General features: G+C 42.0%; 59 protein-coding genes, 1 pseudogene and 3 riboswitches (2 of these 63 only partly in view). Of the genes and pseudogenes, 36 read left to right on the forward strand and 24 right to left on the reverse strand.

The annotated features are described in order from the left end of the window. Together argF and thiC are read left to right on the forward strand one after the other, a co-directional pair. Positions 1-373, forward strand: the final stretch of a protein-coding gene (gene argF, locus C1A12_RS02045; protein WP_101842184.1) for an ornithine carbamoyltransferase. It extends 590 nt beyond the left edge of the window; only the last 373 of its 963 coding nucleotides appear in the window; its start codon lies off the left edge, out of view; the stop codon is at positions 371-373. A 294-nt stretch (positions 374-667) separates the two neighbouring features. Beyond that, a riboswitch (TPP riboswitch) is annotated at positions 668-781 on the forward strand. A 193-nt stretch (positions 782-974) separates the two neighbouring features. Continuing rightward, on the forward strand, positions 975-2,759 hold the full coding sequence (gene thiC, locus C1A12_RS02050; RefSeq protein WP_101842185.1) for a phosphomethylpyrimidine synthase ThiC: 1,785 nt from the start codon (positions 975-977) through the stop codon (positions 2,757-2,759). Positions 2,760-2,971: 212 nt separating this feature from the next. On the opposite strand, the gene C1A12_RS02055 is transcribed toward thiC, so the two are convergent. Continuing rightward, a complete protein-coding gene (locus tag C1A12_RS02055; RefSeq protein ID WP_101842186.1) occupies positions 2,972-3,994 on the reverse strand; it encodes a metallophosphoesterase in 1,023 nt (340 codons plus the stop codon). Positions 3,995-4,269: 275 nt separating this feature from the next. Beyond that, a riboswitch (TPP riboswitch) is annotated at positions 4,270-4,378 on the forward strand. Positions 4,379-4,594: 216 nt separating this feature from the next. On the opposite strand from C1A12_RS02055, the gene C1A12_RS02060 reads away from it, so the two are divergent. From C1A12_RS02060 to C1A12_RS02100, 9 genes are all read left to right on the forward strand, one after another. Beyond that, a complete protein-coding gene (locus C1A12_RS02060) occupies positions 4,595-5,884 on the forward strand; it encodes an acetylornithine deacetylase (RefSeq protein WP_101842187.1) in 1,290 nt (429 codons plus the stop codon). Then, the gene (gene tenA / locus C1A12_RS02065; protein WP_200816537.1) at positions 5,878-6,570 is read left to right on the forward strand and encodes a thiaminase II; all 693 of its coding nucleotides are present in this window, start codon (positions 5,878-5,880) and stop codon (positions 6,568-6,570) included. Before C1A12_RS02060 ends, tenA begins: the two co-directional genes overlap by 7 nt. A 29-nt stretch (positions 6,571-6,599) precedes the next feature. Next, positions 6,600-6,727: riboswitch (TPP riboswitch) on the forward strand. Between the two features lie 98 nt (positions 6,728-6,825). Further along, complete coding sequence (locus C1A12_RS02070; RefSeq protein WP_101842188.1) at positions 6,826-7,404, forward strand: ECF transporter S component; 579 nt, start codon at positions 6,826-6,828, stop codon at positions 7,402-7,404. Between the two features lie 17 nt (positions 7,405-7,421). Then, a complete protein-coding gene (locus C1A12_RS02075; protein ID WP_101842189.1) occupies positions 7,422-8,888 on the forward strand; it encodes an ABC transporter ATP-binding protein in 1,467 nt (488 codons plus the stop codon). A 12-nt stretch (positions 8,889-8,900) separates the two neighbouring features. Continuing rightward, on the forward strand, positions 8,901-9,704 hold the full coding sequence (locus C1A12_RS02080; RefSeq protein WP_101842190.1) for an energy-coupling factor transporter transmembrane protein EcfT: 804 nt from the start codon (positions 8,901-8,903) through the stop codon (positions 9,702-9,704). A 121-nt stretch (positions 9,705-9,825) separates the two neighbouring features. Continuing rightward, positions 9,826-11,004, forward strand: coding sequence for a formate-dependent phosphoribosylglycinamide formyltransferase (purT, locus tag C1A12_RS02085; RefSeq protein ID WP_101842191.1), 1,179 nt, complete (start codon positions 9,826-9,828; stop codon positions 11,002-11,004). 237 nt (positions 11,005-11,241) lie between these two features. Next, a complete protein-coding gene (locus C1A12_RS02090; RefSeq protein ID WP_101842192.1) occupies positions 11,242-12,705 on the forward strand; it encodes a YdiU family protein in 1,464 nt (487 codons plus the stop codon). Positions 12,706-12,839: 134 nt separating this feature from the next. Continuing rightward, the gene (locus C1A12_RS02095) at positions 12,840-13,625 is read left to right on the forward strand and encodes an SDR family oxidoreductase (protein WP_101842193.1); all 786 of its coding nucleotides are present in this window, start codon (positions 12,840-12,842) and stop codon (positions 13,623-13,625) included. Positions 13,626-13,921: 296 nt separating this feature from the next. After that, complete coding sequence (locus tag C1A12_RS02100; protein WP_101842194.1) at positions 13,922-14,185, forward strand: hypothetical protein; 264 nt, start codon at positions 13,922-13,924, stop codon at positions 14,183-14,185. A 49-nt stretch (positions 14,186-14,234) separates the two neighbouring features. On the opposite strand, the gene C1A12_RS02105 is transcribed toward C1A12_RS02100, so the two are convergent. From C1A12_RS02105 to C1A12_RS02115, 3 genes are all read right to left on the reverse strand, one after another. Further along, on the reverse strand, positions 14,235-14,690 hold the full coding sequence (locus tag C1A12_RS02105) for a hypothetical protein (RefSeq protein WP_101842195.1): 456 nt from the start codon (positions 14,688-14,690) through the stop codon (positions 14,235-14,237). A 275-nt stretch (positions 14,691-14,965) separates the two neighbouring features. Continuing rightward, positions 14,966-15,835, reverse strand: a complete 870-nt coding sequence (locus C1A12_RS02110; protein WP_101842196.1) for a hypothetical protein — start codon at positions 15,833-15,835, stop codon at positions 14,966-14,968. Positions 15,836-15,938: 103 nt separating this feature from the next. Further along, positions 15,939-17,351: a Na+/H+ antiporter NhaC family protein gene (locus C1A12_RS02115; protein WP_101842197.1), complete on the reverse strand. Its 1,413-nt coding sequence runs from the start codon at positions 17,349-17,351 to the stop codon at positions 15,939-15,941. 227 nt (positions 17,352-17,578) lie between these two features. Here C1A12_RS02115 and C1A12_RS02120 point away from each other — a divergent pair, with 227 nt between their 5' ends. The 8 genes from C1A12_RS02120 to C1A12_RS02155 are packed head-to-tail and all read left to right on the forward strand — an operon-like array spanning position 17,579 to position 24,243. After that, on the forward strand, positions 17,579-18,604 hold the full coding sequence (locus C1A12_RS02120; protein ID WP_101842198.1) for a LacI family DNA-binding transcriptional regulator: 1,026 nt from the start codon (positions 17,579-17,581) through the stop codon (positions 18,602-18,604). After that, positions 18,604-19,560 (forward strand): sugar kinase, encoded by a 957-nt coding sequence (locus tag C1A12_RS02125; protein ID WP_101842199.1) that lies wholly within the window; start codon positions 18,604-18,606, stop codon positions 19,558-19,560. The genes C1A12_RS02120 and C1A12_RS02125 overlap by 1 nt, the downstream gene beginning before the upstream one ends. Before the next feature lie 4 nt (positions 19,561-19,564). Continuing rightward, on the forward strand, positions 19,565-20,212 hold the full coding sequence (gene hxlA / locus C1A12_RS02130) for a 3-hexulose-6-phosphate synthase (protein WP_101842200.1): 648 nt from the start codon (positions 19,565-19,567) through the stop codon (positions 20,210-20,212). Continuing rightward, positions 20,187-20,741: a 6-phospho-3-hexuloisomerase gene (hxlB, locus tag C1A12_RS02135; RefSeq protein WP_101842201.1), complete on the forward strand. Its 555-nt coding sequence runs from the start codon at positions 20,187-20,189 to the stop codon at positions 20,739-20,741. Before hxlA ends, hxlB begins: the two co-directional genes overlap by 26 nt. Before the next feature lie 13 nt (positions 20,742-20,754). Further along, positions 20,755-21,372 (forward strand): bifunctional 4-hydroxy-2-oxoglutarate aldolase/2-dehydro-3-deoxy-phosphogluconate aldolase, encoded by a 618-nt coding sequence (locus C1A12_RS02140; protein ID WP_101842202.1) that lies wholly within the window; start codon positions 20,755-20,757, stop codon positions 21,370-21,372. 49 nt (positions 21,373-21,421) lie between these two features. Next, positions 21,422-22,444: a TRAP transporter substrate-binding protein gene (locus tag C1A12_RS02145; RefSeq protein WP_101842203.1), complete on the forward strand. Its 1,023-nt coding sequence runs from the start codon at positions 21,422-21,424 to the stop codon at positions 22,442-22,444. 33 nt (positions 22,445-22,477) lie between these two features. After that, positions 22,478-22,954: a TRAP transporter small permease gene (locus C1A12_RS02150; RefSeq protein ID WP_101842204.1), complete on the forward strand. Its 477-nt coding sequence runs from the start codon at positions 22,478-22,480 to the stop codon at positions 22,952-22,954. Beyond that, positions 22,954-24,243, forward strand: coding sequence for a TRAP transporter large permease (locus C1A12_RS02155; protein WP_101842205.1), 1,290 nt, complete (start codon positions 22,954-22,956; stop codon positions 24,241-24,243). Before C1A12_RS02150 ends, C1A12_RS02155 begins: the two co-directional genes overlap by 1 nt. Positions 24,244-24,439: 196 nt before the next feature. Here C1A12_RS02155 and C1A12_RS02160 read toward each other — a convergent pair whose 3' ends face one another. Further along, positions 24,440-24,859, reverse strand: coding sequence for a VOC family protein (locus C1A12_RS02160; protein ID WP_101842206.1), 420 nt, complete (start codon positions 24,857-24,859; stop codon positions 24,440-24,442). Positions 24,860-24,962: 103 nt separating this feature from the next. Between C1A12_RS02160 and C1A12_RS02165 the strand changes: the two genes are divergently transcribed. From C1A12_RS02165 to C1A12_RS02180, 4 genes are all read left to right on the forward strand, one after another. Beyond that, complete coding sequence (locus C1A12_RS02165; RefSeq protein ID WP_101842207.1) at positions 24,963-25,352, forward strand: hypothetical protein; 390 nt, start codon at positions 24,963-24,965, stop codon at positions 25,350-25,352. A gap of 79 nt (positions 25,353-25,431) precedes the next feature. Further along, positions 25,432-25,887, forward strand: coding sequence for an SRPBCC family protein (locus C1A12_RS02170; protein ID WP_101842208.1), 456 nt, complete (start codon positions 25,432-25,434; stop codon positions 25,885-25,887). Between the two features lie 108 nt (positions 25,888-25,995). Further along, entirely contained in the window at positions 25,996-27,132 is a 1,137-nt protein-coding gene (locus tag C1A12_RS02175) for a DEAD/DEAH box helicase (RefSeq protein ID WP_235001508.1), read from the forward strand. A 186-nt stretch (positions 27,133-27,318) separates the two neighbouring features. Next, a complete protein-coding gene (locus tag C1A12_RS02180) occupies positions 27,319-28,056 on the forward strand; it encodes a CAP domain-containing protein (RefSeq protein WP_101842210.1) in 738 nt (245 codons plus the stop codon). Positions 28,057-28,287: 231 nt separating this feature from the next. On the opposite strand, the pseudogene C1A12_RS21615 reads toward C1A12_RS02180, so the two are convergent. Together C1A12_RS21615 and C1A12_RS02190 are read right to left on the reverse strand one after the other, a co-directional pair. Continuing rightward, positions 28,288-28,479, reverse strand: a pseudogene (locus tag C1A12_RS21615) (transposase); the annotation flags it as partial. Positions 28,480-29,042: 563 nt separating this feature from the next. Further along, positions 29,043-29,663: a hypothetical protein gene (locus C1A12_RS02190; protein WP_101842211.1), complete on the reverse strand. Its 621-nt coding sequence runs from the start codon at positions 29,661-29,663 to the stop codon at positions 29,043-29,045. 165 nt (positions 29,664-29,828) lie between these two features. Between C1A12_RS02190 and C1A12_RS02195 the strand changes: the two genes are divergently transcribed. Both C1A12_RS02195 and C1A12_RS21185 read left to right on the forward strand, forming a co-directional pair. Beyond that, a complete protein-coding gene (locus tag C1A12_RS02195) occupies positions 29,829-30,791 on the forward strand; it encodes a Gfo/Idh/MocA family protein (RefSeq protein ID WP_101842212.1) in 963 nt (320 codons plus the stop codon). A gap of 148 nt (positions 30,792-30,939) precedes the next feature. Next, positions 30,940-31,083, forward strand: coding sequence for a hypothetical protein (locus C1A12_RS21185; protein ID WP_200816538.1), 144 nt, complete (start codon positions 30,940-30,942; stop codon positions 31,081-31,083). Positions 31,084-31,325: 242 nt separating this feature from the next. Here the strand turns inward: C1A12_RS21185 and C1A12_RS02200 are convergent, their stop codons facing one another. The 7 genes from C1A12_RS02200 to C1A12_RS02230 all read right to left on the reverse strand — a co-directional run bounded on the left by C1A12_RS02200 (position 31,326) and on the right by C1A12_RS02230 (position 37,959). Continuing rightward, positions 31,326-32,444, reverse strand: coding sequence for a S8 family peptidase (locus tag C1A12_RS02200; protein WP_101842213.1), 1,119 nt, complete (start codon positions 32,442-32,444; stop codon positions 31,326-31,328). A 281-nt stretch (positions 32,445-32,725) separates the two neighbouring features. Beyond that, positions 32,726-33,346 carry a response regulator gene (locus tag C1A12_RS02205; RefSeq protein WP_101842214.1) on the reverse strand — a complete coding sequence of 207 codons (621 nt, stop codon included), beginning with the start codon at positions 33,344-33,346 and terminating at the stop codon, positions 32,726-32,728. Positions 33,347-33,512: 166 nt separating this feature from the next. After that, positions 33,513-34,505 (reverse strand): zinc-binding dehydrogenase, encoded by a 993-nt coding sequence (locus tag C1A12_RS02210; RefSeq protein ID WP_101842215.1) that lies wholly within the window; start codon positions 34,503-34,505, stop codon positions 33,513-33,515. Continuing rightward, a complete protein-coding gene (locus C1A12_RS02215; protein WP_101842216.1) occupies positions 34,502-35,458 on the reverse strand; it encodes an ArsA family ATPase in 957 nt (318 codons plus the stop codon). The genes C1A12_RS02210 and C1A12_RS02215 overlap by 4 nt, the downstream gene beginning before the upstream one ends. A gap of 16 nt (positions 35,459-35,474) precedes the next feature. Next, the gene (locus tag C1A12_RS02220; RefSeq protein ID WP_101842217.1) at positions 35,475-35,741 is read right to left on the reverse strand and encodes a cory-CC-star protein; all 267 of its coding nucleotides are present in this window, start codon (positions 35,739-35,741) and stop codon (positions 35,475-35,477) included. Positions 35,742-35,758: 17 nt separating this feature from the next. Continuing rightward, positions 35,759-36,142, reverse strand: coding sequence for a hypothetical protein (locus C1A12_RS02225; protein ID WP_101842218.1), 384 nt, complete (start codon positions 36,140-36,142; stop codon positions 35,759-35,761). A gap of 80 nt (positions 36,143-36,222) precedes the next feature. Beyond that, positions 36,223-37,959 carry a carbon starvation protein A gene (locus C1A12_RS02230; RefSeq protein ID WP_101842219.1) on the reverse strand — a complete coding sequence of 579 codons (1,737 nt, stop codon included), beginning with the start codon at positions 37,957-37,959 and terminating at the stop codon, positions 36,223-36,225. A gap of 243 nt (positions 37,960-38,202) precedes the next feature. Here C1A12_RS02230 and C1A12_RS02235 point away from each other — a divergent pair, with 243 nt between their 5' ends. The 4 genes from C1A12_RS02235 (at position 38,203) to C1A12_RS02250 (ending at position 41,823) form a co-directional block, all read left to right on the forward strand. Beyond that, on the forward strand, positions 38,203-38,808 hold the full coding sequence (locus tag C1A12_RS02235; protein WP_101842220.1) for an aminodeoxychorismate/anthranilate synthase component II: 606 nt from the start codon (positions 38,203-38,205) through the stop codon (positions 38,806-38,808). Beyond that, positions 38,805-40,532, forward strand: a complete 1,728-nt coding sequence (gene pabB, locus C1A12_RS02240) for an aminodeoxychorismate synthase component I (protein WP_101842221.1) — start codon at positions 38,805-38,807, stop codon at positions 40,530-40,532. The genes C1A12_RS02235 and pabB overlap by 4 nt, the downstream gene beginning before the upstream one ends. A gap of 11 nt (positions 40,533-40,543) precedes the next feature. Further along, positions 40,544-40,915 (forward strand): thiol-disulfide oxidoreductase DCC family protein, encoded by a 372-nt coding sequence (locus tag C1A12_RS02245; protein ID WP_101842222.1) that lies wholly within the window; start codon positions 40,544-40,546, stop codon positions 40,913-40,915. A 65-nt stretch (positions 40,916-40,980) separates the two neighbouring features. Further along, the gene (locus C1A12_RS02250; protein ID WP_101842223.1) at positions 40,981-41,823 is read left to right on the forward strand and encodes an STAS domain-containing protein; all 843 of its coding nucleotides are present in this window, start codon (positions 40,981-40,983) and stop codon (positions 41,821-41,823) included. A 21-nt stretch (positions 41,824-41,844) separates the two neighbouring features. Here the strand turns inward: C1A12_RS02250 and C1A12_RS02255 are convergent, their stop codons facing one another. Next, positions 41,845-42,849: an NADP-dependent oxidoreductase gene (locus tag C1A12_RS02255; RefSeq protein WP_373420416.1), complete on the reverse strand. Its 1,005-nt coding sequence runs from the start codon at positions 42,847-42,849 to the stop codon at positions 41,845-41,847. 121 nt (positions 42,850-42,970) lie between these two features. Here C1A12_RS02255 and C1A12_RS02260 point away from each other — a divergent pair, with 121 nt between their 5' ends. Both C1A12_RS02260 and C1A12_RS02265 read left to right on the forward strand, forming a co-directional pair. Beyond that, positions 42,971-43,690 carry a GNAT family N-acetyltransferase gene (locus C1A12_RS02260; RefSeq protein ID WP_101842225.1) on the forward strand — a complete coding sequence of 240 codons (720 nt, stop codon included), beginning with the start codon at positions 42,971-42,973 and terminating at the stop codon, positions 43,688-43,690. 101 nt (positions 43,691-43,791) lie between these two features. Beyond that, positions 43,792-44,574: a DUF4037 domain-containing protein gene (locus C1A12_RS02265; RefSeq protein WP_101842226.1), complete on the forward strand. Its 783-nt coding sequence runs from the start codon at positions 43,792-43,794 to the stop codon at positions 44,572-44,574. Positions 44,575-44,871: 297 nt separating this feature from the next. Here C1A12_RS02265 and C1A12_RS02270 read toward each other — a convergent pair whose 3' ends face one another. Together C1A12_RS02270 and C1A12_RS02275 are read right to left on the reverse strand one after the other, a co-directional pair. Next, positions 44,872-45,240, reverse strand: coding sequence for a DUF779 domain-containing protein (locus C1A12_RS02270; protein WP_101842227.1), 369 nt, complete (start codon positions 45,238-45,240; stop codon positions 44,872-44,874). Between the two features lie 97 nt (positions 45,241-45,337). After that, a complete protein-coding gene (locus tag C1A12_RS02275) occupies positions 45,338-46,858 on the reverse strand; it encodes an aldehyde dehydrogenase family protein (RefSeq protein WP_101842228.1) in 1,521 nt (506 codons plus the stop codon). 199 nt (positions 46,859-47,057) lie between these two features. Between C1A12_RS02275 and C1A12_RS02280 the strand changes: the two genes are divergently transcribed. Further along, positions 47,058-47,939 (forward strand): 5'-3' exonuclease, encoded by an 882-nt coding sequence (locus C1A12_RS02280; RefSeq protein WP_101842229.1) that lies wholly within the window; start codon positions 47,058-47,060, stop codon positions 47,937-47,939. Positions 47,940-48,089: 150 nt separating this feature from the next. Here C1A12_RS02280 and C1A12_RS02285 read toward each other — a convergent pair whose 3' ends face one another. From C1A12_RS02285 to C1A12_RS02300, 4 genes are all read right to left on the reverse strand, one after another. Beyond that, positions 48,090-49,352 (reverse strand): helix-turn-helix domain-containing protein, encoded by a 1,263-nt coding sequence (locus C1A12_RS02285; protein ID WP_101842230.1) that lies wholly within the window; start codon positions 49,350-49,352, stop codon positions 48,090-48,092. Positions 49,353-49,569: 217 nt separating this feature from the next. Beyond that, positions 49,570-50,202, reverse strand: coding sequence for an SDR family oxidoreductase (locus C1A12_RS02290; RefSeq protein ID WP_101842231.1), 633 nt, complete (start codon positions 50,200-50,202; stop codon positions 49,570-49,572). Positions 50,203-50,277: 75 nt separating this feature from the next. Continuing rightward, positions 50,278-51,222 (reverse strand): PD-(D/E)XK nuclease family protein, encoded by a 945-nt coding sequence (locus C1A12_RS02295; protein ID WP_101842232.1) that lies wholly within the window; start codon positions 51,220-51,222, stop codon positions 50,278-50,280. An 11-nt stretch (positions 51,223-51,233) separates the two neighbouring features. Then, the gene (locus tag C1A12_RS02300) at positions 51,234-51,530 is read right to left on the reverse strand and encodes an MGMT family protein (protein WP_101842233.1); all 297 of its coding nucleotides are present in this window, start codon (positions 51,528-51,530) and stop codon (positions 51,234-51,236) included. 96 nt (positions 51,531-51,626) lie between these two features. Here C1A12_RS02300 and thiD point away from each other — a divergent pair, with 96 nt between their 5' ends. From thiD to C1A12_RS02315, 3 genes are all read left to right on the forward strand, one after another. Continuing rightward, positions 51,627-52,430, forward strand: coding sequence for a bifunctional hydroxymethylpyrimidine kinase/phosphomethylpyrimidine kinase (gene thiD / locus C1A12_RS02305; RefSeq protein ID WP_101842234.1), 804 nt, complete (start codon positions 51,627-51,629; stop codon positions 52,428-52,430). A gap of 13 nt (positions 52,431-52,443) precedes the next feature. After that, positions 52,444-52,938, forward strand: a complete 495-nt coding sequence (locus tag C1A12_RS02310; protein ID WP_101842235.1) for a Type 1 glutamine amidotransferase-like domain-containing protein — start codon at positions 52,444-52,446, stop codon at positions 52,936-52,938. Between the two features lie 181 nt (positions 52,939-53,119). After that, positions 53,120-53,560: a YrvL family regulatory protein gene (locus C1A12_RS02315; RefSeq protein WP_159462123.1), complete on the forward strand. Its 441-nt coding sequence runs from the start codon at positions 53,120-53,122 to the stop codon at positions 53,558-53,560. Positions 53,561-53,585: 25 nt separating this feature from the next. Here the strand turns inward: C1A12_RS02315 and C1A12_RS02320 are convergent, their stop codons facing one another. The 3 genes from C1A12_RS02320 to C1A12_RS02330 all read right to left on the reverse strand — a co-directional run bounded on the left by C1A12_RS02320 (position 53,586) and on the right by C1A12_RS02330 (position 56,658). Then, on the reverse strand, positions 53,586-54,527 hold the full coding sequence (locus C1A12_RS02320) for a rhodanese-related sulfurtransferase (protein ID WP_101842237.1): 942 nt from the start codon (positions 54,525-54,527) through the stop codon (positions 53,586-53,588). Between the two features lie 338 nt (positions 54,528-54,865). Continuing rightward, a complete protein-coding gene (locus tag C1A12_RS02325; RefSeq protein ID WP_101842238.1) occupies positions 54,866-55,414 on the reverse strand; it encodes a cysteine hydrolase family protein in 549 nt (182 codons plus the stop codon). A gap of 59 nt (positions 55,415-55,473) precedes the next feature. Beyond that, complete coding sequence (locus tag C1A12_RS02330; protein ID WP_101842239.1) at positions 55,474-56,658, reverse strand: MFS transporter; 1,185 nt, start codon at positions 56,656-56,658, stop codon at positions 55,474-55,476. 476 nt (positions 56,659-57,134) lie between these two features. Between C1A12_RS02330 and treP the strand changes: the two genes are divergently transcribed. Continuing rightward, positions 57,135-57,139: the start of a PTS system trehalose-specific EIIBC component gene (gene treP, locus C1A12_RS02335; RefSeq protein ID WP_101842240.1), read on the forward strand. The gene runs 1,405 nt beyond the window's last position; only the first 5 of its 1,410 coding nucleotides appear in the window; the start codon lies at positions 57,135-57,137; the stop codon falls past the right edge of the window.

Below are 57,139 nucleotides of genomic sequence, written 5' to 3' on the forward strand. Positions count from 1 at the left end.
TGACCCCGGCATTGTGAAAAAAGCACAACAAGTCGCTGAAGAAAACAACGGCTCGGTGAAAGTGGAGACCGATCCATCCATTGCCGTCCAGGGGGCCGATGTTATTTACACAGACGTCTGGACCAGTATGGGGCAGGAAGAGGAAGCCAAAGAACGATTAACAGCTTTAGCCGATTATCAGGTGAATGAAGAGTTACTTCGGATAGCTAAAGACGACGTTCACTTTCTGCACTGCCTTCCAGCACACCGTGAAGAAGAAGTGACGGCCTCAGTAATTGATGGACCTCATTCCGCAGTATTCCAGCAAGCGGAAAATAGACTGCATGTGCAAAAAGCCATCCTGCAGTCTGTGATTGGAACTCCAAATTCGTAGTCTGATTAAAACACAGCCCGACCTCGGAAGGGCTGTGTTTTTATGCATATTCATAAGAATTTAGGTAGACTCCAGAAAAATTAATTAATCCGGGACTAGCCTGAGATAAGGAAATAGTCCCTGTCAGACTTTATAGTCCACACTTTCACATTTACCCGTTTTCTATGAAAATAAGGCTTTACAATCGAAATATCTTAGCGAATATTCAAATATGGAGCGGGTGTAGAAAGAACCATTTTCCTTATTGGTGTTGGAAGTCACCAAACATTCATTTATACTGAAGTCAAATTGAATAGTTATAACTAGGGGAGCCCAATGAGCTGGGCTGAGAAAGAACGCGTTGAAGTTTCTTGACTCTTTGGACCTGATCTGGATCATGCCAGCGTAGGAAAGTTAGAACGAACCATCAATGTAACTATACTCCTGTATACATATTAGCCGGGTCCAGCCATATTTTATGGACCCGGCTTTTTTATGTGCTTCAATACACTGCTGCCTGGAATTTCCGATCTCGTCCTTTTAAATTTAATCAGGCTTTGTTAAATCCTGCTTTGGAATTACCATGCATTTAACAAAGCCTCCACAAAAGGAGAGAGAGATTATGTCACAATCTTCATTAAACAAAGAGAACATTTCGATCATGTCTAGTTTTTCGGGAAGTCAAAAAGTATATGTGTCAGGTTCAAGGCCTGACATTAAAGTTCCTATGCGGGAAATTAGCTTGAGTCCTACAACAGGTACTTTTGGCGAAGAAGAGAACCCTCCATTACGTGTTTATGACACAAGCGGTCCGTATACAGACCCGGAGTATTCTGTTGATATTACCAGGGGACTTCCTTCTCTTCGCCGTGACTGGATAGAGGAACGAGGAGATGTGGAGGAATATAAAAGTCGGGAAATCCAGCCTGAAGATAATGGGTATAAGGATAAAGAAGATCCACGCGCCAACAATAAAGTGTTTCCCGGGTTAAGTCGTAAGCCAATACGTGCAAAGAAAGGAAAGAATGTTACCCAGCTCCATTACGCTAAACAGGGAATCATCACACCTGAAATGGAATTTATAGCTCTCAGAGAAAATATGGACCCAGCATTCGTTCGAGAAGAAGTGGCGAAAGGAAGGGCCATTATCCCAGCGAATGTAAATCATCCAGAGAGCGAACCTATGATTATCGGACGGAATTTTCATGTCAAAATCAATGCGAATATTGGAAATTCAGCTGTTTCGTCATCTATTGAACAAGAAGTAGAGAAAATGACCTGGGCGACACGCTGGGGTGCCGATAATATTATGGACTTATCTACGGGCAAAGATATTCACACCACCCGAGAGTGGATTATTCGTAACTCAGCCGTCCCGGTAGGCACTGTTCCTATTTATCAGGCATTAGAGAAAGTAAATGGTGTGGCTGAGGATTTAACATGGGAGGTTTACCGTGATACGTTAATCGAACAGGCAGAGCAGGGGGTGGACTATTTCACCATCCACGCCGGGGTTCTTTTACGGTATGTTCCGCTGACGGCGGATCGGTTAACAGGTATTGTATCCCGCGGTGGATCGATTATGGCACAGTGGTGCTTGTATCATCACGAGGAAAGTTTCCTGTATACGCATTTTGAAGAGATTTGTGAAATTATGAAGACTTATGATATTTCCTTTTCGCTTGGAGACGGGCTGCGGCCTGGTTCGATTGCTGACGCTAACGATGAAGCTCAGTTTGCTGAGCTGGAAACCCTCGGGGAGCTGACGAAGATTGCATGGGAACACGATGTACAAGTGATGGTGGAAGGTCCGGGGCATGTGCCTATGCACCTCATTAAAGAAAACATGGATAAACAATTAGAAGCATGCGATGAAGCTCCTTTTTATACACTTGGCCCCCTGACAACTGATGTGGCGCCGGGGTATGACCATATTACTTCGGCGATTGGTGCGGCAATGATTGGCTGGTATGGGACGGCAATGCTTTGTTATGTCACCCCGAAGGAACATTTAGGTTTACCAAACAGGGATGATGTGCGTGAAGGGGTAATCACTTATAAAATTGCAGCGCACGCAGCCGATTTGGCAAAGGGGCATCCAGGGGCTCAGAAAAGAGATGATGCTTTGTCAAAAGCCCGGTTCGAATTTCGATGGAGAGATCAATTTAATTTATCTCTTGATCCAGAGCGTTCTATTGAATACCATGACGAAACTCTGCCCGCTGAGGGGGCAAAGACCGCTCACTTTTGTTCTATGTGTGGACCGAAATTCTGTAGTATGAGAATTTCTCAAGATATTCGTAATTATGCAAAAGATAATGAACTCTTTACGAAAGAAGATATTGAAAAAGGGATGAGGGAAAAAGCGGAAGAATTTAAAAAATCAGGAGGTAACCTGTATCAGTGATCGGAATCCTTTCTGTAGATAAGGTTCGGTTAAAGTTCCCCTAATTAAGGAGAGGCTGGCCGAAATTGAATAAAGCATAAAATAATCCGAACGATTTTACTGAAATCGGTTCGGATTATTTTTGGGACAAGGAAGGATTTAACCCTCACTCTGTCAAAGCACTTTGCTTTCCTGCGGGATCTTAACTACAGGAGTCTTACCACCAAGTCAATCTAGGGCTCCAATGGGACCTCAATGGTAAATTCATCTTTCCCGGGACGATTCTTTGGATCGTAATAATTGTAATCATTTAGGTAAGGAGAATACGTTTTTACGTCAATTTTATTTTCTTCCTGGTTTACGTGTAACAGGCGCATATAGCCCTTTCCACCCTCAGAGATACCCTGGTAATTGGCGAACAGCTGATATACTTTTCGGTCAGGGGTGCCGTCCCCGTTATCGTCTATTTGGTCGACTTTTTTCGATGCCCCGTAGTAATGCCCGCTCAGGGTGGCTACTACGTTCTCATTGGGCTTAATAATCTGCTCATACAAGTCTTCGCCAAGCCGGCTTCTTTTTCCAGTAGGCAGTAAGTATTGGTGAAGGTTAATGAAGGCAATGTGGTCCGGGTGTTTTTCCAGAACATCGTTTACCCAGTCAATTTCTTCCTGTGAAATACCCCAGCTCATATACACCATGATAAATTTGTTGCCATTTATACTTAAGAGATCATAGTGACCACGGTTGTCTTTATATGAATCACCATAGTAAGATTGATTCTCGAACTGCGCTTGGCCGAAGTGTTTGGAGAATGGTGCGTAATCTTTATTTTTTAAATCAATATCATGATTACCTGCTAATACGCCATAGGGTAATTTGGCGTTCTGCAGAACATTCATGGAATCCACGGCGTGCTTCCATTGTTCCTCGTTATCCCAATTGTTAACGATATCGCCTGTATGAATGACGTAGGGGATAGAGAGTTTTTCTTTATTTGAAGCAATCCAATTGGTCATACTCTTATAAATATGTGGATGATGTTTAGAGTAATATTGAGTGTCAGTCATCCAAACAAATGTGTAGTCGTACGATGATTCGGCATTCACCGGGTTATGAACTGTCTGATATCTCTCTTCATGTGAGTCATTTGCAGGAGGGGAAGTAGAGTTGTTAGAGGTTTCGGTAACCTGGTGAAAATTAAGCATTAGAACGATTGTGCATATGGCAGTTGTTACTATTTCGCGGACTTTCCCCATTAGTATCCCCCCTGTATAGCGTGTATTTTGTTTGAAGTTCTTTTGGTGATAATCCTTAAGTTGTAGTTTCTCTTTTTACGTCATTTATTATGCGGTGTCTGTACAACTTTCAACGGGGATGAAACGGTAGGATTTCCTTGAATGAGCGGGGTCTCTTATGGATTGAGGTAAGAACGACGAGAGTTGATTTTCAAGTGAAGCCTTTCTTGTAATAAAATGATTCTTGTTATTTTTGTAGGAATATGTTCTAATTATGATTAACAAAATTATATATGAATCTTCACTAGGGGAGCCGTGAATCGGCTGAGAGAAGCAAGTCAGCAGCTTTGACCCTTATGACCTGATCTAGATCATACTAGCGTAGGGAAGTGAAGCGAGTAATCATTCTTTCGTGAAACATAATTTTTAACAGATAAGCTCGCTCCTTCCAAACAGGAGCGAGCTTTTTTTAATGGGCAAGAATTCTATGTGAAATGCTTGTGGTGCATCCATTTCGCCAAAATTTAATTAAACTTAACAAGCTCATGTTACTGAGTCGTTCGAGTTTTTTAAAAAACTACGCCATTAATTGCCTGTTTTTTAAAGAAAGGAGAAGTGTATATGAACAAAGAGCTGAGCTGCTTACTGGATAAAGTGGGAGAAAGAGAAGATGAACTTCTGGCTTTATTATCTGATTTAGTCAGCTTTCCCACCTTGAGTCCGCCTGCCCGCAATGCAGAAGAAGCTCAGGAGTATGTTGCTGAGCAGCTGAAGAAGCTTGGTTTTACTATTGATTCCTGGGATTTGTATCCGGGAGACCCTGTCATAGTTGGAACGAAACAGGGACAGCGGGAGAATCGAGCGAATAGTCTCATTATTAATGGCCATATAGACGTGGCAGCTATTGAGGAGAATGAAAGCTGGGATTATGATCCGTTTGTATGCACAGTCAAAGAGGATAAAGTGGTCGGACGCGGGGTTGCAGATATGAAGGGCGGATTGGCAGGAGCACTGTTTGCTCTCAAGGTGCTGCATGAAGCTGGAATAGAACCTGAAGGAAATCTCTATTTTCAGTCCGTCGTCGGGGAGGAAGTAGGAGAGGCAGGGACTAAATCTTGTTGTGAGAGAGGATATAAAGCAGATTTAGCTCTAGTAGTCGATACAAGTAACTGCTCTATACAAGGGCAGGGAGGTGTCATTACCGGCTGGATCACAATCGAAAGCCCTGAAACCTTCCATGATGCCAGCAGGCGGTCGATGATTCATGCTGGCGGCGGTCTGCATGGAGCAAGTGCAATAGAGAAAATGATGAAGGTAATAAACGCCTTACAGGAACTCGAACAGCACTGGGCTGTGACGAAATCGAGTCCCGGTTTTCCTTCGGGATCTAATACGATTAATCCAGCTGTAATTGAAGGAGGACGGCATGCTGCGTTTATTGCTGATCGCTGCTCCTTGTGGGTTACAGTTCATTACTACCCTGAGGAACACTATGAGGACGTGATCAGAGAAATTGAACAACATATCCATCATGCAGCAAAAGCTGATCCCTGGTTAAAAGATCATCCTCCGCAATTTTCCTGGGGAGGCACATCGATGATTGAAGACAAGGGAGAAATTTTTCCGGCATTTTCTATAGATTCGAGCCATCGGGAAGTCCAAAGATTAGCTGACGCGCATCAGCTTATTTATAAAAGCCCTGTTGATTATTCAATGTCTCCTACCGTCACTGATGGAGGCTGGTTAGGGGAAGCGGGCATTCCTACGGTCCTATACGGTCCGGGTACGCTTGCTGAGGCCCACGCCGTAAACGAATCAATTGACCGTACACAGCTTCTTCAGTTTACAAAAACGATGGTTGCATTTTTATATGACTGGTTTCAAAACTCTAAGAGGAAGGATGAATGCTGATGTTTACAGATCGACTCTATCAAAAGGCTGAGCCGATATGGAACAAGTATCTTGAGCACCCTTTTGTAAAAGGAATCGGCGATGGAAGCTTAGAGCTTGAAAAGTTTAAATTCTTCATGGAACAGGATTACTTATATTTAATCGACTACTGCCGAGTATTTGCTCTAGGAAGTGTGAAGGCTTCCCGTCTCGAGACAATGACGTTATTTGCAGACCTGCTTCACTCCACCTTGACTGAAGAAATGGAGCTTCACCGGGGATATGCAGAAAAAATCGGAATCAGCAGAGAAGACTTAGAAAACACAAAACCGTCAGCTACACTGCTTGCTTATACCAGTTACATGCTTAACAAGGCTCAGCAAGGGTCTGAGGCTGAGGTGGTGGCATGTGTTCTTGCCTGTGCCTGGAGCTACAATGAAATCGGCTTAGCGTTGTTTCAGAAAGAGGGAGCGAGTGAACATGAGTTCTACGGCGATTGGATCAAGATGTACGCTTCTGATGAATTCACCCAGCTTGCAGAAGACATAAAAAAACTTATGAATCAGCTGGCTGACGATAAGCCGGAGCGTGAGAAGGCTCATCTGGAAGAGATTTTTCTTCATACGAGTAAACTGGAGTACATGTTTTGGGAGATGGCTGAAAAGCAGAAAATGTGGTTAGAAGATTCCGATCTTCTGGAGGATTGAGAGGAAAACAGGGTTGAAATTTCATAATACTATTCCGCTGGGGGGACCTTTTTATAGCATGGAATACTATGCTGATTCATTGTATAAGGTTGAGACTTTAAGACCCTTAGAACCTGATCTGGCTGACACCAGCGAAGGGAAGTGGAGTTTTGGAGAGCGTTTTAAGTTTTCCGATTCTTCCACTTTCCTATGAAACAGGAAAGTGGATTTTTGTTTATAAATAAATTATTTCATCGAAAAGGAGACTTGTAAAAAATGGAAAAAGGTTTGAAGCTGACAGATATTTTAGTAACTATTATTATCGCACTGATTTTTGGAGTGATTTATAAACTGTGGGGACCGTTATATGGAGTGGTTTCGACATTGGGTCTGCACGTGGAACAACTGATTTATGGAATGTGGTTTATTGCTGCGGTCGTTGCCTATTTGATTATACGAAAGCCCGGGGTCGCTTTACTGGCGGAAGTTGCTGCAGCCCAGGGTGAGTTTATTTTTGGCGGGGAGTGGGGAGTAGCCACTTTAATATTCGGGCTGGGCCAAGGACTTGCAGCTGAATTAATTTTCGCGGCTTTTCGTTATAAGCGTTATGATATGTTGATTGCTTCGTTAGCAGGTATTGCCGCTGCACTGGCCTCCATTGGGATTGATTACTATTATGGCTACATCGGAGACTTAGCGCTTTGGAACTTACTCATCCTGTTTGGGGCCAGAATAATTGGTGCCATTATCATTTCCGGCATTTTCGCATATTTAATCGTGCAGTCGTTAGAGAAAACAGGAGTAACTAACCTCGTCAGGCCCGCTTCCAAGGAAGACTATAAGGCACTGGGGTAGCAAACAGGAGGATGACCATGACTAGTATCGCTGGTATGACGAACATGCGGCTGAAATTCCCGGGAGAGGAATCTTTATTGTTTAAAGATTTCTCCCTTTCTTTGAACAAAGGGGAGAAAGTTCTGCTTCTTGGGCCGTCAGGATCAGGGAAGTCGACGCTCTTGCAAGTGTTGACGGGACTTATCCCTGACAGTGTAGAAGTTCCTATGAAAGCAGATGACATCATAATACCGGATTCCTGGGGGTTTTTATTTCAAGATCCAGATACTCAGTTTTGTATGCCTTATGTCGATGAGGAAATTGCTTTCGTTCTTGAGAACCTTCAAGTACCTCGAGAAAAAATGAAAAGCTGCATTGAGTACTATTTACGTGAAGCAGGATTAACTTTTAAAGATATTCATACAAAAATCCAAACCTTATCCGGCGGAATGAAGCAGCGGCTGGCGATTGCATCGGTTCTTGCTCTCGAGCCCGAGGTATTGTTCTTAGATGAACCAACCGCCATGCTGGATCCTGAAGGGACAAAGCATGTATGGGAAACGATAAAGAATGTGGGAGAAAATAAAACCGTCGTTATCGTTGAACATAAAATTGAACATGTGATCGATTTTGTTGACCGGGTGATCCTTCTTGGTGACAACGGTGAAATTATTGCAGATGGTTCAAAAGAGAAAGTGATTGATCAGCATAAACAAGTTCTCATTGACCAGGGAATTTGGTACCCGGGTGTTTGGGAAGATTATATACAAACCAGAACAAGAAATACTACAGCGGCTTCGATAAACAAGGAACAAGAAGCAGTGCATTTATCCGATTTTTCTGCTTACAGGGGGAATAACGAAGTACTTCATGTAGAGGAGGCCAATGCTCATCCTGGAGAATGGATTACGGTTCTTGGAGAGAATGGGGCAGGAAAAAGCACTTTGTTACTTGCGCTGATGAACTTAATTAAATTCAAAGGGACGTATCGTATTCTCGAAAAGGAATGGAAGCAGATTAAACTATTCGCCGATTCAATCACTTTTGTTTTTCAGAACCCTGAATTTCAATTCGTCACTAATTCTGTTTATGAAGAAGTTGCTTTTACTCTTAAGCTGAAGAAATGGAGAGAAGAGGAGATTTCCTCAAGAGTTAACGAGCTGCTCGATCTGTACCACTTGCAGCATCATAAGCACCTCCATCCCTACCAATTATCTACCGGGCAAAAGCGGAGATTGAGCGTTGCGGCTTCAATTGTTAAAGAGCAGCCCATCATTCTGCTAGATGAACCTACATTCGGACAGGATGCGAAAAACACGTTTTCACTTTTAGAGCAGCTTGAACAGTTAAAGGAAGAAGGTGCTGTAATTATTATGGTGACGCATGATTTAAACATTGCGGAGCACTTTGCAACGAAAGTGTGGCGTGTGGAAAACGGAAAACTCGTTGAGGAACCTCCTTCTCCCGATTATTTAGAAAAACAGCAGACAGCTGTGAATTTATAGGAGAAATGAGATATGGCAATAGACTTTTCTTATAAGGAAACATGGCTTCATAAAACAAATCCGAGCTTGAAATTAATCATTATTGGACTTTTGTTTATTCAATTATTGATGATTCATAATCCGAACGTTCTCATCAACTACATGGTTGGAACACTGCTTCTCTATCTCTTCTTTACAGGTCATCCGTGGAAACGGTTGTTCATTATTGCGATTCCATTTCTCTTAATCTTCCTTACGTCGTCTACCTCCATGATTTTCTTTGGACAAGGGGAGGTCACCTGGATGAAATGGGGGCTGGTGCACATTACTGAGGAAAGCTTTTTCCGCGGGTTACATTTAGGTTTTCGTGGAATAATATTTGCTGCTTTAGGAGTTATTTTTGCTTTAACCACCCGCCCTGTTTATTTGTTTTATTCCTTAATGCAGCAATTAAAGCTGAAGCCGAAGTATGCTTACAGCTTCATGGCTGCGATTAGACTCATTCCAATTATGATAGAGGAAATGCAAACGCTGCACTATGCATTGAAAGTACGAGGAGTTCAAGCGGAAAAAGGCATAAGAGGATTTTATAAAAAACTGAAATCTTATGCGATTCCTCTTCTTTCTCAAAGTATAAGAAGAGCCTATCGAATTGCGGTGGCAATGGAGGCCAAACGTTTTTCCAACCACACAAACCGTACTTATTTCTATAAATTAGGTTTCTCGAGATTCGATGTGCTTTTAATGGGCTGCCTATTGACCATTATTTGCCTGGCTTACTATACAGGGATTCATCATCCATACTTTTCCATAACAGATGTCCGTCACAATAGCTAAAAACGAATTTTATTAATGATGTTTAACATAATGTTCGTAAATTGTCCCGAAAACTCTTGATAAATGAAGGGGAGAAACGATAAGATAACGGTAAACCAAAACAATCAGGAGGAGTTATACCATGTTGGGAGCACCGAATCAAAACTATGCTAAAACAATGATGCTGTTAGGGGCTGGGGAATTAGGGAAAGAAGTGGTCATTGAAGCCCAGCGTCTGGGGATCGAGACGGTTGCAGTCGATCGGTATGAAGGGGCGCCGGCCATGCAGGTGGCTCACCGCTTTGATGTGATTGATATGCTTAACGGTGAGCAATTACGAACCGTAATTGAAAAAGAGAAGCCGGATTATATTGTGCCTGAAATAGAAGCAATAGCTACTGACACTCTTCAGGAATTGGAGAATGAGGGATATAATGTAATTCCAACCGCTTATGCTACTCAGTTGACGATGGACCGAGAAGGCATTCGACGGCTGGCGAGTGAAAAATTAGAACTCCCAACGGCAAAATATGAATTTGCCAACTCCTTAGATGAACTGAAAGAGGCAGTAGCCGCCATCGGTACGCCTTGCGTAATTAAACCAATTATGAGCTCTTCCGGGAAGGGGCAAAGCCTGTGCCGGACGGAGGCAGAAATTGAAAACTCCTGGCAGGAAGCATTGAGCAGTGGACGTGGAAACAGCACGCGGGTAATTGTAGAAGAGTTTATTCATTTTGATTCGGAAATCACGCTGTTAACCGTTCGTTCTTCGACGGGGACGTATTACTGTCCTCCCATCGGTCATCAACAGCAAGGCGGCGATTATATTCAATCATGGCAGCCTCATGCGATGAGCGAAGAACACATAAGACAAGCAGAGGAAATTGCTAAGAAAGTTACAGATGAAATCGGAGGATACGGTGTTTTCGGTGTAGAGTTGTTTATCACTTCAGAAGGAGTGTATTTCAGCGAAGTATCACCGAGACCGCATGATACAGGGATGGTTACTTTAGTGACTCAGGATCTCTCGGAATTCGCTCTTCACGTGCGGGCCATCTTAGGGCTGCCTATTGAAGACGTCCACCTTGTGACAGCGGGAGCAAGTCATGCTGTCAAATCCTCGGTTGAAAGCGACAACTATTATATTACCGGCGTTGAAAATGCCCTTACCGTACCTCACACTCAAGTACGTCTTTTCGGAAAGCCTGATGCCAAAGCTGGCCGCCGCATGGCTGTTATACTTAGCAGGGGTGAGAACGTGGAGACAGCATGCAGACAGGCCGAAAAGGCAGCATTAGAAATAAGTATAGAAAGCATATAAATGTAAATTATTTTAAAAAAACTAAGCAGCCGGGCACAGCTGAATGAACAGGGTGTGCCTGGCTTTTATTTTTTCGTTATAAAGTCTAATTATAAGGGTAAATAAATTGTGGGGAGTAGTAACCGAAGGTGATTTAGGGCAGTGAAAAAAATTTATCCCTTAAACGCAATGATATTTGCCTTTTTGTAGAAGAATATAAATCGATGGAAATATGACAAATTAAACAAAGGAGATAAGATGAAACAGACTAAAGAAATAGGTTGGAACCTCGATAACAGTTATTCCCGGCTTCCGGAGACGTTCTATGAGCATGTTGAACCAAGTCCTGTGAGCTCACCCAGGCTGATCGCCTTTAATGGTGCACTAGCAAATTCTATAGGATTGGACGCTGAGAAGCTGCAGTCGGAAGGAGTAGGTGTGTTAGCTGGGAATGAGATTCCAGAAGGTGCTCAGCCCATTGCTCAGGCCTATGCAGGTCATCAATTTGGGAGTCTTACCATGTTAGGAGATGGCCGCGCTGTGCTGATTGGAGAACAAATTACGCCTGCTGGAGACCGTTTGGATATTCAGCTTAAGGGCTCCGGCCGTACTTCTTTCTCTCGTGGTGGCGATGGCCGGGCGACTCTTGGTCCAATGCTTCGTGAATATATTATAAGTGAAGCCATGCACGGGCTGGGGATTCCTACTAATCGCAGCCTTTCCGTTGTTACAACTGGCGAAACTGTAAGAAGAGAAACAGACCTGCCCGGTGCGGTTCTTACCAGGGTGGCTTCCAGTCATCTGCGTATCGGCACCTTTGAATATGCAGCAGGGCGGGGAAGTGTAGAAGAACTTAGAAAGCTGGCTGATTATGCAATTAAGCGTCACTATCCTGAAATCGAAAATAACGAAGATCGATATCTTTCTCTATTCGAAGAAGTTGTTAAACGACAGGCCGCACTGATTGCTAGTTGGGAGCTGGTCGGTTTTATTCATGGTGTAATGAACACTGACAACATGACAATTAGTGGGGAAACTATTGATTATGGACCTTGTGCCTTTATGGACGAGTATGATCCTGATACCGTATTCAGTTCAATTGATGTTCAAGGACGCTACGCTTATAAAAACCAGCCGCCAATCGGCCAGTGGAACCTTGCTCGCTTTGCAGAAGCTATAATTCCGCTGATTCATGAGAATCAAGAACATGCTGTGGAGCTAGCGGTTGAAGTTCATTCTAAATTTGAGCCGCATTACCACTCTCATTGGCTCTCAGGCATGAGGAAAAAGCTGGGTTTATTCAACGAAGAGGATCAGGACGAAGCGTTGATTGAAGATCTTCTACGAATTATGGAAAAGCACCGTGCTGATTATACGAATACTTTCCGAGCTCTCACATTAGACCAGCCTGAGGCCACTGCCATGCATGGTACAACAGAGTTTACGAACTGGCATGGGCAATGGCAGTCAAGACTGAACCGTCAGGAGGAAGAAAAGTCTTCTGTTTATCAGCTGATGAAGAAATCAAATCCTGCGATCATTCCTCGCAACCATCGGGTGGAGGAAGCACTTGAAGCTGCCGTAGCAAAAGAAGATTATAGTGTGATGGAGCGGTTGATCGATGTTCTTTCGGATCCTTATGCTTATTCCCCGGACCAGGAGAAATATGCTGAATTGCCCGATCCGTCCTGCGGTCCTTACCAGACTTTTTGCGGAACATGATCATAATACTAAAGCGCTTGTTCTCATTACAGGGAGCAAGCGTTTTTCCATGAACCACCTCTGCGGGGAGTTTTAGTCCACATGGAGCAGGGTAATTAGTTAAGGCGTGTTATCCTAAGAAGGAGGGAAATAAAATGAGCAAAACAATCTTTATCACTGGGGCAGGAACAGGATTAGGCAAAGGAACAGCGATTGGATTGGCTAAAAAAGGCCATCGTGTAATTGCGGCGGTTGAAATTATTTCTCAAATAACAAGTTTACGCGAAGCAGCTGCAGAAGCAGGCGTTAACTTAGAGGTTATAAAATTAGATATTACAAATAAGCGTGACCAGCAGCTGATTACAGAGTACGATTATGATGTTTTCGTAGCTAATGCGGCAATAGGCGAAGGCGGTCCAATTGCTGAAATTCCAGTAGATCGAGTTCGGGATGTGTTTGAAACGAATGTATTCAGCACCCTTGAAAATGCCCAGCTTGCAGCTAAAAAGTTCGTAGATAAGAAACAGGGTAAAATCATATTCCTTAGCTCCATCGTCGGAATTGTTGGTATGCCTTACCTCGGCGCTTATGTCTCGTCCAAGCATGCCATTGAAGCGATTGCAAAGACAATGAAAGCTGAACTTGAAGAATTCGGTGTTCAGGTCGCTACGATTAATCCAGGGCCGTTTGAAACTGGCTTTAATGACCGTATGTTTGAGGAAAAGCATAAATGGTACGACGAAAACAAAAATTTCACTCCGAGAGAATCGATTGCAGAAACGGAGAAGATTCTGGATGAGCAGTATGATCCTCAGAAAATGATCGATAAAATGGTTGAAGTGGTGGAATCCGACCACCATAATTTCCGTACAGCGTATCCTCAGGATGCAGAAAAGATGATGAAAGAAGAAGAGAAGAAGAATTGGGAGGAGAAAGTGTAAAGGGTTGTCAGTAATTTTCTTTTGCTTAAGTGAGGATCTGGACTGCCTCTGCTGATCCCACACTGTTATAAACTACAAAATTAACAGTAATGATGAATGCCGCTCCAACATACTCTATGGTAGAGCATCATCATAAAAGAACGTTAGGATCATAGATTTCTGGGTATAAGTAATTATAGAGAGCGTAACTTATCTGGCAGACTTATAAGGTAGTTGTTGAAAATAAGTCGAAGCTCTTATATCATTATGTCTATAGATGGTGCCAGAGATTTTGAATTCCGCAGAGGAGTGAACTCATGTTAAAGGAAACTGACTTTCCAACAGAAGAAATGAAGAAACAATGGATCAAGGTACGGAATAAGAAATTAGAAGAGATGGCTCAATATTTCAGGCCTTATTTCCATCTTACTAAAGTCAGGGAAAACAAGAGCAGTTACGAGGTTCAAGGTTACTTTTATCAGCCTGGTTTTGGCGAGGTAAGAATGGCTTTTGAATTCAGCTATGAGAATGTAGCTAAATATACAGATTTATTTGATGAGCCAATTGAAGAGAACCAGTAGGATCGACGATGAATCCCCCACCTGATATCGCTGATAGGTGGGGGATTTCTTAAGGAAAAACTCCCAGCTTCTCTAATTTATTAGTGGTGATAGTGAGGACAATAAAGCCTGCCACGTACATTAGGGCGGTATAAAAGAAACTCCAGCCTTCATTATAATCCACGATATTGAGAAGGAGACTAATATATTCGATTGCCGCCATTCCACTAATAAATAGAACAAGTAATAAAACTCGGTTCTTTTTTTTATAACACAATAAGTAAGAGAACCAGACTCCAGCGATAGTGAAGATTCCAAAGTCAAGAAGTATGGAGTCAAAAAGCACAACTTTAGGCATGTGATGTACCTTCCATAACCCCATATGGCTCCCTGCTTGATTACAAGTTACGGCTGTCAGAGCGGTGATAGGCGCTATAGTGAAAAAGATTTTAGGTGCTTGTTTATAAAGATAAATTCCCAAAACCCAGGGAAGTATAAAACCCGCTATGATGATAAAAAAGAACATTATAATCACCTCTTATTATATTATTTTCCATTTCATAGATTATATACGTAAACTTCACAAGGCTTATTAGCACAAAAAATTTCAATAGAAAATGAAGACGTGGCCGCGCCCGCGAAAAAGCAACGTGTTGTGACGGATCTATGGTGAAATCCTTTTCTGGCCAATAAATAATCCGAACTGATTTCAACAAAATCGTTCGGATTATTATTTGCTTTATTCAGTTTTTCCCAGCCTCATTCACAGACCGTCTAAATGATCTTCGTCCGCCATGGTATTTACTTTATGTCCACGTAAAAGGTATGCATCATCTTAATAATCGTTCCTAGCGTCTGTTTTTTAAAAGCGTCCGTTACAGACTCACCAGTTGGGTTGCTGTAATAAAAGGCCTCTACGTCTTTATTATAAGCAAAACCGATTGCTGATAATGCTTCTTGAAGCTCTTCCGGCAGCCCCGTCAAGCCGGTATGTTCCGTAAAGTATTCGGTTGGATATACCCATACATCCACATCCGTAAGCCCCGTCTCAACGACGAAAAGGTCGTGCTCATTCTTAGAAATCCATTGATCCTTTGAAAAAAGGGAGACCCCTGAGTCTTCGAGTCCTGAAATCCCATCCAGATTAATCCCGAAGATTCCGTTGATTGCTGTCCGAATAGAGGGACCGTTAATTTTCTTGCCAGCGGCTTTCATATATAGGTCCAAGACTTCTATTTTGGACAAATTCATAATGAAACTTTCCTCTGTATTTCTTGTGGGCAGTGCTTCTTCGATCCTTTCAAAAATGATCTGAGGATACTTGTCCGCCTTCCCGGCTTCCAGGTCGGAGACAGCTTTTAGATCTATGCCATATATCTGATCTACAATCCGTCTTACATCTTCAGTAGAGATTTTTTTTCCATGATGGACTAAGTATTTATCCATAATTTCTACCTTTTTCATCTCATTTATATTGGCCAAAGCTCTAGGAAAAGGGAGCGGTCCTTTTGTCTCTTTCCGTAATGCTTTATATACCCCTTTAACAATTTCTTTAGGATACTTCGAGTTCTCTTCCATGGATACGAGTGACATCGTAATCCCGGTTGAAATGATTAATAATACGGTAATAATCCCAAACGGTTTCTTCGTTTTTTCTGAGAATCGTTTCATCCTTTATCCTCCCTTATTGGTCGATGCCTTCACATGAAAGTATACTCTATCCTGTTTATCGGACAAACTTCTTCTATGTTCAGGCGTAACCGGGAAAAAGGTGCTACATAAAGAAGGAGAGGGCAAAATAACCTGCAGCAGCAGCGCCAGCAGCTAACAGGGCAGGCTTTAGTTTAAACTTGGCGTATTCAATAGTATTTAAGTTTAAAATACCAGCTGATGTATTTGTGTCGTCACTAAGCGGGGAAGAGAAGGCTCCAAATGTCCCGCTTGCAAATACGGCTCCAATCGTAATAGGAAGAGAGCTTCCCGCAGTGACAGCGATCGATAAAGCCACGGGCATTAGAATTCCCCATGTACCCCAGGCCGAGCCAATAAAGTAAGATAGGCCGCAGCCAAGTACAAATATAATCACAGCAACATAATTCCCAGGGATCCAGTCAAACCATTCAGAGATTGTATCAGCAAATTCGAGTGCTTCTGTTCCTTTACTAAGCCCCCAAACCATAGCGAGCAGTAAAATGACGTTCATCATATCATTTCCACCGTCGATAAGACCGTCCATCATTCGTTTTAAATGTTCTTTCTTAAATTTTAAGTAAACAACGAACCAGACAATAGTTACAACGACAGCCAGGACCATAGCATCTAACACGCCTTCATTAATGAGAGCTCCAAACCCTGATTTCCCTTCCTCAATTCCGATGGCATACATAAAAACGAAGGTGAGGACGATAACGCTGAACAATGGGATGATTAAGTTCCACGGCTTAGCCGGCAAATCACGCATAACGGCGGGGTGACAGTCTTCCCATTGATCGTCCTCTTGTTCTTTTTTCTCTTCGGGAGTTTTTTCTTTATCGTTTGCAGGCTTTTTACCCTTATGGAAGAAACTTAAATAAAAGCCTAGTATTAACATGGCAAAGGCAAAGAAGTTATACGGAATACTTTGGAGGAAAAGAGTGTAGGCGTCTCCTTCTGTATCAGCCTGGTGAAGCGATAAATCTACTACAGAGGTCATATAGCCTACAAAAGCTGTAGCGACTGGAATTAAAACGACCAGGGGGGTAGCTGTCGTCTCAATGACAAAAGCAAGCTCCTGCTTTGCCATCGGCACCTTCTTACGCATGGCTTTCATCACGGGACCGATTGTCACGATACGAAAGCTTGGTGCGGCAAATGTGCCCACAGATGAAATCCAGGTAAGAATGAATGCCCCACGTTTATTTTCAATTCTTTCCGTTGCAGCTTTAACAAAGCCTTTAATACCACCGGACATGCGAACTAACCCGATTAAAGCAGAGAAGGCATACAAGAATATGATAATCTTTAAATTACTTTCATCCGAGAGGCCTTCCATAATGAACTGGAGGGTCTTGATCATTCCATTCAGCCAATGAGGATCGACCAAATAACCAGCCACGACAACCCCGAATAGTAAACTGGGTATAACCTGTTTTGTCCATATTGCAGCCGCTATGACGACAATAAAAGGAATGACCGATACAAAGTCCATGCTCGCCACCTCTTCCTATAGCTCTTTTACTTCATTAGCTTGAGTGAAGGCGGGAGATAGTATGCATCAGAATGAGAAAAATGCAGTAAATGCTTTTTAATAACAGTGATTTTTAAATTTTTTCTGTAAAGGGGTTGTAAAACGCTTTCATAGTATTTATACTGAACTAAATCGGTTTACTAAACCGGTTTAGTAAAAAGTTTGATACAGATTTGAGGTTGCAGAAAATGAAAACAGTCACAATGGCAGATGTTGCTGAGCAAGCAAATGTCTCTAAAAGCACCGTTTCACAATATTTAAATAAACGTTATGACTATATGGGTGAAAAAACAAAGCTGAGAATCGAAGAAGCGATTAGAGAGCTTGGCTACCAGCCTAATATCGTAGCGAGAAGCCTGAAGCAGAAATCAACGAAAACCATTGGAGTTATTGTAGCAAACATTCTCCACACTTTCTCTACTGAAGTAAGCAGGGCAATTGAAGATGTATGTCACCTGCAAGATTTTCACACGATCATTTGTAATGCCGATGATGACCCTGCTAAAGAAAAAAAGTACATTGAAATGTTGAGGGCGAAGCAGGTTGATGGATTGATTATCTTTCCGACTGGGAATAATCGGGAACTGTATAAAAGGATGCTTGACGAAAAATATCCGGTTGTGTTTTTAGACCGTTCGGTAGCAGATATTCCTGTTTCCTCAGTCATGCTGGAGAATGAAAAGGCCTCGGAGCTTGCTGTTCATCATTTTTATGAGAAAGGACACAAGCTCATTGCAATGATTACTTCGTCGATTGCGGAGAGTGTGTCACCTAGGGTAGAAAGAATGAAAGGATTTAAGAAAGCGCTTCAGTCACTAGGTCTCACAGAAAGAGAAGAGTATGTAAAAAGTGTAGAACCTGACGAGGTAAGAAGATCCCTTCATGAGATGTGGCAGAACTCAGAACCTCCGGAAGCTATACTTGCAGGAAATGATCGAGTATTAAAGGAAATTCTAACGTTTGTTAAAGAAAAAAATCTATCAATACCAGGTGATCTATCTATTATAGGAGTCGATGATGTTCCTTATGCGGACTTTTATAATCCGCCTTTAACTACGGTGGCCCAGCCTACCTTTGAAATGGGAAAAACAGCGGCTGAAGTATTGCTCGACAAAATTAAAAAAAAGCAGCCGGAAGATAATCGTCCTGATGATCGGTTTGAACCAAAATTAATCGTTAGGGATTCGGTAGCGGATAGAGGAGGAGTGCAATAATGTCTACAGATGTAATCACGATAGGGGATGCGATGGTCACCTTCAACCCTTCCCACCATGGCCCGATGCGCTTTGCTTCGTCATTTGAACGTAAGGCAGGAGGAGCAGAATTTAACTTTGCTCTAGGCTGTGCCCGGCTTGGGTTACAAACGCGATGGATCAGTCGTTTAGGAAATGATGAATTTGGTAAATACATTCGGAACTATGCCCGTGGAGAGGGAATTGACGTAAGAGATGTCAAACTGCTGGACGGTTACCCGACTTCGTTAAATTTTAAGGAAATCAGCGAAGACGGAAGCGGCAGAACCTTTTATTATCGAGAGAACTCGCCGACACAAGCATTAACAGAGAAATCTCTAACCGAGGAAACGTTTAGTAATTGTAAGCTTCTTCATATAAGCGGGGTTTTCGCCGCGATTGACCCGGTTAAAAACATTCCCTTGTTAAAGAAAGCGGCAATCATGGCTAAGAATGCCGGCGCTCTCGTCTCATTTGATCCTAATATCCGTTTAAAGCTTTGGGATAAAGCAGAGGCCAAAGAAAAACTCACGGAACTTTTGAATTATGCAGATGTACTTCTGACAGGGGATGAAGAAGCTGATTTGTTATTTGATACCCATGAAACAAGAGAGGTAATAAAGATTTGCCAATCTTATGGTATATCTTCGGCAGCTATTAAAAAAGGAGAAAAAGGTGCAGTCGCCTTCCACGAGGAGGAAGTTATTGAGACTGCTGCAGTTCCGCCGAGCAAAGTTGTCGATACTGTAGGGGCCGGGGATGGGTTTGATGCAGGGTTTATTTATGGTCTGATTCATCAATGGCCGCTTGGCCGCATCCTGAATATAGCCAATACTATTGGTTCAATGGTAGTTAGCGTGTCCGGAGACAATGAAGGTTTACCTGAACTTGAGGATGTTCTGGTGAAGCTTGGAGAAAAAGAGTTAATCGAGAGGTGAAACTATGAATCTTCAACTTGCGCTTGATCGTTTGTCTGAAGAAGAATGTCTGACGATAATAAGTGAAACAAATGAATATGTGGACTGGATTGAAATTGGAACGGGTGTAATTAAAGAGTATGGAATGTCGATTGTTCGCAAAGTTAGAAAGCGTTATCCTGAATCCATTATCGTAGCTGATATGAAAACATGTGATGCAGGAGCTCATGAAGCTTCCCAGGTATTTGAAGCCGGGGCAGATATTACGACAGTTATGGCTTTTGCAGCTGATCAAACGATTGAAGATATGGTTGCGAAAGCAAATGAGTATAACGGTCGGATTATGGTTGATCTGCTCAATGTAGAGGATTCAGAAAGAGTAAGAGAGCTCAGCAGATTAGGAGTTGACCTGGTGAGTCTCCACTTTGGCAAGGATATGCAGCAGAAAGGGGAGATGGATCAGTCTTTATTTGGACTAATCAGTGATTTCCCTCAGCTGGAGGTAGCGGTAGCAGGAGGGATAAACCTTCGCTCGTTACCTGATGTACTTTCCCATCAACCTGATACGGTAATAGTTGGCAGTGCTATCACGAAAAAGGCAGACCGTGAAGAAGCCGCTAGACAAATTAAGGAGGTTATCAAGTCCTATGAAACAAACGATACACACCGTTAGTTATGAAGTGAGCCAAGTTCTGGCAGGCATAGATGAAAAACAAGCTGAGCGAATTGCTCTATCGATTGAAGATGCAGGAAGAATTTTTGTCACAGGTGAAGGCCGTTCCGGCTTAATGGGAAAAGCCTTTGCGATGAGATTAATGCATGCAGGCTATGAAGTGTATGTAACAGGAGAAACCATTACTCCAAGCATTCAAGAAGGTGACTTATTACTGGCGATTTCTGGTTCTGGTTCAACATCATCAATTTGTCAATTCGCTGAAAAAGCGAAGAAGCAAGGTGCTGTAATCGCTTCTGTCACTACGAACAGAGAATCACGTCTGGCAGAAGTCAGTGATTACGTGCTTGTGGTGCCAGCAGCAACTAAGAAACGTCTGGCAGAAGAACCTGAAACGATTCAGCCTCTTGGCAATCAGTTCGATCAGTCGCTTCATTTACTGCTGGACGCCATCATTATTTATACAGTCAATCAATCCATGAAAACAAACAATGAAGAAATGACAGGTCGTCACGCGAATCTTGAATAGGAGGAAGAGAAGCATGCAGAAAATATTAAATCAAGCAAAAGTCATCCCGGTGGTCCGGAAAGCTAATGAAGATAATGTGGTCCCTATAGCTGAAGCTTTATACGCTGGAGGTATCTCGGTTATTGAAATCACAGCTGAAACTCCTAAAGTTGAAGAATTAATTAGAAAAGTTAGAAACAGTTCCTGCGATATTCTGGTAGGAGCTGGAACCGTGCTAGATGCTGAGACAGCAAGAGCCGTGATTACGGCAGGTGCTCAGTTTCTTGTCTCTCCAACATTCAATCAGGACGCCATTAAAATGGCCAACCGTTACGGAATTCCTTTTATGAGTGGTGCGATGACACCGACTGAGGTGTTAACGGCTTTTGAGGCTGGAGCCGCTATGGTTAAAGTGTTTCCAGCAGGCTCAATGGGACCAGATTATATTAAGAATATTCGCGGTCCTCTGCCGCATATCCCGATAATGGCAACAGGGGGGATCCACCTGGACAATATGGTTGATTACTTGAAAGCAGGAGCTCAAGCAGTAGGTGTTGGAAGTCAGCTTGTGGCAGCTGATCAATTAGAGTCTGCCGAAGATTATCAGAAGTTAACGAAAGAAGCAGAGCGTTACATTCAAAAGTCCCTTTAATTTTTATCATTTCATGAAAGCGCGTTCAATAATAGAGGAGGGAATATTCATGAAAAACGCAGCATGGGCTATCACCATCTTTGTAATTCTCGTCCTTTCTGGCTGCAGCAATGCTGCAGGGGGCAAAGACGATGAGGACAAAATTAAGATTATTGCTGCCCATAACCAGACGTCGCCTGAAAATCCGTATCAATACGGAATGGAAGAATTTAAACGCGTGGCAGAGGAAGAATCTGACGGCAGGATTGAAGTTGAAGTTCACGCCGGAACTCTCGGTACAAGTGAATCAGAGCTGGTAGAGAAGCTCAAGCTCGGAGGAGCTGACCTTGTACTCGTCTCTCCGGGGTTTATGTCTCAAACAGGAATCAGAGAGATTGATCTATTCGCTATGCCTTATATATTTGAAGATTATGAGCACTGGGAACAGGTAGTGGACGGTGAAGTAGGAGAAGAAGTGGCGCAGACTATCGAGGAAAAGTCAAATGGTGACTTTAAAATGATGGGATATTGGAGCGCGGGAGTGCGTCACTACTATGGCGGTAAGCCTTTGGAGTCAATCGATGATTTAAAAGGAATGAAATACCGTACCCAAACCTCCGGAGCAATTGCAGAATATTGGGAAGCTGCCGGGGCGGTGCCTACTAACGTTTCGTGGGGAGAATTATATCAAGGTCTTCAGCAGGGTATAGTAGATTCGTCTGAGAACTCCTATCCTTATTTCGTACAGCAAAATCACCATAAGACGAAAAACGGGAAATATATTACCGAGACAGCCCACGACTATACAACGCGTTTCTTACTCATGAACGGTAATAAGTTTGAGGAGTATACCGAAGAGCAGCAGCAGATCGTACTAAAAGCAGCAAATGCCGCTGTTGAAGAAGAAAGAAAAGTGGATATGGAACAGGAGGAAGAGTACAAACAGCTTGCGATTGAAGAGGGAGCTGAGGTGAACGACATCGATCGGGAACCTTTTATTGAATTAGCTGAGCCATATCAAGAGAAAATGGCTGAGGAGATTGGGCCTAGTGCCGTGAACCTTTTAGAAGAAATAAGAAGTTTAAGAGATTAAGGTGAAATTATCTTACAGAAGGAGGAGAGCGGCTTGTTTATAAAACTTCTGGAACGTACTCAATTGGCGTTAGGAATCCTGTTTCTTGTTATATTTTTCATTACGATTGTGATCCAGGTGTTGACGAGGTTTGTAGGAGTATCTGCGATTTGGACCGAAGAAGTGGCCACGTATTCATTTATTTGGTCCGTCTTTATGGGTGCTGCTGTGATGGTGAATAAAAGAGATCATTTTCAATTTGATTTACTGCTGAATAAACTGAAGGGAAAAAAGAAAAAGTCTCTGTATTTATTCAATGATGTGATCCTGTTATTATTCAGTGCTGCATTACTGATATTAGGGATTATAGTGGTAGACAGCTTTTGGAACTTTAGGTGGGAATCACTCCCTGAAATGAAAATGGGGTACGTATGGCTGTCCATTCCTACTATGGCAGGCACTATGGTCATCTATACGATTGCTCATATGCTGAATAATATAAAAACCTTTAACAGAGAGGAGTCAGCCTGATGATCGGTTTACTACTGCTTGGATTGTTTATATTGCTGATGGTAATTGGGATACCGATCGCTTTTGTGATTGGCATCGTTGCCCTGCTGGGTTTTATGAACATTCCTTACACACCTGAAGCACTGATGCCTGTTAAGATGTTGAATGGATTAGACTCCTTTGTACTTTTATCTGTGCCTTTGTTTATACTAGCTGCCAATCTAATGAACAGTGGTCAGATCTCGCAGAAGCTGATCGACTTCGCTCTTTCAGTTGTAGGGCATATCAGAGGGGGATTAGCCCACGCAAACATTTTAGTTTCAATGTTATTTGCAGGGATTTCTGGTGCCGCACAGGCGGATACAGCCGGAGTAGGAAAAATCCTTATCCCCAATATGAAGAAGCAGGGATATGATAATGCCACAGCCGTGGGTGTAACCGCAGCTTCTTCAACTATCGGGGTAATTATTCCTCCGAGTATTCCCATGATTATTTTCGCAGGATTAACAAATGTTTCAGTCGGGGCGCTTTTTCTTGTAGGAATTATTCCTGGAGTACTGATAGGCGGAGGAATGATGGTTCTCATTTATATTCTTGCTAAGAAACGGAAGTACCCGGTTTACCAGCGGGCCTCTTTAAGCAACTTTTTTAAACAGTTCCTTGATGTACTGCCGGCTCTTTTTACTCCGATCATTTTAATTGGCGGAGTGGTATCGGGAATATTTACGGCAACGGAAGCAGCGGCTTTTGCTTCGATTTATACCGTTATTATTGGTATGTTCTACTATAAGACATTGAAGATTAAGCATTTTCCTAAGATTCTGGTGGATACACTGACGCTCAGCTCGTTATCATTATTTGCGTTAGCAGCAGCAAATGCGCTGGGTGAATTGATGAGCTATTATCAATTAGCTCAATGGACCGAACAGTTTTTTGCCAGCTCAATTGACAGCAAATGGATCTTCCTGCTGATCATCATTGCTTTCTTCTTATTTGTAGGAACCTTTATGGATGCCATACCAGCCATGATTTTATTTGTGCCGGTAATATTACCAGTGGCTGAAACCTTTGGAGTCGATCCATTATTATTAGGAATCATAACCATTATGACCCTTGCCATTGGCTTAGTAACACCGCCATATGGGTTATGTCTGCTGTTAGCAGCGAAAATTGGAAAGCTGCCCATTGAACGGTCCTTTGGAGCGGTCATGCCCTATATAGCAATTGTACTCGTTGTACTCGCTGTCATATCTTTTATCCCGGGAGTAGCTTTCTATATTCCTGAGATGCTTAGTCCTGATATGTTTTAAATTAAGCGGGATTGGGACACAAGTAACGCAGTGATGTCAAAAAACGACCATTCATATAAACGCAGATGATCCACGGAAAGCGAAGCGTTTTGACGGAGCGATGGTGTGAATTCTCTTTAATATAAATAATCCGAACTGATTTCACCAAAATCGTTCGGATTATTTTATGCTTTATTCAGTTTTGTCCCAACTTCGCTTATTTATCTTCCGGATAGTCACAGTATTCGATTATGGTTCCTTCTGTGTCAGCAGGGTTTAAATAGATCAACCTTCTGCCGTGTTTATTCGTGCGGCGTGTCTCTTCCATGACACGAATGCCCTGTTCTTCTAACTCGTCAATCGCTTTATTCAGATCAGCAACCCGGTAGGCAATATGGTGAACGCCTTTTCCTTTTTGTTTAATAAAGCGCGCAATCGGCGAAGTGCTGTTGTTCGTAGGACAGAGCAGTTCAGTTCTTTCTCCTTCTACGTCCATGATCGCAATTTCGCTTTCGACTCCAGGTGCTTCACTGCGGTAACGATCGATCAATGTTCCCCCAAGAATGGTCGTATAAAATTCGACCGCTTCGTCCAGCTGACGAACTGCTACTCCTATATGGTCTAGCTTTTTCTTCATTATTCATTCTCCTCTGCACGAGCTGGTCTTATTTTATCATATTATATTTCTTTTTCTCTTTTCTCAGACCTGTGGTAATCTGAGTTTTTAGGAGGTTGACAGAGTGCTTAAAGTTTTAATATTGGTCGCGGGATTAATAGGGATATATGAATTGGTCAAAAAAGAGTTACCAAAGGTGAAATACTCTGTTTTTGCTTACTTTGTTTTACTCTCTGCTGTTTTTGCAGGAGGATTATTTCACATTTCAACGAGTTATCAGTTAAACAAAAATCCGATCGACGGAGGATTTTCCGCTCTCTATGAGTGGGTCGGCTTATTCAGCTATTTTTTTATTGTTCCTCTCGTCATATTGTTATTCTACAAAATTTACAAATGGACTCCGGATTCCGCAAACCCGAGGATTGTAAAAGGAATACTGATGGTAACCATTACAGTGGCGGGCATTATTTCCTTATTCTTTTTCATCCTTATTTTTTATGGGTTTGCCCCATAAAAGGTGAAATGAAAAGGAATTTTGATAAATGGTGACGAATTAGTAATGGAAACCACTATTAGTCAGGGAGGGATTATTTATGGCTTTCCTCGAGAACACTGTAATTATAAAGAAACCGTTGACGGAAGTTTTTCAAATAGCTACTGATTTTACAAAAAGCCCTGAATTTATGGACGCCGTAGTCGAAGTCGAGCCTTTAACCGAGGGACCTGTACGTAAAGGCTATCAATTTAAAGAAGTCCGTGAAATTCGTGGCAGGAAGGCCGCGTCCACCATTGAAATTACTGAATACGAGCAGAACAGGTCTTATACAGCAAGCAGTGAACAGAATGGTCTTGAGCTGAGATACCACTATACGTTCATTGAAACTACCGGGGGGACAAAGGTTAAATTCGCAGGTGAGCTTTTCACAAAGGGAATACGCAACAAGCTTTTCCAGCCTTTAATAAAGAAAATTATTAAAAAAGAAGATGAACATCATTTAGACAACTTAAAGTCATATATAGAACAGGACAGCGAAAGTGGAAATGGGTAAAAAACAAATGTTATACTTAACTTAAACAGCAAAGTACGGAAAAAAGGTCTCACATTCCAAGGAGGCCTCTTTTTTATCGCCAACATGATTAAAGGAGATGGAAAGCATATGAACTATTCCTCGCCTGAATGGCTGCAAAGCATGCAGTCATTTGCTAAAGATGCCTGGAATGAATCACAGTTTACTCAAGCCACAGCCATTCAAAATGAAAGCATCCCCTTTATAGTAGAAGGGAAAGATGTGATTGCAGAGGCACCGACAGGGAGCGGGAAAACGCTAGCTTATTTACTCCCAATGCTTAATTCTATAGATTCAGAGAAAAAGAACACGCAAGTCCTTGTACTGGCTTCTTCGCATGAACTCGTTATGCAGATTCATACCGAAGTGCAAAGATGGTCAAAAGGCAGCGGGGTTCAGAGCGCTACTTTAATCGGCGGAGCGAACATCAAGCGTCAAATGGACAAGCTGAAGAAGAAGCCTCAGTTAGTTGTGGGAACTCCAGGAAGAGTGTATGAGTTAATGCGTAAGAAGAAGCTGAAGGCCCATGAAATCAAAACAATCGTATTGGATGAAGCGGATCAGCTGCTCGTTTCTGAGCATATTCAAACGGTGCAGGATATAATAACAAGTACTTTAAAAGAGCGCCAGATCCTACTCTTTTCCGCTACTCTGCCACCGGAAGTAGAAAAAACAGCGGCGGATTTTATGAAATCTCCTGAAATCATTCGTGTAAAGGAGGAAGAACAAAAGCCCGACGTAGAGCACTTATACATTTCATGTGAAGACCGTGATAAAGTAGAGTTATTAAGGAAAATGGTCCATCTCGATCAGTTTAAAGGTCTTGCCTTTATGCGTGACATCGGAAACTTGAGCGTTTATGCAGAGAAACTGGAATATAAAGGAGTTAACTTGGCTGTTTTACACAGCGATGCAAAAAAAGAGCAGCGTGCCAAAGCTTTAAAAGGTTACCGTACGGGAGACTATCAGTTATTACTGGCCACAGATATCGCTGCTCGAGGTATTGATATTCCAGAGATCAATTACATTATTAACTTTGACGTTCCTAAAGATCCAGCTGCCTACGTCCATCGGGCAGGCAGGACAGCCAGACTTGGGTCTGCCTCAGGAAGAGTTATTTCTCTCGTAAACCCAGTAGAAGAAAAACGACTAAAAAAGATGGCTCGGGATCATGAATTTAACCTGCAGCGCATTACAATAGTTAAAGGTAAACTTCAATATCGTTAAATGCCGGGTTCCCTGAAATAGACAGGGAGCCCATTTTTAGTTTTAAAACAGGAGGGTAAAGGGAATAGTTGAAATAACTGGTGACATTCCCATAACTTTTAATCATAAAATGAATGGAAGTCCTATGGACGAAAACCTCAGAAGATGAAATACTAAGAGGTAACCAGCACGAAGGAGTGGACTTGTATGATTAAAAAATATGTACTGGTCTTTATTGGTGTATTGTTTATGGTTTCTGTAGCCACTCCCGCATTAGCAGAGCAAATGTGGAAGAACAATAATGAGGAATCAACGACTTTTGATAGATGGTCAACTTATATAAAAGACTGGTTTGCCGAACAAGACATTACAGTCGAAGAATTTGAGACCAATTTAAAGAACCTTTTTAATCCTGAGCAGCTGCCGGCTTCTGAGGGAGAGCAGCCTGAACAAAGAAAGCTGGAGGAAAAAATCAACGAAAGAGCAGCGATAGAAGAAGATGATAATCAGGAAGAAGAACCTGCGGAGTCACTGCAAGCAGAAGATCCTTCAGAGTTTGAACAGGAAGTGGTGACACTCGTCAATGAAGAACGAGCGAAAGAGGATCTGCCTCCTCTGGAAATGTATGATCGTTTAAGTGATCTTGCCAGATTGAAGTCTCAGGATATGGCGGACAATGATTATTTTGATCATACCTCTCCTACGTACGGAACACCGTTTGAGATGATGGATCAATACGATTTCACTTATTGGTCTGCAGGTGAAAACATTGCAGCAGGCCAGCGCTCTCCAGAGCAGGTTGTTGAAGGCTGGATGAACAGTCCCGGTCACCGGGAAAACATTATGAAGGAAGACTTTACTCATATTGGAGTAGGTTATGTAGAGGAAAACGGAGATCGTTATGGCACGTATTGGACCCAGATGTTTATGGCTCCACGAGAATAACCTACTAATGAAAAAGACAGGCATGAGCTGCCTGTCTTCAGCTTGTAGAGAAACCCCGTGTTTTTCTGCAAGCTTTTTTGTGTGCGCGGGCGGGTGAATACCACTCGCTTTCCGCGGACGAACGCCCGAGCCTCCTCGTGAAACCCACACTGCGGGGTCTCGGATCGCCCGTTTTTCCGCAGGAGTCTCGCAGTATTCGCCCGCCCGTAACCGAAAAAGACTCCCCTTCACCTAGCTAACCCTGTCCAGGTGAAGGGCAATCTTTTTCATGTTCTGACAGCCAGCTGTCAGTAATGCATGTTCCCGGACATTTTCCTTTCCACGCAAACGACAATAACGCAGCCCGTGCAGTTCTTCGGAATCTACGAAGCTACGTTCCACTTTTTCTTTTCTCATTCGATAAATCCACTTGCCTTCATTCGTGCGATGATCAAGATAAAAGAAGACCTCCGGCTTATTCTCCCGATACAAATAACCACTTTCCGAATCCGTATCACTGACTTTTTTTCCTTAGTTTTCTTCATCTCCTCCTTCTCTTGGAGAGGCTTTTTTCCGTGCTTCACTCAATCTTCCAAAATAGCTTCATTAAGGTCATCGATATCTTTGGGTACCAGCTTTGCAATGGTCACTAATTCGATTTCACTTTGGCGTTCTTTTCAAGAGTGAAACATGACTAACACTGCCTTAGAGAGTTCTTACCTATAGTGTACCAAATTAACGTGGTAAAAAATGAAAGTTCCAGAAAAAATAAAGACTGTCGAGACTTACTCGACAGTCTGAAGACAGGCATGAGCTGCCTGTCTTTTTCATGTATAAGCCAGATTATTTGTCTTCTTTGTTTTTAAGAGTTTATAAGTTGAATACGCCATTAACCCGAATGTTGTATGTCATATATTTATTTTTCACGAAATTTCCCCCTTATATGACAACTTCATTTCGGGAACAACCTGCTTGTAGTAGAAATTAACAATTTTTCACGAAAAAGCTTATGAATTCTTGCGGCCAGGTATAGAACGTATATAGCCTTCTACGGTTGGACTGTCAATATGTTTCTCAGACTGGTGCCATATAATAAAGAGGTAAAGCAGCGTAATCAACATAGCTGTTAATCCTGCGATCATGAATCCAAGGGTGGGGGTTGCATCGTAATAGAGGAAAGCTCCCTGGTGGTAAATAAAGAAAACCGCGCTTGTTATGGAAAAGTAAGCCATTCGATCCGAATATTCTCTTGGCTTGCGAAAAGGGCATTTTAACAGCAGTGGAGCCCAATAAATGAGCGAGCTGATAATTAGAACACATAAATGTAATATGAACCCTACAGAGTATGGGATCATAGTGAGCAGCTCATAGCTTAATAAGACCCCTCCTATAAATATAAACGTACTAAGCAGCAGTTTGCGGCTGAGATGAACCATCCAACGGAGTTGATGCGAGAACCAGAGGTGTTTGGAATTAGCGAAGATGATGGCCAGGGGGACCAGGACGAAAGCAATTAAACTACGAATGAAGTTTTCGATGAAGAATCCATTCGTGAAAAAGAAAGCAATCATCCCTACGGCACCTACTGCAACAATGACGGGCGAGGAACGAAGGGTGGATTGAAACAAGATAATCATCTCCTCAGGCTTTACAAATAATTTTCCCGATAATGGAAGTTTTAAACGCAGTTTTAGAAGGCGTATGAATCTCTAAGAGGATAGGTTGAAGTAACATAGAGAAACAAGTAATGGTATAATTTTAAGAAAAGTTAGTGAGTAAGGGAGATGTTATGTATGAAATGGGGTATTATGAGTGCAGCCAATATCGCAAAGAAAGCCTTAATTCCTGCTCTTCAGCGGACAGAAGGAGCAGAGGTTTATGCAATAGCCAGTCAAAGCGGAAAAGAAAAAGAGATCGCCGAGCAGTTTGGAATTCCCATTACTTATAATAGTTATGAGGCCATGTTGAACAATCCTGAAGTGGAAGCGGTTTATATTCCGCTGCCAAATCACCTGCATAAAGAATGGACCAAAAAAGCGGCCCAGGCAGGAAAACACATTCTATGTGAAAAACCTGCAGCTTTAACGCAAGCAGATGTATCGGACATGATCGAGACGTGTAACAGGAACGGTGTTTATTTCCTGGAAGCATTTATGTACCAGTTTCACCCTCAGCACCAAAAAGTGAAAGATTTAATAAGCGGTGGAGCAGTAGGAGAAGTCAGTCTGATAAGAACAAGCTTTTCTTTTAATTTCAGCAGGGACAACTACAACATTCGACTTGACGCCGCCAAAGGGGGCGGTGCAATGTGGGATGTGGGGTGCTATGGGGTTCACTCTGCACTTCACCTAATGAATGAAAAGGTGATGCGAGTAACGGGAGCTGCCAACATTGATCCTGACTATAAAGTGGATACTACGTCTTCTGCCACACTTACGCTAAATAACGGGACTCTCATCCAGGTGGATTGCAGTTTCGATTCGGCTTCGAGAAATACATATGAGGTGGTGGGCGCAAAAGGGATTATAACCGTGCATGACGCTTACCGCCCGGACAAGAAAAATCATCAAGGGAGAATCACTCTGGAGAACGAAAAGGGAATTCAGGAATATGCAGAGTCCGGGGATCAATACAGCCTTCAGATAAGAACTTTTATGGAAGCTGTTAAGAATAATAGCTCGTTGGAACAATTCCATAAGGAGACGCTTCGATATATAGAAGCTATGGAAGCTATTCAAAAGGAAATCCTGATATAACGCGCCATGGGATAGAGGCTGGATGGCAGCATGGGAGGAGAGATCCCATAGACGCCTTCCGACAAAATTAATCCTTGAAAAATTAAAAAAGAGGAGTAGAATAGGTATATCCGCTATAAGAGGATTTTATCCATAAGGAGGAATTAAAATGGCTTGGTTACATGGGATCCACGCTGCTCGATTTCTATTTATTGGGTTTTTCTCGTTAACAGCGTTAAGCCTTATTACTTTTCAATCGATTGGAATCATTCAAGCTTTTATTGATTTTTTTGAGTTTTTCAGACGTAAATAATAGGAGGGATGAGCTTGATTAACTTTAAGCTCATCTTTTTTTATGGGTCATCACAAATATGATCGTTTCTTATGAAGAGCACTCGAAAATTGCTTAATGCAAAGACATAATCCCTTAAAATCATACTGCCCTTCCGGCATTATTAAATAAAAAAAAGCCATCCCCCTTCTATTTGTCAAAAAAAATACCAGCAGCCGAATAAGGCCGCCGGCTATATAGTTAGGAAAAAAGGGGGGGGTAATTTATTGAACAGCTTCCTCGGCATTGACGAGACCATTTCCATAGTCGAAGGAATCGCCAAGCGGGGTAGCGGTTTCGTTTAAAATTGTTCGTACTTCATCATTACTTAAACTTAAATCATCAGCAAGGACAAGAGCAGCCACACCAGCTACGTGCGGGCTGGCCATGGATGTACCGTCAAATTCTTCATAAGAATCTCCAGGTACGGAACTCAAAACGTCTACTCCTGGCGCCATTACTTCTAACTCCTCTCCACGACTGGAGAATGAGGCCACATTGTTGTCTCCATCAACTGCACCTACAGCCATAGCAGAATCGTACTTCGCCGGGTATCCAATCGTATTAAACGGGCCAAATGAACCTTCATTACCTGCGGCTGCCACGACAAGAATGCCGCTGTCATCTGCATTATCCACTGCCTGTTCAAGTGTGGAAGAACCAATTGATCCACCCAGGCTCATATTAATAACATCCATGTCGTTATCAATTGCCCATTCGATTCCTGCAGCAATATCACTATAAGAACCGCTTCCTTCGCCATTTAGCACTTTAACAGCGTACAGGTCACTTTCTGGAGCTGTCCCCAGGACGCCGAGATCATTATCAACTCCCGCTACTGTACCAGCTACGTGAGTACCGTGACCATTTTGATCGTTATACGGGTCTGGTTCTTCACTCACAAAGCTTTCACCACCGGCTACATCAAGGTCTTCATGGTCTGCTTCAATCCCTGAATCCAGGACAGCTACTTTTACACCGGAACCACTATTTCCGTCTTCCTGAACATCATCGGCATTGATTTGCGAAATGCCTTCTGGTGTCGTTTGTTCAAATGCTTGAGCTTCGTGATCTTTCTCAACAAAATCAATAGTAGGGTTTTTAGAAAGCGCATCAACTGCTTGTTCAGGCAGTTTGGCTTTTACTACATTCATATGTTTATACTGATGCTCTACCTCGCCGCCTAAACTTGTAACAGCATTTGATCGAGCATCATTCTTAAAACCTATTAAGTAATCTTCAACTGGAGCTTCTTTAGAATCGGCACTAGCTGCGCTTCCAAATAGGGTGGAGAAAGCAAGCGCGAATAATAGAATAAAACTTATCCATTTCCACTGCTTCATTCAATGTCCTCCTTTTGTTGATTACATAAAAGCCCGGGCAAAGATTATGTAATATCTAAATTGTTACAATATTATGATAACACGGTTTTGTCAGGATTGTTATTGGGAAAGGAGAGGAGGTTTTATGGCTCTAAGGGGGGAGGTTTCGACAGGACTTGTTCAAGTTTAGGGGGAGTTGGAAGGTGAAATATGTGTATTTTATCTGAAATGTATGTAAATTTGCTGAAATGTCCCTAAAACAAAAAATCTCCCCTATCTAGAACTAGAGAGGGGAGGACTTTTTAATGGGTATACCATTCATATAATTTTTTAGGACGGCCGATCTTCTGGTGCCGCACGATTTGTTTCACTTTTCCGTCCTCTAGCAAATGCATAAGGTAACGGTAGACAGTAGGGTAGGCTAGCCCTACGCTGGAAGAAATCTCGTCTACAGATTTAGGAGTCTGATGCTCCTTCAGGCAGGCAGCAATTGAATCAAGTGTCCCTTTGCTAATGCCCTTGGCAGAGTATACGTCTTCTTCAATCTTTAAACGATTCCTCATGTTTACTATTTGAATGTGAAGATGAATACGGGAAATAATATCGAGAGCCTTAATCGGCTTTAATGCAAAGTCGGTTGCCCCTTCCTGAATAAACTCTTCTGCTGTTTCATATCGATCATCTTCAGTCAGGATTAGGATGGGGATCTGCTGATTCTCATAACGAACCTGTTTGACGAATTCTAATCCATCCATTACAGGCATATGGTAATCAACGACCAAGATATCATAATGATTATTATTAAATAAGTATAGTCCGTCCCGCCCATCTACAGCAGTATCAGCTTGTAATCCATCTTTCTCGCATAATTCTTTCATCATTTCCCGCAGTGATTCATCATCATCGACAATTAATAACCTCACCGAAACGCAACCTCCTTTTCGTACTCTTTACCGCGTCGCCGTATTAATACTATTAATATTATAATTTAACAGCTAGGTTGGCAATGGTTTAAGCATAGAATTTCTACAAATCGCACAATACAATCAAAAGCCCCGTGACGGTTCAGGTCACAGGGCTGGTGAGCATTTAGGTGATGGAAAAACCAATCTTTCCGAAATTCTTCGTTTCACGCAAGTATTCAAACGCTTCTTTGTACTCAGACAAGGCAAACATACGGTCCAGCTCCGGCTTAATATTGTGCTGCTCAATAAATTGGAGCATTGCTTTAAATTCTTCAGCACTCCCCATAGTTGAACCAAGAAGGTTATACTGCCCATAGAAGAATTGCCGGATATCGATAGTTACTTCATCCTCAGTTGTCGCTCCAAAGGTTACGATTGTTCCGCCTTTACGAATGATCTTTAAAGACTTCGAGAAAGTTGCCTGGCCAATACTTTCCACGAGGATATCGATCTGTTCATCCTTTAACTCTTCATTCCAATCAGACTGCGTTAAAATACCTTTATCGGCTCCAAGTTCTTTTGCTTTGTTTAATTTTTCTTCGCTGCGCGATGTGACAATTACCCGTGCTCCCGCTGCCTTGGCAAATTTTAATGCGAAGGTAAGAACACCACTGCCGATACCGGGCAGCATAACTGTATCGCCCTGCTTAATTTTTGCCCGTGTAAATAATACACGGTAAGCCGTAAGTGCAGCAAGGGGAAGAACTCCTGCTTCTTCCCAGTTTAAGTGGGAGGGTTTGGGTTCAACATGATCAGCGGATATAGTGATATATTCTGCAAATGTTCCGTGATCCGGCAGCCCTAGTATTTCAAATCCGGCCGGGGGAGCGTCACTGTTATGCTTCCAGCCAAGACCAGGGTTTAAAACCACTTCATCGCCTTTGGACAGATGGTTTACATCAGCTCCTACTTCATCGACCACACCTGCCCCGTCTGAACCTAAAATAAGGGGAGGCTCATCCGTCTTATGCCGGTTCGTGACTGCGACGTCTCTTCGGTTCATACCGGCCGTTTTCAATTTAACCCTTACCGTGTGAGGTTCAACAGATGGCGTTTCCATTTCTTCGTATGATAGTCCGTTTAGCCCTTCAGTTTTTGAATGATTTATAGCTTTCATTTTGCTGCATCCTCCTTCAATAAAGTAGATAAATGGTCTGCGAAAATAGAGAGCTTGTCCATATCGGACACGTCCTCTTCAAATAAAGGCACTTTAATTGTCTGCTGTCTTTTAAATTCATAGTCGATTTCATCCAGATAATTCTTTTCCTGTTTTCTGCGCTTTTCTAAAAAGGCACCGTCAGCATGTTCTGGAAGCACTTTATTTACGATCAGCGTTTTCACGTGCAGGGCATGCTGAGCAAGCTGTTTTATGGCTTGCTTAGTCTCAAGAATCGGAAGGCGCTCAGGAATTAAAACAAAAATAAAGCCTGTCTGCCTGCTGTCTAGAATAATGTCCCTGACGGCTGTGAACTTTTCCTTCCTTTTTTGCAGCACTTCGTAAATGGGATCATCTACAGGATCACCATCATTCAACAGTTCAGTATAATTATCTGTGATTTTCTTTCTTCGTTCAAGCATTCCGTCGATCCATACACTCATCAGCTCGGGGAGGGTAAGAAGCCGAATCGTATGACCTGTGGGCGCTGTGTCAAATACAATCTTATCAAACTGGTCAGCTTCTTCTAAAATAATCGAGATGAGGCGGTCGAATAAAGCAGCTTCATCAGCCCCTGGGGAAGCACTTGCCATGTCGATCTGCCGGTGGACTTCTTCGACCATTCGTGATTTAACCAGGCCCTGTAAGTTATCCTTAACCCCCTGGATATACCGTTTTGATTCGCGTTCAGGGTTTACTTCAATACCCCATAGATTTTCTTGAAGCTTGGTTTTCTCGTGTTTAATCTCTTTATGAAAAATATCCCCTAAATTATGAGCAGGGTCTGTAGATACGACCAGGGTTTTATGACCAGAGCGTGCAGAAGCAACAGCTAAAGCAGCAGAAGAGGTTGATTTTCCAACTCCGCCCTTACCGCCGACGAAGAGGATTTTATTTGAGTGAATAGCCGTCATGTTCGATTATCCTTTCTTAGCAGCATCTTATCCCATCCAGGGGGGACTTTTCCATTCCCATCCGAAGATGCCAGTCATGAAATCTTTCAATAATATAAGGGTATAGTTCCAAAGTGTAATAAAAGGCTGGATTAGGGATGCCGAGCATATCGGAATAAAGCAGAAGGAGAAACAAGTCGTCCTCGTCTCTTAATTCACGTGCAATTTCATTCTTGTGGGGGAGACTTAGAACTTCATCATAAAACTGGAATAAGCGCTTTAAAGAAAATTTGCGTTCCCTCATTTGTGTCACCTCTGATATTATTGCTCTTGAGTCAGTATATCTTCAATTAGTGTATCACAATTCTCAGGCATGTCAGAATATTTGCCATTTACAAAGACAGCATTATATTTCATATGAAGAAACAGATTCCGAATAAGCTGGAGCAGGCTGATTTTTTTATCTTTCCACTGTTTACCAAAGTAAATCAAGATAGCAAACATGTTGCGAGGGTCAAGATAGGTGATATGAACTTGGTCACCGTATTTCTCCGTTAAAACTTGATACAACTTTCCCAGACGCTGGCGATCTGCTTCATGATGCTTGAACTCGTCTTTCATTTCAATAAAACCTTCGCCGCAAACACCTCCACAGCAACCCATGCCGATTTCTCTCTCAGCCCGCAGCATTATAATTTTCACCATAAAGAAATACTCCTTTCCCATTGGTCAAGCTGCATAAATAGAGAAAGCCGCACATTCGATGCGCGACTCTCTGTTTTTTATTAAGCACTTCTGGAGATACGGTCTTTATTACTATTCATTAAAGCTGATGCTGCTGTAAACATTATCCACAAAGCAAAGACGAATATAATGGCGCCGAAAATAAAGAGTAACCAGTCACTTTCACCAGCCCAAGGCGCCCATTGGGTCATAACCTGCAGGAACATAGCATACAGAGTCATGAACATGAGAAATGCCATTGGAATAACAGCCGGCCAGTAGTTTCTTCCTTGTCGTTTCAGCCAAATGGCAATCAGTAACAAACTGATACCAGCCAGAAGCTGGTTGGAAGTGCCGAATAAAGGCCAAAGCAGGTAACCGCCAGAACCAAAACCATTAGGTCCCTGCGGAATCAGGGTTAAAGCAGCGCTTGAAACCACAGCAGCTGTAGTAGCTACATGGGTTTTCGTAAGAGGAGTTACTTTGTATTCTGCACCCAGCTCAGAGATAATATATCGCATCAGACGAACGGACGAATCAAGTGTTGTAGCCGCAAAGCTTACAACTATTACAGATACAATTGTTGACGCTACGGATGCCGGGATCCCTAAACCGCTGGCTAACGCGCCGGCACCTTGAATGAACACGCCCAGACCTTCACCATTAGCTGCTGTAAACCCACTATAGGTGGAAGAGAATTCCGCCGTGCTAGGAAAGAATGTAATTACAGCAATAATCGCGATTAATGCTAAAGAACCTTCCCCAACAGCTCCCAGGTAACCAACAAAACGGGCATCGGTTTCTTTGTCCAGTTGTTTGGAAGAAGTACCTGAAGCTACTAACCCGTGAAAACCTGAAATTGCCCCACAGGCAATCGTAATAAACAGCAGCGGGAACCACGAGGTATCTGCTGTATTGTTACTCACCGGAGCAGTAATATCAGGGTTTGTAAAGAGAAGCCCCAAATAAAGCAATGCTAAACCAACGATTAACTGGTGCGAGTTAATATAGTCGCGAGGCTGCAGCAGTTTCCATACAGGAAGCGTGGATGCAATATAAACATAAACCATGAGCACAATAATCCAAACAAAAAATGACATAGCCGTGGCATCTAAGCCGAAGAATGCAGTAGCTCCTTCGCCTCCGAAATAGCGTACCATGTCAATTTGCAATGCAGGTACATAGCTTGCGACAATGGCAGCCAAATACATTACTCCTAGCGCAATAACTGATGGGAGAAGCATGCTTTTCTTCCGTTTGTACACGCTGTACCCGATCCAAATCGCCAGTGGAATTTGAATAAATACAGATAAAACGCTCGCTGGGAAGGAGATAAATAAGTTAGCAATAACCCATGCAAACACAGCGTTCACCATGAGTACCAGCAATAAAATAATAAATAAAAACAATATCTTTGCCCGCTGTCCAATCAGCTTGTTAGCTAGAGTACCAACAGATTGTCCTTTATTTCTAACGGACAGGACAAGCGTACCGAAGTCATGCACACCAGCTGCAAATACAGTTCCGAGTAAGACCCATAGTAATGCCGGCAGCCAGCCCCAGTACACAGCGATGGCGGGTCCTACAATCGGTGCAGCCCCGGCTACCGAGGTGAAATGGTGGCCCCATAAGACAAATTTGTTCGTTGGTACGAAATCTACACCATCCTTATATTGATGGGCAGGAGTTTTATAATTTGGATCTAATCGGTAGATCTTTTCTGCAATAAATTTAGAGTAATACTTATAGCCTAGTATAAAAATTATACCCCCGGCCACTGCCAACCAGATTGCACTCATATTTACCCCTCCTATATTTAATAGATGCAAGCTATTTCTTGTATACGCTTACATATAGTTCATTATACTATGTTAATTTATGAACTTTCAATAAATTTAACTGATTAATCAAAATATTAGATATATTTCCGAAGAACCCTCGTCTGTTTGGATGGAATAGGAAAAAAGTTCTAGCGTGAAAAGTGAACCAGAGATCGATATAATAGAATGCGGTACTATTTTGTGAAGATGAAGGAGTTACTCATGATCGTAATAATTGATAACTATGATTCATTTACGTATAACTTAGTTCAGTATTTTAAACAAATGGAGGAAAGGGTAGTTGTTTATCGTAATGATGAAATTACGCTTGCTCAGCTGATTCTGCAAAAACCTACTCTGCTCGTCCTTTCCCCCGGACCCGGCCACCCAGGTGAAACCGGGATATGTAAGAAAGCTTTGCAGCATTTCGCTGGATCTGTTCCTGTACTTGGGGTCTGTCTGGGGCATCAATTAATTGTGGAGCATTTTGGAGGAAGAACAATAGAAGGTGAGCAGCCGGTCCATGGAAAAGTAACAAGAATAACTCATGATGGTCGAAGTGTGTTTCAAGATTTACCTACCCCAATAAAAGTTACTCGCTATCATTCGCTTCTTGCCTCTTTGGAAGAAATGCCGATCTGCCTGGAGATCAGTGCCATGTCAGAGGACTCAGTCGTGATGGCTGTAAGACATAATAAGTTTCCCGTAGAGGGAATTCAATTTCATCCTGAAGCGATCTTGACGGAATATGGGTATGAAATGCTTGAGAACGTCTATACCAACGCAGTTCGTTTTATGAAGCAAAAAAAGAAGGGGACCACAGTATGAGTAATGTCCATATGCTATTTGAATTCGAAGATGAAAACGGGAGCATTAAACCTCGTCAGTTTTTCGATCCTATTCTTGTTATCGAAGCTCATAAAAAGGAAGAGGTAGCGGCCGCCTTTAACAAAGCTGAGCAAGCTCTGAAGGAAGGGTGCTATGTGGCAGGTTATGTTTCTTATGAAGCAGCCCAGGCCTTCGATGCTGCCTATAAAGTTAGGCAAGATTCGAAATGGCCGCTGGTATGGCTTGGTGTATTCGAAGCACCTATAAATGAACAATTGAGGGAACGGGAAGATAATGATTACCACACCGACTGGGAAATAGAGGGGGATTTTGCAAGTTACACCGATGGTATTCATCAAATTAAAGCAGCTATTAAGCGAGGGGATACATATCAAGTCAATTATACAACGAAGCTTACAGGTACATTTTATGGTGATGATTTTACATTATTTGATCAGCTTACAAATAATCAAAGATCAGGATATAGTGCTTATTTAAACCTGGATGATGAACGTAGAATTGTATCGGCTTCCCCAGAGCTTTTTTTTCATAAGAACGGCAACAGAATTAAAACAAAGCCGATGAAAGGAACAGCACGTCGCGGGCGTACGCTTCAGGAAGATGAGGAACAAAAGCAGCATCTCATACAGTCCGAAAAGGAACGGGCTGAGAATGTTATGATTGTAGATTTATTAAGGAATGATATGGGGAAAATTGCTAAATCGGGTTCGGTGAATGTTTCGTCTCTGTTTGAAGTGGAAACTTATCCAACGATTCATCAAATGACTTCAACGATTGAAGCAGAACTTCAAGAAGGAATTTCATTGTGGAGTATCTTTGAAGCTTTATTTCCTTGTGGCTCGATTACAGGAGCTCCAAAAATCAGAACCATGGAGTACATTGCTGAGCTGGAATCCACTCCCAGGGAAGTATACTGTGGGGCCATAGGTTTTGTGACTCCTCAGGGTGAGGCTGTCTTTAATGTTCCAATTCGTACAGTGATGCTGGATGGTAATAAAGCGGCTTATGGTACAGGAGGCGGTGTAACATGGGATTCAACTCCTTCAAATGAATATGAGGAAATAAAAGCGAAGGCACAGCTGCTTTTTGAGAAAAGGCCTGCCTTTCAACTACTGGAATCTATCAAACTTCATGATGGAGAGTATCCTCTTCTGCCGTATCACATGGAACGGCTTAAAAGGTCTGCTCAATATTTTAATTTCCGGTATGATGAAAAAGAGATTTACGCCAGACTTAAAGAATGGAAAGAAGCGAACAATAAAGGTTTGTATAAGGTTAGGCTTCTCACGGGAGAACAAGGTGGAGTGAATGGGGAAATAATTGAGATCGACCAACCTCCGGAGAGGGTGACCTGTTCTCTGGCTGAGGACCCCATTGATGAAACCGATCCGTTTTTATATCACAAGACGACCCATCGAGCAGTTTATGATGTTCACAAGAAAGAAGGGGTTTTTTCTGTACTGCTATGGAACTCTAAAGAAGAGCTGACTGAATTTACGCTGGCTAACTTAGTCGTGAAACAAAACGGTGAGTACTGGACCCCAAAGGCTGACTCAGGTCTATTAGAAGGTACCTTTAGACAGCAGTTGTTGAGAAAAGGTAAAATAAAAGAGCGGACGATTTATAAGCAAGAACTAGCTTCTTGTGAAGAGATTTGGTTGATTAATGGCGTGCGGGGCTGGATTAAAGTTGATTTAGTATAGGAGGCTGATTTATGAAGCACATTGTTTTTTATGATGCTCAGTGCCCTTTTTGCTATTATGTAAAAAAAACGCTGAAACGGCTGGACTGGAACAATCGTATGAAATGGGTTTCTGTACAGCAGGTAGAAGAAAACGGCCACTATCCTTACTTAAAAGGAAGACCACTGCTTGAAGAAATTCATTTATTAACAGCTAAGGGGCAAGTCATAGAAGGTTTTCGTGCAGTTCGGCTCATTTTATTGCAGCTTCCGACCGTGTTTTTACCAGGGCTGCTTTTGTATCTGCCGGGAATGGATAAGGTCGGTTCGGTGAGTTACAGATGGTTCTCAAACCGGCGTTATCAATGGTTTGGACGGTATAATAAGCCAAGGTATGATAAATGAGTCATGTTAAAAGTATGACCGTTAAAGATCCTGCACTATAAAAAAATGAAGGGAATTCTCAAAAGATGAAAGAAGAGTTACATTTTATAGGAAGTCGTATTATTGATCATAAACATGAACTTGCCCGTGAACTTGAACGCTTTGAAGAAACTTCCTATTTGCAGAGTATTAATCAATCTGAATTATCGAGGGAGCAAATAAGAGAGTGGCGTGCACGTTTGTTTCAATTTCTTGGCGAAGCACTGATTGAAGATATAGATGAAGTCAAAGTGAAAGTAGTTGACTGGGCGAATTCGATTGGAGAGCAAGCAGTCGACAAGCATATTCCTCTAAATGAAACCATCGCGATTATGGGTTTTTATCGAACGTTAATATGGAATTCATTTGATAAGGAAATTCATGAAAATAAGTTTGCGGCCATTACGGTGTTAGATGTAAATAAATTTATTAACCCTTTACTGGATGAAATTATTTTTCAATTCAGCCAGATATATATAAGACATAATAATGAAGCCTACGAGAAAGCGCAGGATAAGGTCGATCAGTTATCTGTTCCTGTCGTACCCATTGCCGACCGCATAGCTGTATTGCCTGTGGTTGGAGAACTTGATGCTGACAGGGCGCAGTTAATTATGGAAAAATCACTGGAAAAAAGCGCTCAATACCAATTGCAGTATTTACTAATAGATATCTCGGGTGTTCCTGAAATCGATGCAACAGTTGCTCATTTCCTTTTTCAGGTGACCCATTCACTCGAATTAGTAGGAGTCGAAGCTACTTTAACTGGAATTCGTCCTGAGATTGCTCGATCTGTGGTGGAAAAAGGGGTAAATTTCAGTCAAGTGAAAACGAGAGCAAATTTAAAACAAGCTTTAAATGAAATCGGTATTAGTGTAGAGAAAGCGTAGGGTCGGGAACCCTACGCTTTTTTAATTATTTGGATCAGCTGTCTTAACGAGCTGTTTACCGAGATTCTCTCCTTTAAATAAACCGAAGAATGCTTCAGGAATCTGGTCAAACCCTTCTGTAATCGTTTCCTCATACGTCAGCCTTCCATCCTTGACCCATTGGGATAAATGGTGAAATCCTTCACCAAAACGATCTCTGTAATCCCCAACAGTGAACCCTTTAATGAGAGCACTGGACTTAATGAGGTGCATATGAACCCTCGGACCTTGATCGTTTGGGGTGTTATAGGAGGATATTGCCCCGCATTGAACAATACGAGCGAATTTATTCAATAAAGGGTATACATTATCAGATACGCTGCCGCCTACGTTATCAAAGTAAATATCGACTCCATCAGGGCATGCAGCCTGTAAGGCCTCCGCAACGTTTTCTTTTTTATAATTAATAACAGCATCTGCATTCAGAGTTTCAGACAGGTAGCGAGTCTTCTTTTCTGTACCCGCAATTCCCACTACCCGGCAGCCGTAGATTTTGCCGATTTGGACAACAGCTGAGCCTACAGCCCCTGCAGCTCCTGATACGAGAAGTGTATCACCTTCTTTAGGTGCTCCGATGTCGAGTAAACCAAAATATGCGGTTAATCCTGGCATACCCAGAACTCCAAGCGATGTAGTAACGGGTCCAAGGGAAGGATCAATTTTTCTTACCTCTCTTTCACTTGCTGTTGAATACTCCTTCCACTCCAGTGATCCGGTCACCAAATCTCCTTTATTAAATTGAGACGATCGAGATTCCTCAACTTCAGCAACAATCCCTCCTGAGATCGGTTTGTTTAATTGAAAGGGTTCGATATAAGACTTGGCATCATTCATTCGCCCTCTCATGTAAGGATCTACGGAAACGTATAAGGTCTTTAGAAGTACCTCTCCTTCTTCTGGTTCAGGGACAGGACGTTCTACTATTTGTAAGTGCTCATGACTTGGGACGGCTTCAGGTCTCTTTACTAAATGAATTTCACGATTCAACTTTTTCACTCCTTATTTTCAGGGTTTCTATTATTGTAAACGGGGAGCTCACCGTTATAAAATAATCAGCTTTAGGATGAGCACATTCATGGTAGAGTAGTAGAAAAGGAGGAGGCATCTGATGAATCACAATGTAAAGGTGATAGAAGGTGAAAACTTTGTGACTGTCGAGGAAGCTGAAAATATTGAAGCTCAGGAAGTGACTGCACTTCTGGAACAATTAGAAACAGAATATTCCCTTACAGAACATTTTTCAGTTTTACTAAGTGATGACAAGACACAGCAAGTTAAGAACGACTTGATGCAGAGGGGCTATCACAAAGAAGATAAGATTACTTATGTATCAAAAGATTTAACCCAGCATAACAGCATAGCCTCTTCGATAAAGTGTCGATCTATAACGTGCCAACCTGAAAGTGAATTCCTAACCCTATGGAAGAATACGATGACGGGTTCACTAAATCCCCCCTCAGTGCTAGACATACAGGAGCAAATGAAAAGTGTAAAGAAAGAAATCGGTCCTTCTTACAGACATACATGCATTTCAGCATTTGAAAAAGAGGAAGCCATTGGAATCATTATGCCTCATATTGAACAAGGAACCACAGATGAGGGGCGTTTATTTTACTTTGGTCTTTTACCTGAATTTCGGGGAACGGGCAGGGGGGAAGAGCTTCACCACCTCGCTTTAACCAAACTGAAAGAAGAATTTGGCGCGTCTTCCTATGTTGGGACAACTAGTCATCAAAACTCCCCTATGCTGAATATTTTCAGATCTAATGGATGTCGTGTGACAGCAGTGAAAAATATTTTTAAAAAGTGTCGCAGTGGTCAAAGGTGAGAATACGTATAGAAATAGAAGAGGATGTTTGATATGGTGAAGAAGACGTTAGTAAAAAAGAACCGGCGGGAATAATAACTTAAATAGTTTGGAGAGTGCCCATGAACTTAAAAGACTTAGCTGTGAAAGCAGCAAATGTTTATAAAGAAAACTCCAAAGTAGAGGCTGTTTACATTGCCGGCTCTCTTTCCAGGGGATGGGAAGATCAGTATTCGGATATTGAACTGAACGTATGCTGGTATGAAGCACCCAATGAGGCAGACCGTAAATCAGTCATTGATGCTCTGAGTGGTGAAATTATTGAGTTTCACGACTATGAAGAAGAAGAGTGGTCTGAGTCTTATAAGGTGAATGACATAAAGCTTGAGATCAGCAGTTTCTTAACCGAAGGAGTGCTCAGGAAGATACAGCGTGTAACGAAAGAATTTCAAGTTAACATCAAAGATCAATGTCTTGCCGCCTCCATTCATTACGGAATCCCTTTGCACGGAGAAGAAGTGTTAGATGGTTTGAAAGCTAAAGTCGTTGTTTATCCAGAATCACTAAGCCAAAATATGATAGAGGCTCATTTAGATTTAGGAGAAAAATGGCAGAATCGTTATGCATTATTGGAACGTGAAGATTGGCTGATGTATTACTCGCTGTTAACTATGGCTCAGAAAAAAATTATGGGACTCCTATTCGGGCTAAACTGCTTATACGTTCATCACCCATCCTACAAATGGCAGAAGCAGAGTTTAGACTTGATGAATATTAAGCCTGAACGAGTAAATGAACGATTGGACCGGGTATTTTTATCCTCTCCAGACGAAGGACTCAAAGAAGTCGAAGCACTCATGGAAGAAATTAAGCAGTTAATCAAAGAAAAAGATACGACCATATAAGAGGCAGGCTGGGACAAAACTGAATAAATAATAAAATAATCCGAATGATTCTGTAGCAATCAGTTCGGATTATTTATGTTAAAGAGAATTCACACCATCGCTCCGTCAAAATACTCCGCTTTCCGTGGGCACGGCCTCAGCTTCCTCGAAAAGCAAAGAGCGCTTTCCTGCGGGATCTTCGGCTCGCGCTATTTCCACAGGAGTCTACGTATTTTGACTACGCTAATGATCTGCTTTTATACGAATGTTCGTTTTTGACGTCACTGCTTTACTTGTGTCCCAGTCCCCTGTTATTGATTATAATGCTTCTTCTGATTTCAACTGTTTATATTCCTCGTCAGTAAAAGCTCTGGATCTAGATAAGAATCGTTTTCCTTCCACTCCTTCTAAAGAAAACATTCCACCTCGTCCATCTACAACGTCAATAATTAACTGAGTATGCTTCCAGTATTCATATTGCTGTTTGTTAATATAAAAAGGTGTTTCCCCTATCTCACCTAATTTTACATCCTGGCTTCCGATGAGGAGGTCCCCTTGCTGATAGCACATAGGCGAGCTTCCATCACAGCAGCCTCCAGATTGGTGAAACATAAGGGGGCCGTGCTTCTCTTTAAGGGTACCTATAAGCTCAAGAGCAGCATCCGTTGCAATTACACGTTCAATCATGAGCGAGTCACCTCCCATTTTAATTCATACTGCATTATCTCAAGCCAACTGTTATTATTAGCGGTTTGCCTGAAGGTAGGGAAGGGTGCTTTTTTCCTTAAAAGAATCCTAGTTTCTGTGGACTGTAGCTGACGAGCAGGTTTTTGGTCTGCTGATAATGATCGAGCATCATTTTATGGTTCTCACGTCCAACACCGGACATCTTGTAGCCTCCAAAGGCTGCATGTGCAGGGTAGGCGTGATAACAGTTAGTCCATACTCGGCCTGCTTCAATACCGCGTCCGAAACGGTAGGCCGTATTCATGTCACGGGTCCATACACCGGCACCAAGTCCATATAAGGTATCGTTGGCAATTTTCATAGCTTCTTCATGATCTTTAAAAGTTGTAACAGAAAGAACAGGTCCGAAAATCTCCTCCTGGAAAACTCTCATATCGTTGGTTCCCTTAAACATAGTGGGCTGAACGTAATAACCATCCGCAAATTCGCCATCCATTTGATTGCGTTCTCCACCGATAAGACATTCTGCTCCTTCTTCTTTACCGATGTTCAGGTAGGAGAGGATTTTATCCAGCTGCTCTGAGGAAGCCTGCGCTCCCATCATTACTTCAGGATCAAGCGGGTTTCCGGTTTTAATAGCTTTTACTCGTTCTATTACGCGATCCATGAATTTATCATAAATAGATTCATGAATAAGGGCACGTGACGGGCACGTACATACTTCTCCCTGGTTTAAAGCAAACATCACCATTCCTTCGATCGTTTTATCCAGAAAGTCATCGTCTTCATTCATAACGTCTTCAAAGAAAATGTTTGGTGATTTACCGCCAAGTTCCAGGGTAACAGGAATAATATTTTGTGATGCGTATTGCATGATCATTCGTCCGGTAGTTGTTTCTCCGGTAAAAGCTACTTTGTTAATACGTGGGTTTTGGGCAAGTGGTTTACCGGCTTCAAGTCCAAAGCCATTCACCACATTTAACACTCCAGCCGGAAGTAAGTCCTCAATCAATTCGAGTAAGTACATAATAGATGCTGGCGTTTGTTCTGCAGGCTTCAGTACTATGGCGTTTCCAGCCGCAAGAGCGGGAGCTATTTTCCAGGTTGCCATTAGAATAGGGAAGTTCCATGGAATGATCTGTCCAACTACGCCCAGGGGTTCCTTGAAATGGTAAGCAACTGTATCGTTGTCAATTTCTCCAATTGTACCTTCTTCGGAGCGAATAACAGATGCGAAATAGCGGAAATGGTCCACTGCTAAAGGGATATCTGCATTTAAGGTCTCACGGACTGCTTTACCGTTCTCCCATGTTTCAGCGACAGCCAGCTGTTCAAGGTTTTCTTCTATACGATCTGCAATTCGATTTAAGATGAGAGACCTTTCTGTCACGGATGTCTTGCCCCAGGTCTCTTTTGCTTTATGGGCAGCGTCAACGGCAAGTTCTACATCTTCTTCTGTCGAACGAGCGACCTGGCAGAAGTTCTTGCCCGTGACGGGGGAAACGTTATCGAAATACTGTCCTTTGACAGGGGCGGTCCATTTACCGTCAATAAAGTTGTCGTAACGTTCCTTGAATTGTACAATCGATCCTTCAGTGTTTGGAAATGCATAGACCATTAGTAGAATTCCTCCCTAAATTAGCTTTTAGTGCAAACGCTTCCAAAATCTTTCAATTAAAGGGATGCACTTATTTCGAAAATATCACTGTATCTGAATTTTGTCAATTATTAGATAATATTGAAGGTGAGCCACTGCTCCACAGGTCTTCTAAATTTGTTATAATAGATTCATCTTTAAGATAGAGAGGGTAGAAGTCATGACGACAACAAATCGAATTATGCTCGTGGATGGTATGGCGTTATTGTTTAGAGCGTTCTATGCTACAGCTATGAGCAATTATTATATGGTGAACAGTAAAGGAATGCCGACAAATGGTGTGTATGGGATGATGAAGCATTTATTTACTGCTATTGAAACGTATCAGCCTACACATGTGATATGCTGCTGGGATATGGGGAGTAAAACGTTCCGCAATGATTTATTTCCAGATTATAAAGCGAATCGGGGCCAACCGCCTGAAGAATTGATTCCTCAATTTGATTTAGCAAAAGAAGTTGTGGAATCTCTTAATATACCGAACGTGGGAACAGTTGGATATGAAGCTGATGATTGTATGGGAACACTCAGCCGTATTTACAGTGAACATTCTCAAGTTTTCATTCTCACAGGAGACCAGGATATGCTGCAGTTGTTAAAACCTAATATATCAGTTGTTTTATTAAAGAAAGGTTATGGCAACTATGCTGAGTATAGAGAAGATTCTTTCTACGAAGAAAAAGGGATTACGCCGCAGCAGATGGTAGATTTAAAAGCTTTAATGGGGGATAGCAGTGATAATTACCCCGGTGTTCGCGGTATTGGTGAGAAAACTGCTTTAAAACTTCTGATTCAACATAAGACGATTGAAGGTATTCTCGAGAATATCGAGCACTTGACTAAAGGGCAGCGGGCAAAAATTGAACAGGACATAGAAATGCTCCATCTTTCGCGAAAGTTGGCGGCTATTCATTGTGAGGCCGATGTGGACTGTTCACTTGAAGACGCATTATTTTATATTGATGAAGCACGAATGGCACGTAAATTCGATGAGCTGGAATTCAAAAACTGGCAGAAAAATATCGTAGGAATTCAAATATGAATTAGGAGAACAGATAGTTTTTACTGGCTGTTCTCCAAAAAAAGACTTCTCACCTGGCCATGTATCCCGGGGATGAGAAGTCTTTTTTAGCTCCGTGACGCTCTCCTTCTTTAGAGGCGGCGAGCGATTAGTAACTGCTTGGTTGTGATCTTAAAGCAGGTCTTTAATTTGGGAAGATTTATAGCGGTTAGCTTCAATAAAAAACATTGAGCTTTTCTTATACATTCTGCGCTCATAATAAAGTTCTGCCAGAAACTCCAGATGATTCTTATAGTCATTAAACTCGTTTAAAGTAAGGAGATCGGGAATAACGTGTTTCTCAAGCTCTTTGATAAATGAATCCTCTTGAGTGGTTTGGTTGATTTTATTCTTTAACACAAAGAATTTATGCTTATACTTAGTATCGTTTCGATCATTCGCTTCCCGTTCGCCTCTTGATAAATACTCCCACGCTGCTTCATTGTCATCAAGCTGGAAAGACGTCTGTGCTAATAGAAATAACGTACTTACAGGGGATTGCTGTGCTTCCTCTTTAAGTTTTAAAGCGATTAACAGATAGTCAATGGCTGATGAGTACTTCTTCTGACTGGTGTAAATGTACCCTAGGTTATGGTAAATCCTGCCCTCATCAACTGAACTTAAATGTTCTTTTGAGCCTTTTAATAATTTCCGGAATAATCGTTCGGCTACGTTATGAACCCCGAGGAAATTATAGTTAATCGCAAGCATCATGTAACAATCTGTTATTTTGGAGTAAGTAAGCGACTTCTGATATCCTTCTATAGCAAGGTTGGCGTAATAATTAGATTCCACATACATACGGAGGCGCGTATAGGCGAGAGAAAAATGATAGAATAGTTCATTATCATGATTCGGCAGCTTCTCCATCATTTCTTCGGCACAATGAAAATGCTTAACCGCTTCCTTGTACTCCGAATTTAAGAAATAATGTACCCCCAACGTTTTATAGTAGAGAAAACGATATTCATTTGAAGATTGTGAAAGAACCACGCGGAGTTCTTTTGCGATCTTTTGGGAGAGGGGTTTGTTATGTTTAGTCAGCTTGTATCTGGAATGGACGACTTTGTATAGGTTTGACAGCTCAATATTATGATTTTTTTGAAGCAGCTTATGACACTTTTTCTGCAACTTATCCATTAGTTTATAATCTTTTAATTGAACAGCTTCATGCCAATGGATGATTTCTTTATAAATGGTTTCATCAAACTCTTCATTTAAATTTTCCAGTCGAATGTTTAACCGCTCACCTATAAGCCGGTAAATTTCGTCGCTCGCATTCATGGTATTATGTTCAATTTTACTAAGGTAGGAAACGGAACAAATCCCTTCTGCCAGCTCTTCTAATGTCATATCTTTAAATTTTCGATGCTGCTTAATTAATTGACCCTTCACAAATCGTCACCTCTTCATCACCAATGCCTGCTTCAATGGTATTACGTTCATAAGACTATGCTACATTATATCAAAACCTGTATCATTAAGATAACAAATTGGTTATTTTTACATATATTTCTTTAATATTCTTCAGAAGGGGTTCTATGGAAAGGTGACCGCTTGAACAAAGTAAAACGGTTAGAGCATACCACAGCTCTAACCGTTTGTTCACATGTTATAGGGTTTTTAACGCGTCTTCAATTTGGGTATCCCCTGAAATCATTTCAAACGTTTTGTGATAAGCATGCTGATACTGCATACACGTAATCATGGTCTTCGCTACATCAGCACGAGGAACTTCGCCGCGTTCAACTTTTTCTCCGACCTTGATTTTATTTGTACTTTCCTCATCTGTTAAACCACCTGGGCGGACGATCGTATAATCAAGCTCCGTTCCTTTTAAATACTCATCGGCTTCGCGTTTCATATCCAGATAAACCTTAAAGTTGCCAGATGCCTCGCTGGAATCCTCAACATTCATGGCGCTTAGCATAACGAACTTTTTGATGCCGAGGTTTTCAGTATGTTTGACTAAGTTAATGGCTCCGTCCCGATCGACTGCTTTTGTCTGTTCAGGACCTGTGCTTGACCCTGATCCTGCTGCAAAGATAACAGCATCCATACCTTTAACCGCGTGTCCGACATCTTTTGTTAAATCAGCAAGAACCGGAGTTCCTCCTAAATTTTCGATCGTGCTTTTTTGTTCTTCTTTCCGGACCATCCCATAAGGTTCGTGTCCGTCTGCTTTTAAATATTCTATAAGTAAACGACCTGTTTTACCATTCGCTCCTGCAACTAATACTTTCATAACTCACACAAACTCCCTTCAAGTAAGATAACTGTATCCATCTAATATGTATCCGATTCATAATCGTCTTAAACATTAGAGAGAAGGGAAGCATAACTCCTGATAATTGCAGTGGGCGCAGATACGCGGGTTTTCCTGCATTGGAAACTGCTCAATAGGCTTTGGAATATTTTCCTCAGCGTCTATCAGCAGCGAATGCATTTGTTCGAGACTAATCCCGTATAACCGCTGTACATTAACTAAATCCTGTTCCGTTAATTGATGTTCTACGTGAATCCCTTCAAGTAAATACTCGTTTCGGATCACGATATCATCCAGGGACTCAATATTGTGTTTCTGCTGTAAATAAAGCGCGTAAAGAGCCAGTTGATTACGGTCTTCCTCTGAAGACTTCCCGGTTTTCCAATCAACAATCACCCATTTATCTTTTATAACGTCTTTATAGAGTAAATCCATTACAATATAAATTTTAACTCCGCTAACTGTCATATAGCGGAATTTTTCCGACTCCAAAAAGTTCATTTCTTCCTTATTTAGAACATCAGCAAATGAACGACTTGCAAAAAAGTTACTTACCGTTGTGTGAATACGATTTGTTATTTTTTTGATCTTGTGATCTGGCAATTGGGCCGTTTGGCTATAATAGATTTCATGAAGCATCGTATAATGTTTCGGTCGATGCTGCCATAAGTGTTCCTTTCTCGTAGATTCAATAAAGCTTCGGTTCAGCTGATGGCGGATTTCATCTACAACAGCTTCTTCACTTGGAATCTCTTTATTGCTAAGCACACGCTGGATAATTTGATAGATTAAATCGTGAATAACGCTACCGAAATGCATTTCTAAATTCGTGATTTTCTTTAACCGGTAAGCCTGCCTGGCAAGAGTATCAGCGTCATTAAGCCACCCGTTATGGGAAACGTAATAATCATAAGCATATTTGCGTTGGCATGTCAGCATTGTTTTATGCCTGGATAAGGACCATGACATCTCCGGATACTTTCTTACCTCAAACTTCATATATAATCCCCTTACCAATGGTATTCTTTTAAATTGACTTTTCGGTTTATGACGGTCACACCTTCACGCTCAAGCTCCTGCTGCTGATGAAAGGCGGTTTCTTCATCCTTTATAGCAATGAGTCCTTTAGAATTAATGACGCGATGCCACGGGAGGTTATATTTTTGACTCATCGAATGTAGAATACGAGCTACCTGCCTGGCCGCACGAGGATTCCCGGATTCACGGGCAATGCTGCCATACGTCATCACATACCCTTCAGGAATAGTTTGTATAGTATTGATCACTTTTTCAGTAAAGGGAAGCATAGCAAAAACTCCTTTTTCAGCGTTCAGGAGAATAGCCGAACCATAATATAATTTGGTACAATTCAGCTAAATAATATTGAGAACGGAGACCTAAGAATGAGTATACCACGAGCATTAACCATAGCAGGATCTGCTGCCCAGGGAAGTGCAGGCATTCAAGCAGACCTTAAAACATTTCAAGAATTAGACGTTTACGGTATGAGTGCAGTTACAGCCATTGTAGCCAATAATTCCACAACAGAACAAGGGATATTTACTCACCCCCTCCAGGCTATAGAAGCACAAATCCATGCATCCTTTGAGCATGTAGAGCCGCAGGCGTTAAAAACAGGCATGCTTTTCACAGAGAAAATCATCGATCGTACAAGTGAGCTTATCTCTTATTATGGAATCAAAAATGTTGTAGTCGACCCGGTTATGATTGGAAAAATGGGGTCTCAGCTTCTTCAGGATGAGGCAATTGAAGCATTGTCGAAACACCTGCTGCCGACAGCCACAATTATTACACCGAATTTAGAAGAAGCAGCAAGACTATTGAATATCTCTACCCCGGATTCACCCACAGCAATGGAGAGGGCAGCCCGTGAACTGCACCATACAGGAGCCCAATATGTGCTCATTAAGGGAGGATCCTTAAAGGAATATCCTGCAATCGACATCCTTTATGATGGAGAAGAGATGGTCTATCTGGAGTCCGAACGAGTCCCTACGATTCATACGAGTGGAGCCGGTTGTACGTATTCTGCAGCAATTACTGCCGAACTAGCGAAGGGGAATTCAGTGGAAGAATCTGTTCGAACGGCTAAGGAATTTGTAACAGCAGCAATCGAATACGCCCTTTCATTTAACCGGGGAATTGGATCTACAAATCACGCAGCTCACCGAAAATATTATAGGTAGGGGAGGGATCAACTTGAAGAATCGTCACCTGTTTTTAATAGGAAGTGGACCGCCTATGCCGGAAAAACTTGCTGAGAGCTTTGCAAGCCTACTGGAGAAAGGCCCCGTTGTCTTATTGTATAAACCGCGTAAAGATATGAGTATACAGGAATACTCTTCCGTTTTTACAGATCCAATTACTTCCCATTCCCCTGATATTCCTTTTCATTTTATAAGGATAAAGGAATCGTATGAGGCTGACGAAGTAAAAAAACTAAAGTCTGCTGGTGGCTTAATGATAGGTGGGGGAGATACGGTGAAGTATCAGCAATATATTGCTGAATCTGAATTAGCACCCATTATTAGAACCTTATACACAGCTGGAATTCCTATTGCTGGTTTTTCAGCAGGCGCTCTTATTGTACCTGACATGTGTGTTATATCAGCAAAAGACAATGAACAGGAAAGAACGCTTTATAAGAAAGGGCTGGGCCTGGTAAGAATAGAGCCCTGGCGGTTCACTATTTGAGCTGGAGGGAACAAAACCACCTCAGGAAGACCGTAAATGAGCTGAACGTGTCAGTTGGTTACGGAATAGATGAGAGGTCAGGAATTTATTTGGAAAACGAGACAGTAAAGGCCGCAGAGGGGTATGTTTATTTTGAAAATTCTTCTTCTTGAACGTTTGCAGAAAGAAAAGGATGAAATTGATGTCCAAAAAGAAACCATTTAACGAATTAGATGGAAAAACTAAAATGATGGTGATTACGAGCCTGACTTTTTTAGTGTTATTAGGATTATTCTTTCTTCTCGGTGTGTTCTTCCTTGGCATGGTCGGTTTGTTTAAGCTTTTAGGAGTGAGCTATGAGTCGAACCGCTCTCTTGTATTGTTCGGTATGCTCGTGTTTGCAGTAGGATTTTTGTTTGAAGCATTGGCCAAGCTCATCAAAGCCTCCAAAGTAAAAAAAGCAGGACTACAGGCGATTATAGCCGTAGACCTACTTTTTACATGGGTTACGGTTTACATTGTAGATGAAATAATTACAGGGGTTACCATGCACTTTTGGTCGCAGTGGATTTTTGCTTTGTTATTAGTAGCGGTAGACTATGCATTCGATGATCGAAAAATAAAAAGAGAAAAACTCGCTTAGCCTGGATGGGTCTAAGCGAGTTCTTTTAACCGGAAATGCGGTCATATTTATCAATTTGCTTTTGACGCTCTGCATCCCAGCGGTTCTCGGGATGTTCTTTGCATTCAGTAGTACATGCAGCATGCTGTTCGATTTCACAGTCCTCGCAGCATACATACTGACGATTGCAAATTGGGTTGCTGCAGTTGATCATACGATCTTCTGCTTTTCCACAATGTTCACATTCTGCTACTACTTTGTCTTCTACCTGGTTAACTGGTACGGCAATACGTTCGTCAAACACGTACATTTTACCGTCGAAGAGCTCTCCTTTTACTTCTGGATCTTTACCGTAGGTGGTAATGCCGCCTTCCAGCTGGTAAACATCTTCTACGCCATTTTTCTTAAGAATACCAGTCAGTTTTTCACAGCGGATGCCGCCTGTGCAATACGTAAGAACTTTCTTGTCCTTCCACTCATCTGCATTTTCAGCAATCCATTCAGGAAATTCGCGGGAATGATCAACCCCCGGGCGAATAGCATTGCGGAAATGGCCGATCCGATATTCATATTCGTTACGCCCGTCGATGACAATTGTATCTTCATCCTGCAGCATTTCATGAAACTCTTTTGGCTTGAGATGCTTGCCGCCAAACTTCTTCGGGTCGATATCATCATTTTCGATGCTCCAGTTTACAAGCTCTGGCTTCACACGGCAGTGCATTTTTTTGAAAGCGTGGCCATCGTGTTCATCGACTTTAAAGTGAATGTCAGCAAAACGCTCATCTGAACGTACGTAATCCATATATTGTTCAACCTGCTCCACGGTACCCGATACCGTTCCGTTAATCCCTTCTGGGGAAACGATGATACGGCCGCGAAGTCCTAAGTCTTTGCAGTATGTTAAATGGTCTTGGCAATACTCTTCATAATCAGGTAAATCAACGTATTTGTAGTACAACAGAACTCGATAATCTTGTGAGCTCATGGTGATTCCTCCTATATTCATTACTGCTTTATATACAAAAACATAAATGTCCATATTTCATCATATTCGATTTTTTCAAGAATAGCAAATGGCATTTTTTTGAACATCTTTTTTCAAAAGTTAAAAGGGGTTGGAACAAAATTGAATAAAAACATAAAATAATCCGAACGATTTCAATAAAATCGTTCGGATTATTTATACGCCAAGAAAGGATTTCCCCCACCGCTCCGTCAAAGTGCGTCGCATTTTCGTGGACACGGCCTCAGCTTACTTAAAAGGTAAAGAGCACTTTCCTACGGGTGTTTCGGCTCGGGCTGTTCCCATAGGAGTCTTAAGGACTACTTCACGGTGGCACCTAATACATTTTTGAAATGTTCAAGAGCCCATTCATGTCCTGTTTGATTAAAGCTTGCGACGGCGTTTTTATGAACGACCAGCTTATAACCAAGGTTATAAGCTTCAACAGCGGTATGCAGTACGCAAATGTCTGTGCATACTCCGATCAGGTGCAGCTCAGTGATACCTCGTTCCCTTAGTTTCAGGTCTAAACGGGTGCCGGCAAACGCACTGTATCTCGTTTTGTCCATGTGGAGTACATTGGAGTTAGTGTTATTTAATTCGTAAACTTCCTGCAGTTTCCCGTAAATAGTCCTTCCGCGTGTATCTCTAATGTTATGGGGAGGAAAGAGCTTTGCTTCCGGATGGTAAGGATCCTCTTTTTCATGAACATCTACTGCAAAAACTACATACTCTTTCTCATCAATAAAATTCTTTGTTAATCTGACAATATTATCTTCTATACTTTGGCCGGGTTCCCCACACGACAACGCTCCGTCGTCTGCCACAAAATCGTAGGTGTAATCAATCACAATTAATGCTTTTTCCATTTAACGTAAACACCCCTTGTGAACTGTATATACACTTATAGTAACACAAGAGAAGGGATTTAGGCAGAGGGCGCATCTGCGATAGAATGAGGGCTCTTCCTAACGGCTGCCACTAATACGACTCCACACAATATTAATAATCCGCTTGTCACAAAAAATACAGAAGAGAAGCCATACCACCCTGACAGCATTCCGCCTAATGCAGGGCCGATAATATTACCCAGGAACCTTAAGCTTGTATTGTAACCGAGCACCTCTCCCTGCATGGCAATAGGGGCTTCCTGACGAATATAAGCAGTTCTCACTGGAATAATCCCACCGATAGATATGCCTAACAAAAAACGTAAAACGACAAGCTGCCAAATGTTTGTAACAAATGCAGCTGGAAAATACACAATACCTGCCATAAATAAAAGGAATATTAGAATCCTGATGTAGCCTTGCTTATCAGCAATCGTGCCCCAGCGTCTAGCCATCATTAAATTGCCAAGCCCGGCAGCGGAAAAAGCAATACCTGAGAATAAAGCTAAATTCTCAGGTCCGTGAAGGTCTTCTACATAAAGGGAAAGAATCGGCTGGATGCTGAAATGGGCAACTTGAATAAATAGAGAGATTACCATAACGACCAGCAGTACTGGGTTTTTTAAAATATGAGAGAGCACTTCTTTTGATGTATAGCTGGACTTCTCAGCTTCCTCTTCTTCAATTTTCTGTTCCTGGATTCCAAAAAAGACAATAAAAGCAGAGATAAATACAAAAATTGAAACAAACTGAAAGGTTAGCCCGTACCCGATGGCATCAGCAATAACCCCTCCGATCATTGGTCCGAGAAGGGTTCCTGTAATACTTCCGGTCTGAAGCGTACCAAGGACTTTCCCGGCTATGTGTTTAGGAGTCTGCGTCGCAATTAAAGCTTGAGACATTGGAATGAACCCCGTGAAAATCCCCATAAAAAAACGCAGGAAAAAAAGTTCCCATACTGAATCAGCCAACCCCATCAGCAGTACGGATAAAGCTAACCCAGTAGAGGAAATAATCAATATCTTTCTTCTGCCATATCGATCTCCGACTTTTCCCCAAATCGGAGAGAAAATAAAAGCTGTGACAAAAGTAATTCCGAAAATCCACCCGGACCACGTTTGAACATAGGAACTGGAAAAGTCACCAAGGTCATCTATATATAAGGATAAAAAAGGCAGTACCATCGTGATGCTGCCCGCAATAAAAAAGTTTGCGAACCACATGATCCAAACATTTCGTTTAGCTCTTTGTTCTTGTGTAAGGATAAGTATCCCTTCTTCCTCAAATGTTTCGCCACACTAAATATTTATACCATAACAGCCCTTTATTATAAAGGAAATAAACTGGAGTAAATCTTATAATTCAGGGAATCTATAAATAATAAAAAATTTCCATTTATAAAACGCTTGCAAAACTTGTATATACAAATTATAATCATAACTGAATTTTGTATAGACAAGTCACTCAGGAACATGGAAGCGTTTAAGTAGACTATCATGTTTAGGAAGCTTTCTGGATATAAAGAGAAACGAGTGGAGGTGGTTAAGCAGGTCAAGGGTTGAGGTTATTGACTTTAAGGAAGTGCTGGAGCCTGTTTTTTGCGGAAAAATGACGGGTGAAGGACTGGCATTTGAGCCGTCGGCCGCATGTGCCGCTGTACTTATGGAAGTCCCAAGGAATAATTAGAGGAGGGAAGACTATGAA

Origin of the sequence: Halobacillus sp. Marseille-P3879, from assembly GCF_900240285.1 — a bacterium.
Lineage (GTDB): Bacteria > Bacillota > Bacilli > Bacillales > Halobacillaceae > Halobacillus_A.

Bases quoted from the DNA above. Each gene is read 5' to 3' on its own strand.
- C1A12_RS02220 (WP_101842217.1), bottom strand. From the start codon at position 35,741: ATGAGGGAACGCAAATTTTCTTTAAAGCGCTTATTCCAGTTTTATGAT.
- hxlB (WP_101842201.1), top strand. From the start codon at position 20,187: ATGAAACAAACGATACACACCGTTAGTTATGAAGTGAGCCAAGTTCTG.
- C1A12_RS02330 (WP_101842239.1), bottom strand. From the start codon at position 56,658: ATGTGGTTCGCAAACTTTTTTATTGCGGGCAGCATCACGATGGTACTG.
- C1A12_RS02170 (WP_101842208.1), top strand. From the start codon at position 25,432: ATGGCTTTCCTCGAGAACACTGTAATTATAAAGAAACCGTTGACGGAA.
- C1A12_RS02200 (WP_101842213.1), bottom strand. From the start codon at position 32,444: ATGAAGCAGTGGAAATGGATAAGTTTTATTCTATTATTCGCGCTTGCT.
- C1A12_RS02095 (WP_101842193.1), top strand. From the start codon at position 12,840: ATGAGCAAAACAATCTTTATCACTGGGGCAGGAACAGGATTAGGCAAA.
- C1A12_RS02230 (WP_101842219.1), bottom strand. From the start codon at position 37,959: ATGAGTGCAATCTGGTTGGCAGTGGCCGGGGGTATAATTTTTATACTA.
- pabB (WP_101842221.1), top strand. From the start codon at position 38,805: ATGAGTAATGTCCATATGCTATTTGAATTCGAAGATGAAAACGGGAGC.
- C1A12_RS02090 (WP_101842192.1), top strand. From the start codon at position 11,242: ATGAAACAGACTAAAGAAATAGGTTGGAACCTCGATAACAGTTATTCC.
- C1A12_RS02295 (WP_101842232.1), bottom strand. From the start codon at position 51,222: ATGAAGTTTGAGGTAAGAAAGTATCCGGAGATGTCATGGTCCTTATCC.
- C1A12_RS02260 (WP_101842225.1), top strand. From the start codon at position 42,971: ATGAATCACAATGTAAAGGTGATAGAAGGTGAAAACTTTGTGACTGTC.
- purT (WP_101842191.1), top strand. From the start codon at position 9,826: ATGTTGGGAGCACCGAATCAAAACTATGCTAAAACAATGATGCTGTTA.
- C1A12_RS02180 (WP_101842210.1), top strand. From the start codon at position 27,319: ATGATTAAAAAATATGTACTGGTCTTTATTGGTGTATTGTTTATGGTT.
- hxlA (WP_101842200.1), top strand. From the start codon at position 19,565: ATGAATCTTCAACTTGCGCTTGATCGTTTGTCTGAAGAAGAATGTCTG.
- C1A12_RS02280 (WP_101842229.1), top strand. From the start codon at position 47,058: ATGACGACAACAAATCGAATTATGCTCGTGGATGGTATGGCGTTATTG.
- C1A12_RS02145 (WP_101842203.1), top strand. From the start codon at position 21,422: ATGAAAAACGCAGCATGGGCTATCACCATCTTTGTAATTCTCGTCCTT.
- C1A12_RS02125 (WP_101842199.1), top strand. From the start codon at position 18,604: ATGTCTACAGATGTAATCACGATAGGGGATGCGATGGTCACCTTCAAC.
- C1A12_RS02245 (WP_101842222.1), top strand. From the start codon at position 40,544: ATGAAGCACATTGTTTTTTATGATGCTCAGTGCCCTTTTTGCTATTAT.
- C1A12_RS02320 (WP_101842237.1), bottom strand. From the start codon at position 54,527: ATGAGCTCACAAGATTATCGAGTTCTGTTGTACTACAAATACGTTGAT.
- C1A12_RS02300 (WP_101842233.1), bottom strand. From the start codon at position 51,530: ATGCTTCCCTTTACTGAAAAAGTGATCAATACTATACAAACTATTCCT.
- C1A12_RS02195 (WP_101842212.1), top strand. From the start codon at position 29,829: ATGAAATGGGGTATTATGAGTGCAGCCAATATCGCAAAGAAAGCCTTA.
- C1A12_RS02215 (WP_101842216.1), bottom strand. From the start codon at position 35,458: ATGACGGCTATTCACTCAAATAAAATCCTCTTCGTCGGCGGTAAGGGC.
- C1A12_RS02315 (WP_159462123.1), top strand. From the start codon at position 53,120: ATGTCCAAAAAGAAACCATTTAACGAATTAGATGGAAAAACTAAAATG.
- C1A12_RS02080 (WP_101842190.1), top strand. From the start codon at position 8,901: ATGGCAATAGACTTTTCTTATAAGGAAACATGGCTTCATAAAACAAAT.
- C1A12_RS02175 (WP_235001508.1), top strand. From the start codon at position 25,996: ATGAACTATTCCTCGCCTGAATGGCTGCAAAGCATGCAGTCATTTGCT.
- C1A12_RS02060 (WP_101842187.1), top strand. From the start codon at position 4,595: ATGAACAAAGAGCTGAGCTGCTTACTGGATAAAGTGGGAGAAAGAGAA.
- thiD (WP_101842234.1), top strand. From the start codon at position 51,627: ATGAGTATACCACGAGCATTAACCATAGCAGGATCTGCTGCCCAGGGA.
- C1A12_RS02325 (WP_101842238.1), bottom strand. From the start codon at position 55,414: ATGGAAAAAGCATTAATTGTGATTGATTACACCTACGATTTTGTGGCA.
- tenA (WP_200816537.1), top strand. From the start codon at position 5,878: ATGCTGATGTTTACAGATCGACTCTATCAAAAGGCTGAGCCGATATGG.
- C1A12_RS02070 (WP_101842188.1), top strand. From the start codon at position 6,826: ATGGAAAAAGGTTTGAAGCTGACAGATATTTTAGTAACTATTATTATC.
- C1A12_RS02115 (WP_101842197.1), bottom strand. From the start codon at position 17,351: ATGGACTTTGTATCGGTCATTCCTTTTATTGTCGTCATAGCGGCTGCA.
- C1A12_RS02265 (WP_101842226.1), top strand. From the start codon at position 43,792: ATGAACTTAAAAGACTTAGCTGTGAAAGCAGCAAATGTTTATAAAGAA.
- C1A12_RS02275 (WP_101842228.1), bottom strand. From the start codon at position 46,858: ATGGTCTATGCATTTCCAAACACTGAAGGATCGATTGTACAATTCAAG.
- C1A12_RS02100 (WP_101842194.1), top strand. From the start codon at position 13,922: ATGTTAAAGGAAACTGACTTTCCAACAGAAGAAATGAAGAAACAATGG.
- C1A12_RS02120 (WP_101842198.1), top strand. From the start codon at position 17,579: ATGAAAACAGTCACAATGGCAGATGTTGCTGAGCAAGCAAATGTCTCT.
- C1A12_RS02155 (WP_101842205.1), top strand. From the start codon at position 22,954: ATGATCGGTTTACTACTGCTTGGATTGTTTATATTGCTGATGGTAATT.
- C1A12_RS02075 (WP_101842189.1), top strand. From the start codon at position 7,422: ATGACTAGTATCGCTGGTATGACGAACATGCGGCTGAAATTCCCGGGA.
- C1A12_RS02250 (WP_101842223.1), top strand. From the start codon at position 40,981: ATGAAAGAAGAGTTACATTTTATAGGAAGTCGTATTATTGATCATAAA.
- C1A12_RS02160 (WP_101842206.1), bottom strand. From the start codon at position 24,859: ATGAAGAAAAAGCTAGACCATATAGGAGTAGCAGTTCGTCAGCTGGAC.
- thiC (WP_101842185.1), top strand. From the start codon at position 975: ATGTCACAATCTTCATTAAACAAAGAGAACATTTCGATCATGTCTAGT.
- C1A12_RS02110 (WP_101842196.1), bottom strand. From the start codon at position 15,835: ATGAAACGATTCTCAGAAAAAACGAAGAAACCGTTTGGGATTATTACC.
- C1A12_RS21185 (WP_200816538.1), top strand. From the start codon at position 30,940: ATGGCTTGGTTACATGGGATCCACGCTGCTCGATTTCTATTTATTGGG.
- C1A12_RS02235 (WP_101842220.1), top strand. From the start codon at position 38,203: ATGATCGTAATAATTGATAACTATGATTCATTTACGTATAACTTAGTT.
- C1A12_RS02225 (WP_101842218.1), bottom strand. From the start codon at position 36,142: ATGGTGAAAATTATAATGCTGCGGGCTGAGAGAGAAATCGGCATGGGT.
- C1A12_RS02210 (WP_101842215.1), bottom strand. From the start codon at position 34,505: ATGAAAGCTATAAATCATTCAAAAACTGAAGGGCTAAACGGACTATCA.
- C1A12_RS02055 (WP_101842186.1), bottom strand. From the start codon at position 3,994: ATGGGGAAAGTCCGCGAAATAGTAACAACTGCCATATGCACAATCGTT.
- C1A12_RS02105 (WP_101842195.1), bottom strand. From the start codon at position 14,690: ATGTTCTTTTTTATCATCATAGCGGGTTTTATACTTCCCTGGGTTTTG.
- C1A12_RS02140 (WP_101842202.1), top strand. From the start codon at position 20,755: ATGCAGAAAATATTAAATCAAGCAAAAGTCATCCCGGTGGTCCGGAAA.
- C1A12_RS02270 (WP_101842227.1), bottom strand. From the start codon at position 45,240: ATGATTGAACGTGTAATTGCAACGGATGCTGCTCTTGAGCTTATAGGT.
- C1A12_RS02290 (WP_101842231.1), bottom strand. From the start codon at position 50,202: ATGAAAGTATTAGTTGCAGGAGCGAATGGTAAAACAGGTCGTTTACTT.